We start from the raw sequence: 43,129 nt of genomic DNA, 5'->3' as shown, positions 1-43,129 counted from the left end.
TTAAACTTAAACTTAAACTTAAACTTAAACTTAAACTTAAACTTAAACTTAAACTTAAACTTAAACTTAAACTTAAACTTAAACTTAAACTTAAACTTAAACTTAAACTTAAACTTAAACTTAAACTTAAACTTAATTAATCCATGTTGTATCTAAAACGCTCTATTTCTCCAGCGCTATTCTTCATTTGAATTAATAAAGTAGCCTTAGGATTAACGCTTCTTAATACATTTTGTACGTCGTCTATATTAGTAACCTCGGTGTCATTTATTTTAGTGATAACATAATCTCTCATATCATATCTAGCTAGACCTCCGGTGGTACGTTCTATTTTTACACCTTCTTTAATTTTATACCTTTTACGATCTGCTTTAGTCAGATTACGTAAATCCATTTCTATAGATGGAATACTAACCGTATTGTTTTTAGTCAATTCAATATTCATTTGACTTATTTTTCCATCTCTAATAACACTTGCCACAACTACATCACCAGGGTTTTTACTAGTAACATAACCAGTAAGCTCAGAGAATTTTGTGATCTTGATATTATCGATCATGGTAATAACATCTCCTTTGCGTAATCCTGCATTAAAGGCACCACTATCTTCTACCACGTCAGAAACTATAATTCCTTCACTTTCATCTATACCTAATTCGGTTGCTATATTACCATTAAGATCACCACCGCGTATACCTAGCATCCCTTTTTGTACGAAACCAAATTCTATAATGTCATTAATGATTTTACGAGCATTATTAGATGGTACTGCAAATGAATACCCTACATAAGAACCAGTCTTAGACGCGATAGCTGTATTGATACCTATAAGTTCTCCATTTGTATTTACCAGCGCGCCACCAGAATTACCAGGGTTTACGGCGGCATCAGTTTGTATAAAACTTTGCTGATTTGCATCGGTAGTATCTAGGTCGCGACCCTTGGCACTTACTATTCCTGCAGTTACCGTACTAGTAAGGTTAAAAGGATTTCCTACGGCTAAAACCCATTCTCCTATTTTAGTCTGGTCAGAATCGCCAAAAACAATATATGGCAACGCCTCATCTGTCTCTATTTTTAATAAAGCGATATCACTATTAGGTTCTGTACCTATCAATTTTGCTTTATAGGTTTTGTTATTATTAAGAGTAACCTCTAGTTCACGAGCATTATCAATAACATGATTATTAGTCACTATATAACCATCTTCAGTAATAATGACACCACTACCAGTTCCTATCGCTTCTCTATAAGGTACGCGTCCGTTTCTTAAATCAGACCAGGACTGTCTTACTCGGGCTACCGTTTTGTTTTTTACGTGTACCACGGCATGTACAGTTTTCTCAGCTGCTTCAGTAAAATCAACACCTGCTATAGATGTTGCGTTTACATAGTTTACAGGACTTATTGGTACAGGATTTTCTCCTGTGGTTGCTTGTTCTGTATATATAGATTTCTGAGAATTTTCCTCAAAAAAGAATTTATAAGATCCTAAAACAACCGCGCCACCTAGGACGGCTATCCCTAATGTTTTGATAAATGATTTCATATGCAATTTGTTTATTTATATCTATAACCTAAAATTACATATAGAATTGTGTTTAAAAAATAGGTTTAACGCTGTTTAACATTGAGAGAATTGAATGACTTGCTGTATTTTTGCAAGAATGAAAACGATCACATTCTTCAAGTATCAAGGAACAGGTAATGACTTTGTTATCCTAGATAATCGCGACTTACATTTTGATAAAACAAACACTAAACTTATTGAGAAGCTTTGCGATCGTAAATTTGGTATAGGAGCAGACGGTTTAATGCTGTTAGAAAATCACGACACCTTAGACTTTACCATGGTTTATTATAATGCAGACGGTAATGAGAGTTCTATGTGTGGTAATGGTGGCCGCTGTCTAGTTAGTTTTGCACAACACTTAGGTATCGTAGAAGATACCGCAAGCTTCGAGGCTACAGACGGTTTACACCATGCACATTTATTTGATAATGGAGAGGTGAGTTTACAAATGACAGATGTATCTGTGGTACAAGTTTTTGATGGGCATATTTTTACAAATACTGGTTCACCACATCATGTTCAATTAACCGATAACATAGATCATACAGACGTTTTTACACAAGGTAGACACCTGCGTAATGATGTTTATGGTAAAGAAGGAGCAAACATAAACTTTGTAGAACCACAAGGTGGTAACGTATTTAAAGTACGTACCTATGAGCGTGGAGTAGAAGATGAAACCCTAAGTTGTGGTACAGGTGTTACAGCTGTAGCTCTTGCCATGCATAGCACACAACAAACACAAAATAATGAGGTGTCACTTATTACACCTGGCGGTACTTTAAAAGTAAAATACCAGCCATCTCCTCAAGGATATACTGATATATGGTTAACCGGTCCTGCAACGCAAGTTTTTAAAGGAGCGATAGTCGTATGATGTTAAAAAGCGATATATGCGAGTTAAGGGCAGTAGATCCAGAAGATCTAGACTTTATCTATGCACTAGAGAACAATCCAGAATTATGGGAATTCGGTCACACGATAACTCCTTATTCTAAATTTACCATCAGAGAATATCTAGAAAATGCACACCGCGATATTTATGAGGTAAAACAATTACGTCTCGCTATTTGCAATTCAAATAATGAAATAAAAGGAGTCGTAGATCTTTATGATTTTGACCCTTATCATAAACGTGCAGGAGTAGGGATTATTATCTCTCAAGAGTCAGATCGTGCCCGTGGACTCGCTACTGCTGCATTAGAACTTATGATAAATTATGCTTTTAAACATCTTAGATTACATCAGTTATATGCGAGTATAAGTGAGGATAATCTAGCCAGTCGCAAATTGTTTGAAAAGTTACGCTTTCGCGAAAGCGGAATAAAAAAAGACTGGATCGCCACAGAAAAATCATATAAAAACGAACACCTTTACCAACTCATCAATGAATAAGAATTATAAAAAAATCATCCTAGGTATCGTATTAGTAGGACTGGTAATTATGGGCATATTTGCTTATAATATTTACTCGATATTATTCGGTTCTAACACAAATTTTGAGACCGAAACCTATGAGGTTTTTATACCTAGTGATGCAGACTATAATACCGCATTTCTTATAATAGCAGATGCAGTAAAAAATCGTGATAACTTGCACACTACGGCGGTAAAGAAAAAGTATAACGAGAATATAAAATCTGGTAGGTTTTTAATAAAAAAAGGTTCTAGTAATAACGATATTATAAATACCGTACGCAGCCAGAATATGCCCGTGAAGGTTACTTTTAATAATCAAGAACGTGTAGAAAATCTTGCAGGACGTTTATCACAACAAATAGAACCTGATAGCCTAAGTTTACTTAAGGCCATGAAAGATCCAGAATTTTTAAAGGAAAACGGACTGGATGAAAATACAGCTTTGAGCATCTATTTACCAAATTCTTATGAAACCTACTGGAATACCAGTGCAGAGCGTTTTAGAGATAAAATGCTGTCTTATCATAAGCAATTCTGGACGGCAGAGAAACTTGAAAAAGCAAAAAAGCTAGATCTATCACCTAGTGAAGTGTATACCGTCGCTTCTATAGTACAAAAAGAAACTGCCAAAGTAGATGAAATGCCTAGAGTTGCAGGTGTTTACCTTAACCGCCTTGCGAGAGGTATAAAACTAGACGCAGACCCAACAGTTATATATGCAAAGAAAAAATCTGAAAATGATTTTGAGCAGCAAATTAAGCAAGTGCTGTACAAACATCTAGAAATAGATAATCCATACAATACGTATAAATATTCTAGCCTGCCTCCAGGACCTATAGTTACTCCAGATTTAAGCGCAATAAATGCGGTGCTTAATCCAGAAAAGCACGACTACTTATATTTTGTAGCAAATGTTGAGAATTTTGGATACCATAAATTTGCCAAAACTCTTGCACAACACAACCGTAATGCTGCGGCTTATAGAAGATGGATAGCAAAGAATAATTAAGTACTATATTTATTCATAAAAAAATAATAATCGGTTGATTACTAGCGGTTCATAATGTGTTTAAGTCGATTAAATGTTATTTTTTGTTAAAAAAAAGTTCAATTCTTTAAGATCTATCCATATTTCATTTATCCTTTGTTACTTAAATCTCATACAATATAGATGACTGACCTCGTTTCTATCGTTTAAAAGACTAACGACCGCTTAAAATGTCAATTTTTAAAGATACAGTGCCTTAAATCAGTTCTTTAACATCTATTTGATAATTAACTGAGATAGTGTCGTAAATTTGCGCCGCGTTATAGAAAGATGTGACAGTAATCTTTCGGAAACAAACTTTATGAGATCACAATATGTGAATTTTATCGCTTATCCAGCAGTGTTGTTGATGAGCTTTTCGGCTTTTAAATTTATAAAATCCGATTCTTCAAATAGCAACTCTGAAAAGACTGCTGTAAAAGAGGTTTTAGAAATGGGACCTTTTGAAGAAATAGAAAAAGAAGAAGAGAGTGGTGACTTGAATCTACGAGACTATTCACTGGCTACGTCCAGTGCAGATAGTTTTATATCCTTCAAAGAAGCGCTAGCTTTTAAAGAATCTAGAGGTCAACACTGGCGTGTTAATACTTTAGGTTACATGGGTAAGTACCAGTTCGGTGCAGTGACTCTGAGACATTTTGGTGTAACAGATACTACTGCTTTCTTAAAGTCAGTAAGATTACAAGAAAGAGTCTTTATTCAGAATTTAAGATACAATCATAAGATATTGAAACCTTATATTGAGAAATATGAGGGGAAAACCATTGCAGGTGTAGAAGTAACAGAAAGTGGTATTCTTGCTGCTGCCCATTTATCTGGACCAGGTGGTGTGAAGAAATTTCTTAAATCAAATGGACGCAAGAGTAATAGAGATGCTTATGGTAGTTCTACCAAATCTTATATGAAAAAATTCGGTGGTTATGATTTAAGTAAAGTACTTAAAGTAACAAGAGCCTAATACTACTAAATTTATAGAATCCCTTTTTATAAGCCTTGTGAAGTTCATTTCACAAGGCTTTATTCTTTTAGTATAATTTATTTAAGTTTAGATAACTGTTATTCAATTAATGCCTTTAACAAATAAGCAACAACCTTTTCTCTCCCTTTTTTTCTTTTGGTGCACGGTGTACACATGGTAGGACTTTGCTCTCAGGATGATCTATAGCTAATCTGTAAAGGTTACCTAACTCTAATGTTATAGGTTGTGAATCAGGTTTTTCTTGATAATGTAAATCAAAGAAATTGTCACTTAAAAATGTTTCAAAACCTTCTTCTGATTCGTCGTGTAATTTTTTAAGATCCTCGCGTATTTCTGGAATCTGGATTTTTTGTATCGCTTGTGAATTGGGTAATATTTCACTAGATGCGCCATAATAGGTGCATAAGATAGTATCTACAGGTACAGGAGATCGATCTACATGAAAGGAATATACATCTGTAGGGAATGGTGGATAGCTGTCATCTCTATCATAGAACTCAATAAGGTTGAGAGTAGGAGATGTGCCCAGATCTTTCAAGGCTTTTAAATCTTCTAAAAGTATTTTACGTGCCAGTTGCCCTTGATCACTTAGCTGAAGTTCTAAAAGATCATCTGGTAGAATCTCAACTATGTTCTCATTTGATTCTAACTGGCTAACGATCTCAGAAAAATCACCTACTAAATTACGATTCCAACAAATGGCATTCATTTTTTCATGAAAAGAAGCACTTATAAAATCTTCAAAATTACTAACGCAATGAATTTGACTCTCTTTATGAGGTATGTTTTCCATAATGAATTAATCGACAACAGTTTTAGATAGATGTAAACATAAACAATAGAAGGGTATTTTATAACAGATAGATACATTTTAGATTATAAAATCAGAGCTATTGTAATATGATAAATATGAAAAGTGCTTTTAGGAAATGAAGTTTTACTTGTTGTTTTATTGCTTAGGTATTATAGCGTATAGTTAATTTTTACAGGATATTTTTCACCATATACTTCTCCAAATCCAATAATTCTAACACAATTGTTTTTAAGACAAACCTCGCCAATAAATATTCCGTGTTCACCAAAGTAAAGTCCGATTTCAGAATCTAAATGATTGTTTTCTGTGATTAAACTTTGCATATTTTTTGATAAAGTAAGGTTCCTAATATATAATTTTGGAGAATAAATAAAGTCTTTGAATTCAAAATCATTATTTTCTTCTAGAGTTTCAAAACGTTCATTGTTTCCAACAAAAGTAAAGTCAATCACCTCATTATTATAATATTCAATTACGCATTTTGATTCATCGAAAAAGAAATTATTCTGTCCGATAATAAATTTTTGTTTCGATTCCATTTTCTTTATGGTCTTAAGCTTACTCTTTTCTTTTATCTAAAGTTGAAAAGCAATAGAATTGATGAATGAAATAACACTTAGTTTCTCATAAAAGTTAACAAAAGGTATAATTCATACAAGCACTCTATTAACTTTTAAATGGAGCTGTTAAAAAAAAACAAAATAAACTTACAATAGTAACTTCTTACACAGCTACTTTATTTTTTAAAGTGAGGAGTTGATACACTGAAAATATAACCAGTACAATGGCGATAATTACTAATACCATTTTAGGTTCTGGTCTAGCAATAAATTCCAAGCCTAATGCTGTTATCATGGTGATCATTAAAAATGCATAGGCAAACATTCCAACTTTTATTTTCTTAGTAATTGCAAAGTATAAGATAAGTATCGCCATACTTAACTCAGATATTCCAGTAAAGATCATGAAGAATTCAGCATCTAAGGGAATGACTTGTTCAAATTGTTTAAATCCTGCAACGCTTGTAGGCTGTCCTAATAACTTTGGAATAGCAAAAAAAGTCATAGCAAGTATGGATATTATATTAATGGATAGAGTGATTATTTTTCTCATGATTCTTTGATTTTATACTAATTATATAAATATTACACTGCTAAACTAAACAATCGTTTAGTTATTAAATATGTTTTATCTTAATTTTAGCAATTATGAGTTCGCTTCTAAACGTAAAAAAAGCCTTTCAAAAATCAATTCGAAAGGCTTTTAAAATCACTTAGTTTACTTTCTATGAGACTTATTTCTCTTTCTTTTCTATACTTTGTAATTGTATACTTAATGCTTTGGTAGATAATTGTACCTCAATTAAAGAAAGTATAAGAGATACCATTAAAGCAACTAGACTGGTACCGAAAACTATATTTGCCCAAAAACCTAGCTCTAAATATATGAGTAGCATGGTAGTCACTGCTAGTAAAAAACTAAGTATAGCAACAGCTTGCATATTCTTAATGATTGTAAGTCGTTTTCTTAACTTCTCAACTTGAAGTCTTATAGTTTCTGATGCATTATCTTCATACTGACTGTGCAGACTTCTTATTAAAGCTGCAATAGCTAGATATCTAGCATTATAAGCTAGCATGGTTAATGAGATAGCAGGAAATAACAATGCTGGTATACTAAGGGATAGCTCCATGACTTTTAAGCTTATTGATATTAATAATTCCTACTGCCAAAGATGGCACTACCTATGCGCACCATAGTAGAGCCTTCTTCTAGAGCGATTTTATAATCTCCAGTCATACCCATAGATAATTCACTAAAGTCATGTCTAGCATCTAATAAGTTATCTGTTTTTATTTTATTAAAAGTAGCAGCTAGACTTTTAAATTCTGCACGTACTTGGTCTTCATTATCGGTAAATGTAGCCATACCCATGAGGCCTTTAATTTGAATATTTTCATATTCTTTGAAAGCAGCATCGTTTAATAGAGTAATCAATTCTTGCTCGTCAAAACCAAATTTTGATTCTTCCTGAGCAATATGAACTTGTAATAAACAATTGATCACACGGTCGTTATTTTTAGCCTGTTTATTAATTTCTTTAAGCAATCTAGGAGAGTCTACACTGTGAATTAAATCAACATAAGGTGCCATGTATTTCACCTTGTTACGTTGTGTATGGCCTATCATATGCCACTCGATATCTTTGGGTAGCGTTTCCCATTTTTCGGTCATTTCTTGAATCTTATTCTCACCAAAAATGCGTTGCCCGACCTCATAGGCCTCTTCTAGATCGCTTATAGGTTTAGTTTTACTTACTGCTACTAGAGTAGCTTTTGGTTGCACGCTTTCGCGAAAGCGTAACAGAGATTCTTTAATTGTGCTCATGTTTAAAATTCATAGATTATTAAACCGCTAGGTAGTTTAGGACGTATAAAAGTACTCTTAGGAGGCATTCTCAAATCAGCATCGGCTATGGATTTCATTTGCTCTACCGTAGTAGGAAATAAGCCAAAACCTACTTTATATTCTCTCTTATCTACGCGTTCTTTCATGTGCATTAAGTCATGTTTTCCATAACTGTACTGTATGCGGCTGTCTGTACGTAAATCTTTAATTCCCAAAATAGGATCTAGGATAAGATCGTATAATAATTGTGGGTCGAGATCTTGCAAAGGAGTTAACTCTTTTAAAAGTCCTTTGCGTAAATAAAGACTGTAAAACTCTCCATCGAGATACATGCTAAAATGATGTTTCTTAGAAGGTCTATAGAGTTCTAGACCGCGGTTTTGTATTCTAAAATGTTGATCGAGTTTCATAAGAAACTCTTGTTTATTAAGACCGTTAAGATCTTTTACCTGTCTGTTAAACTCATAAATGTTAAGTTGGCTTTCTGCAATAAGCAAACTCATGAAAAATTTATAACTTTCTTTTTCATCGCCCATTTCTTGTGCCAGTAGGCTAGAACTGGCACTACGGTGGTGACCGTCTGCAATATAAAGTTGTGAGAGTTCTTTAAATTCTTGCTCTATTTTTTCTATCAATTCTGGATTTGTAACCGGCCATATTTTATGCGAGTTAAAATCTGTGGTAGAGAAATGTTTATCTGGAGTAGTGGTTTTAATGTCAGCTATCAGTTGATTGATCTCAGATCTATCTTCATAGGTAAGTAAAACCGGCTCTGCATTAAAACCAGCAGCTTTTAAATAATTCTTAAAGAGATTTTCTTTTAAACTTAAAGTATCCTCGTGCTTTTTAATTTTATTGTTGAGATAATCATCGGTACTCGTACCAGCTATAATGCCGGTATAACTGTGATGCGGATCCACGTTTTCATAAACATAAAAAGCAGCTTTTTCATCTTTTACCAGATAGCCTTCTTCTTTAAATTCTAGGTATCTGTTTCTGACTAGATTATATCTTTCTACACCAGATATCTCTTGGTTAAATTTATAACCAGGATTTAAAATTTGTAAAAAACTATAAGGATTAAATTTAAGTTGCGCTTTCAATTCTTTCTTACCATAATCTTGATAAGTGCGCGATATCACGTGCGCAACCTTATCTGCGGTAGCTCTTACTCCTTTAAATGGTTTTATTGTGGGCATTTATAGTTGTTATTTAAAACTAGCGCTTACAACTTCAGCTTTTCTAGAAGTAGAGTAGTCGTAGAAACCTTCTCCCGATTTCACACCTTTTTTACCAGCCATAACCATATTAACTAATAATGGACATGGTGCGTATTTAGGGTTTTTAAAACCGTCGTGCATCACGTTAAGAATAGAAAGACATACGTCTAATCCTATAAAATCAGCTAATTGAAGTGGTCCCATAGGGTGTGCCATTCCTAATTTCATTACCGTGTCTATTTCTTCTACTCCAGCAACTCCATTGTATAAGGTTTCGATAGCCTCGTTAATCATAGGCATTAAAATACGGTTTGCTACAAAACCTGGATAATCATTAACCTCTGTAGGTGTTTTACCTAGCTGCTTAGAAAGTTCCATGATGGTTTTAGTAACCTCGTCACTAGTAGAATAACCTCTTATAATCTCTACCAGTTTCATGATAGGCACTGGATTCATAAAGTGCATTCCTATTACTTTTTCTGGACGCTTTGTTACCGCTGCGATTTGAGTAATAGATATAGAAGACGTGTTAGTAGATAGAATACAGTTAGCCGGAGCAAACTCATCCATATTACCAAATATTTTTAGCTTCAGGTTTACATTTTCAGTAGCTGCTTCTACCACAAGATCTGCTTGTGCAACACCAGCTTTTAAATCTAGATAAGAAGTAATATTGCCTAGAGTTGTAGCTTTATCAGCCTCTGTGATGCGCTCTTTGGCAATCATGCGATCTAGGTTTTTTGCGATGGTATTTAATCCTCTATCGATACTTTCTTGAGAGATATCTACTAGAGCAACCTTAAATCCTGATTGAGCAAATGTGTGTGCGATTCCATTTCCCATGGTTCCTGCACCTATAACTGTAATGTTTTTCATTTTTCTTATTAGTAATAATTACTCTTGTGAAAACATATAAACCATCACAATAGGGAGTAATTAGCTGTTTTAATTTATGATTATCACTCTGCCTTCTAGACAGAATGTTGTGTGTTGTTTTTAATACAGAATAGCTATCTATAAAGACTTAAACTCTTTAATGATTTTTAAAGCCACGTCTAGTGCTGCAGTGCCATCTTCTAGATTAACGATAGGTCTGGTATCATTTTCTATAGCGTCTGCAAAGGTTTCTAACTCGTCTAGAATAGCATTATTATCTGCCACATCTGGATTGTCAAAATAGATTTGTTTTTTGATTCCTTCGGCATTTTGTAAAATCATATCAAAATCTCCTGGAACTTCTGGAGCATTTTTCATGCGTACGACTTCTACCTTTTTAGTTAAGAAATCTACCGATATATAAGCGTCTTTCTGGAAAAAACGCGCTTTACGCATTTGTTTTAAACTGATGCGGCTGGCAGTAAGATTTGCCACACATCCATTTTCAAACTCTATACGCGCGTTTGCGATATCTGGCGTTTCAGAAATTACAGAAACTCCACTAGCGCTCACATTTTTCACAGGGCTTTTTACCACACTAAGAATAGCGTCTATATCATGTATCATTAAATCCAGCACCACACTTACATCGGTCCCGCGAGGATTAAACTCTGCCAGGCGATGTGTTTCAATAAACATAGGACTTTCTATGCGATCACTTACCGATCTAAATGCTGGGTTAAAACGTTCTACCTGTCCAACTTGACCTTTTAGGTTCCGCTTTCGCGAAAGCGAGATCAATTCATTTGCCTCTTCTACGGTTACAGTAATCGGTTTTTCTATAAATAAATGTTTTCCAGCCTCTAGAACTTTTACACCACTTTCATGATGATAAGAAGTAGGGGTAACTACATCTATCATGTCGCAAGCGGCGATTAATTCATCAATGTCAGAAAAATATTTGTAACCTAGATCTGCCTCTATTTGTGCAGCGTGCTCAGGGTTTGCATCATAAAAACCTACCAGATCATAGCGCTCGCTTTGTTGTAATAATTTAAGGTGAATTTTACCTAGGTGGCCAGCACCGAGAACTCCAGCTTTAAGCATAGTTATTGCGTTTTTGTAAAAATAGGGAAATGATTGTTAAATAAAAATGAGCAAACAGAATCTTATCCTATTTAATTGACAATTTTTTGTTGAAAAAAAGTTGAACTTTTTCAATTGAAAATAGAAAGTAGGAAACTATTTTTGGCCTTATCAAAGATAATTACATACATAAAGGAAAACGTCGCCAGCTGGTAGAGTTGATGCGTTCAAAGGGTATTATTGATCCGTCTGTTCTAGATGCGATGAATAAAGTGCCTAGACATTTATTTCTAGATAGTTCATTTTTAGAGCATGCTTACCAGAATAAAGCATTTCCTATAGGGGCAGATCAGACTATATCACACCCATATACGGTTGCTTTTCAAAGCCAGCTATTGCAGTTAAAACCAGGTCATAAGGTTCTAGAAATAGGAACTGGTAGCGGTTATCAATGTGCTGTACTGTTAGAAATGAAGGCTCAAATTTATACGATAGAGCGCCAGAATGAACTGTATAAGAAAACCAATTTACTTTTTAGAAAATTGAATTACCGACCTAGAAAATATGTTTTTGGCGATGGTTACAAAGGACTTCCAGACGAGGCACCTTTTGATTCTATTATAGTTACTTGTGGAGCACCAGAAATACCTCAAACATTATTAAGCCAACTAAAAATAGGAGGCAGGCTTGTAATACCAGTAGGTAGTGACCCACAAATTATGACACTTATCGTTAGAGAGAGTGCAACTGATTTTTCAAAAGAAACCTTTGGCGAGTTTAGATTTGTACCATTTTTAGGTGGTAAGAATTAAAATTTTAGGGTAATCATTATTATCGTGTTATTTAACTACGCCTTTCTTAAGTAAATTTTATGAAAAGGAACTAGTGGTTTGTGATATCTGTTTGATAGCTTACCGCAGGTTCAAATGATATGCCTTTTTATGAAAAACTTTTTTTTAATAGTAATAGGTGGACTTTTATTATCTTCTTGTAGTAGTTTACAGTACCGCTTAAATGACGAAGAAATAACAGAATCATTTTCTAATGTAGAAGCTCTATCGCAAATTTCTTATGTTTCTATAGATAGCTTAGATCTTAAGGTGCGTTTTCAAAGTGTTACTCAGGAAGAAAACGATGTCAATCTCGTTTTTTTACATGGTTCCCCTAGTTCTCTAAGTGCATGGCGTCGTTATCTTAAAGATAGTTTATTGTACAATAGGGCTAATCTGCATGCGATAGATAGACCAGGTTATGGGTATTCTAACTTTGGAAAATCATTAATTTCTATAGATACGCAAGCCAAGGTTATGAACGAAGTAGTAAGTTCTCTTAATTTAAAAAACATGATCGTTATAGGCGCTTCTTATGGTGGACCACTAGCGGCACGACTAGCTCTAGAAAACGATAATGTAAAAGGTGTGATGATGATATCTCCGGCCATAGATCCAGAAAATGAACAAAGAGTATGGCAGTCTGACCTTACACAATACTGGTTAACGCGCTGGTTAGTACCTACCGGATATCGTGTCGCTGGAGATGAAAAGACCACGCATGCACAACAACTTGCTCTGATAGAAAAGGATTGGGAAAAGGTAGCTATTCCTATACTTCACATACATGGAGATAAGGATGATTTAGTACCTTATATTAATGCAGCTTATACAGAGCGTATTTTTTCTAACATTGAGATAATTACCATACCTAACGCTGGACATGAAATCTCATGGGGACGACCGGAGTTGGTAAAACCTTATATCTTAGAGTTTATGGATAATATGGAGAGAGATTAAGATATTCATCACCTCATTTAACAAGTTTTCCTTCTTATTGCTTACCAGCTTTGATTATTTTATGACTAGCTTTTTTAAACCATACTTCGGCATAGCTGCCATTCTCGTATTGCTTTTTTAGATCTCCATTATAGATGTCAGATCCTGTATTCCACACTATATTTTTTTCAGGATCTTTTCCATTTGCTTGATTGTACGCACCTTGTTTAAAATACTGTAACTCTCCTGCATAAGAATGTGCTAGCTCTGTACCATCTCTACCTATGGAAGCATATAATGTTGTTATTTGTTGAGGAAGGTCTTCTTTGTTAGCAAATTCTGTATGTAATAAGTCCTTAGAAAAGGTGACAGTGTCGTGACCTGGACTGGTAAAAGTAAGTTCCATAATGCCGTTTGTAACATTTATTTCATAGCTGAATTCTTCATTTAACTCTATTCCGTCTTCAGGTTCTTCTGGTGCTGTATTTGATTCAGGACCTACCACAGACATATCGTTACCCCATATAGCTGTAGAGTAATCCCATCTTTTTGAATTGTCATCTTTGGTATTGATTTCATAATTCCAAAAAACAGAGCCTTTAGTATGACCAGGAAATTTTTTGTAAAATATTTTAATAGGTTCATTTTCATTTCCTTCTTTGCTGTGTATTTGACCTACCACAACAGAGTAGGCTGCCGCAACTCTTGCGTCACCACTAGTAGAAACATGTGCTACTTTTAATGTTCCAGTTAGTTTACCACCGTTTTCAGGAATCCATTCTTCCTTAAGGCGCAATTCAGATCTTGTATTACTAGAATTCTTTGTGGTCCCGCCAGAATTAGGTGTCTTATAAACCACCCATTCTTGTCCATCGTTTACAGTATAGAAGTAATCCTTGTTTTCGTAATTTTCTAACTCTTTGATCAGCTCACCATTCCCCATGGTAATGGTGCTTTCACCGATTATACTTAACACTTCACTTGGATATTTCTTCTCTGTTTTTTGAGCTATATCTTGCTCTCTATTAGAGTCGTTTTTACAATTTACTAAGGTCAATGTACCTAAAATTAATAACGTATGCAGCGTGTTTTTTATGTTTAAAGTCATCTGGTTAGTTTATGGGGCAGTTTAATAAAGGCTAGGAGGTGGTTGTTAAAAGTTCCGCTTTCGCGAAAGCGAGATCATTATCAAACTATTATTTTAATTTTCTATTCAAAACTACAAATAGAATTAATAAAAAAAGCTCATAAATTCATGTTTATGAATCTATGAGCTTTAAATCTATAAATAATTTTATGTGGTAGGTTTCTTATAATTGTGCTACAACCTCTATAGCTACATCTGGCCATGTTTTACCGTTGTGCAGTTCTTTACAAGCTTCATGAATAGCGTCAAATGATTTTGTAGCATTAAAGTCTTCTATCATATCGATAGTACCATTAATGGTTAACTTGTTATCTACTAGTGTATAAGTAAATGGAATTACTTTTTCTACTTCATTGAAGTTCAAGGTAACATCTACAGTACCATTGTTAAATGTTCCAAATTCACCGTTAAAAGTTGGATTTACTAAGTTCTTAAAGAAAAATTCAACCAGTTTAGGGTCACGTATTTCATTTTTTGAATTAACAGAAAGTCCGTCTATTTTAAATGCAGCACCTGCTAGTACTTCTTCAGCATTATTTGAGGCCTTGTTACCAGTTACTTTAATCGTGTCAAAGGTACCTGAAACTCCTACTTTTTGGGGTGTTTTATAAGCTGTCCATGTTAAAGTAGTCTGGTCAGATTTATAGTTATAGGTAGTCTCTGTTGTTTTTTCTGTAGCGACTTCTTCAGTTGCTTTTTCTTCTTTTTTTTCTGTACAAGAGAATGTCAATCCTGCAACAAATAATAATAAGGCAATTTTTTTCATTTTATTTTACTTTTTTTTGATTCTGTTTGTTAATCTGTAATCACTTATTAAGAGATATTTTAAAGTCGTAATAAGTGGTGGTTCAATAAATTAATAGATGTAAAGACCTGCTTAATTATGAGGGTTGTACCTCCTTTAATTACGGATTGTGAAGTTAGTGATTTTAGAGAGAATCATTACTTAGTTTTCAGTTTTAGTGATGTTCAATTAGAAAAGTGTGAGAATGTGTAATTCTTCTTTGAAGTGTAAAAAAAAAGCTGTTTAGTGATTTGATAAAAAATCAATAAACCCCTGTATTTTGGGATGTTTTTGAGTAATGCAATACCTACATTTGTGCATGCTTTTTAGGCCCAAATACATACTAGCTTTATTCTTTATATGCTATGCATCGCTATGTATGGGGCAACCAACTGATTATAATGTAGAAATTGAGAATGAAATAGTAGACAAGTTATTTTATTACTATAATAATGGTGAGGATAAAAAGGCATATGAGCAAGCACATAAAGAGCTTAAGAAATTTAAGTTTAAAAAATCCATCACTAATACTCATTTACTACTAGCTTACTATCATAATAAATATGTAAATACAGATTCTTCTATCTATTATACTCACGAGGCGCTTAAGGGAAAGAATACTGTTAGTGATTCTTTAGGCATCCGGCTAACGATATTATCTTATCAATTATTAGCTTTAAATAATAATAATAAGGGCTTATATCAGGAAAGTAAAAACTGGTATATAAAGGGAGCTCAATTAAGTGAAAAATATAAGGAGACAGATCTTTATTATTCTCATTTACATGGACTAGCTAGTGCTTATATAACTTTAGGTAAAGGTGAAGAAGCGTTAGACTTATTAAAAAAATGTATTGAATTTTCTAAGGATGAAGAGATTGTTCTAGGTAGTTATATTAATTTAGGTTCTATTTATTCCTCTTTAGAAAAATATGAAATTTCTAATACTTATCTACAGAAAGCAAAAGCTATTTGCGAGAAAGAAGGGTATAGAAAACAGGCACTGGTTAATGTCATTATTAATATAGGTGATAATTATATAAGTAAAGGAGAAATAGACGAAGGCCTGACAGCCTACTATGACGCAAAAGATATTAGTTTTAACAACAGATTTTCTGATCTCGAACTTATTGCTCTGGGAAAAATAGGAACCATTTTATATGATCAAGAAAATGATAGTCAGGCAGCGTTAATTTTTTCTAGTGCACTTGTTAAGTCTATGAATTTAGGTAATCTGGATATGGAAATGAACAGTTACCTAATGCTAGAGAAATTAATGGCGAGAAAAGGTGATTATAGAAATGCCTATAATTATGGTAAATTGTATCACAAGATAAGAGACTCTATAGATAATTCTATAACAGAAAAGGAAATGAACCGACTAGAGGTAAGGTTTAAAACTCTAGAAAAAGAAAAAAAGATTAAACTATTACAGATTGAAAACTTAAATAAGAGTTTAAATATCAAAAATAAAGATGCAGATTTAGAAAAATTTAAACTGCAACAATCTATCATAGCAAAGCAAAATGAAAATAAAGTTTTATTGCTACAAAATGGTGCTGAAAAACGTAAAAACGAAATCATACTGCTTAAAGAAAAAGAGGCTTTAAAAGCAGTAGAACTAGATAGAGAGAAGACTATTAAATATGTGGTTCTTGCCGCATTCTTTATTTTATTAGTTCCTATTTTTGGACTTTTAATTAATTATTATCAAAAATTACAAGCTCAAAGTTTATTAAACCTAAAAGAGAAAGAAATCAATGAGCAACAAGTTCTTTCTTTAAAAAAGGATCAGGAAATTAAGTTGATTAAAGCTGCGGTAAGAGGACAAGATCAAGAACGTAAAAGGATCGCACAAGAAATGCATGATAGTGTAGGAGGTAATCTTGCAGCTATTAAATTGCAATTTAGTCAGCTGTCTAATCATCCGGATAAATTAAAGTTAATATACAGCCAGTTAGACGATACCTATGAACAGGTAAGGAATTTATCTCATAATTTATTACCTAAAAAAATAAGGGAAAATGACTTTGTGTTTTTAGTAAAAGAATATATTAACACTGTAGAAGAGGCTAGTGAAATAACTTTTAATGTTTCGTTTTTTGATGAAGAAAAAATTAATAAGCTCAATAAAGTTTTACAAAATGAAATGTTCTCTATTTTTCAAGAATTAACTACCAATACACTTAAATATGCTCAGGCAAAGACGATAGATATACAGTTAGACCTGTTAAATGAATCTCTATTCTTTGTTTATGAAGATGACGGTGTTGGTTTTGATATCGCTATGACTACATTAGGTATAGGATTAACAAATATTAAAAATAGAGTAGAAAATTATAATGGGGTATTACATATAGATTCTCAACCGGATAGAGGTGTGAATATCAATATTGAAATTCCTTTTAAAGAAGTAATACATGAAGCATAATCTTATTATAGCTGACGATCATAAAATGTTTTTAGATGGTTTATTAAGCATCCTTAAAACAGAGAGTAATTATAATATTTTATATACTGCAAAACATGGTGGTCATGTTCAAAAGTATATGACCATAAATAAACAGGAAAAGATAGATCTAGTTATTACAGATGTTACCATGCCAGAGGTAGATGGTATAGCCTTAAATAAGTGGATTAAGAAAACATCTAGTACGGTAAAAACGCTGGTTGTGAGTATGCATAATACTCCAGATATTATCGATGAGCTTATAGAGAGCAATGTAGATGGTTATTTACAGAAAAATGCACAAAAAGAGGAGTTCTTAAAAGCTATAGAAACTATTCTAAGTGGAGAAAAGTATTTTTCAAAGGAGATTAAGGATATCTATCTTAAAAATAAATTTGAAAAAAATAAAGATCAAGAAATTAAACTGACTAAAAGAGAAGTAGAGGTAATCTCCTTAATTGCTGAAGAATTTACTACCCAAGAAATAGCAGATAAACTCTTTTTAAGTAAACACACCATAGAAAGTTATCGCAAGAATCTAATTACTAAACTGAATGTAAGAAACCTAGCTGGATTAACTAAATATGCTATCAAGAAAGGTTACGTTTCTTAAAAAATCAATCACACTTTATTCTATTATAAAAAGAGTTCTATATTAATTATAGAGCTCTTTTATCATTCTATATAAGGTTTTAAATACTGGTATTTAACGTAATAGAGAATAGCGACCAAATCTTCAAAATTTCAAAAATGATTTTACTTCATTTAATCCAGATTAAAACGAGATTTTATAATCAGATATCCTGATTAAAAACAAATGTAAGAACTTGTATAACAGTTGTTTATATTAAAACACCCTGTTTTCAGGGTATACGTTTTCACTTAATAAGGGGTTATTTAAACTGTAGTAGTGGCATAAATTTGCAGAAGAAATATGAGAGACATCAACTTAAATAAACCAGATGTTTCAATTATAACACAAACAAATTTAACCTTAAAAACAAACATTATGATTTTCGGAATTACACTAATCTTATTAAGCATCATCGCAGTACCATCTTTGTTATTATCAAAGAAACCTAATGCCAAAGAACTTTTAGAAAAAATAGAGCCTTACCAAGGATGGATCGGTATGATTTTTTGCTTTTATGGTATATGGGGAATTATCTTTTCAATACTAAATCTAGGATGGATTTCTACATTCCCTATCTGGTGGGTAACATTATTAGCAGGTAGTATAGTAGAAGCTGTTTTAGGATTTATGTTAGGATTTAGTCTTATTAACAAATATGTATTATCTAAAAACGAAGCTGCTAAGGAAAAAGCAAATGCTTTAAGAGCAAAACTAGCACCTAAACAAGGTAAGTTAGGTATAGTAGGAATATTTGTAGGTGCATGGATGATAGTTGCCTCTATCTTATTCTTCTAAGAACAAAATAACTAAGTTTTCTTATGAAAAAGCTCATATACATAATAGCCTTATTGCTTGCCATTATAGCAAACTCTCAAGAAAAAGAAAACACCATTACAGTAATCGGTGAAACTGATAAAAATTTAGTCGATGAGAACTATGTAGTTCTCATCGCACTACAACAAGTATTAGTTTATGAAGGCTCTGCAGAGGTAGAAGCTACCTCATTAAAAGTGGTAAAACAAAACGTAATTAAAAAACTTAAAGACCTAGACATTGATTTTAATAGGTTTAAAAGAAATACCTATTACGAGTTTTCTATGGCTTATAGCCAGAACAGGGAATCAGCATATTATTTTTTAAAAACCTCTGATAAAGAAGAGGTAAGAAAAATATTAAATCTGAAATCTGCAGGTGTGTCTATTGCAAATATAGAGGTAGAAACAACAGCGTTAACAGATCCAGAGCTAGTAGATCTTTCTGCAAAAGCTATTGCAAACGCAAGAGAAAGAGCAACAGCCATCGCTGGAAAAATGAATAAGTCGATAGGTGAAATAGTGAGTATAACAGATCAAAATACAAACTCACAATATTTACAAAGCTATGGTACGACTACCTTACAGCCACATAGTGTTACTGTAACCTTTGAATTGAAGTAAAATAACGAGTGTCCTAATAATTAACAAATTAACTAAAAGATTATGAAAATTAAATTAGTAGTATTATCAGTATTTGCTTTCTGTGCAATGTTCAATGCAGAAGCTCAAAAAATGAAAAAATTCGGAAGTTCTATTGAAAAAAAGATCGGACCTAAAACAATTAAAGTACCTTATACAGACGTTATATCTTATGTAGGATATGCTTCTCCAGGTAATGAAGACGCGGTAGAAGATGGTAAGAAATTCTATTACATCTATGTATGGGTACCAGCTGTAGCACCAGAATTAGGTGTAAGAATGGTATCTCCAGTAGGGAAGAACAAAATAAAGAAAGCAATACAGTCAGCTGCTTATAAAGAAAATGAATCTTCAGAAGATTTCTTTGATACGTACATCACTCTTGAGCGTTCTACTATTTTCCAAAAAGAAAATGTTACAGAAGAAGGTGTAAAAAGCGCAACATGGACTACACTAGCTAGTAATGATGATAGTAGTGAAATGCCTAAGCAACCTAGTGGTAGTAGTTATAACTCTTTATTGAGATATAAGAGTGAAGTAGGTAGCCCAACTAAAGCACTTACTGCAGGTTTATACCGTATCGGTTTTACAACTTATAAAAGAGGAGAAGTAAAAGGAACGTTTATAGCTGAGGTTGCAGCACCAATAAAATTACCAGGTGTAGTAATGGCAAAAACTATTGCAGAGCTTAAAGAAGGTCTTTAATAACCAATCGACATTCGTATTTTAATAGAACACCTCTTTATTTATTTAAAGAGGTGTTTTTTATTTTATCATTTCTCGCAGCATGTTAATTTGCTGTTTTATGTTTTGCTTTGCTTCTAACTTTTGAGACTCTAAATTGTTTTTTAAGTTAATAGGTTGTGGAGCTAATAATCTTTTTGGATCGATAATATTTGAAGATAAACCACAATCATTTACTATAAATCTGTCAGAATAATTACCGAATAATATCCACTCTCCATCGGTATCAACATAAGGCCCACACGTTCCCCAATTAACACCCTTAATTATTTGACCAGGTTGTAGATCTCCTTTAAAAACCTCGCATATTTCAATTAGGTATTCCAAATCATTGTCACAATAGATTCTAATATCGCCTATGAATACATCCTTCACATATTCATATTCTATAGGTGTCGCTCTCTTCCAATTTTTGGGTGGTGGACAAATGCATAAACTTGAAAAAAAAACAACAAAAAATACAGATGAAAATATATTGGAAATATGTATCATGATAAAATAGATATTGATGTAATCGTTCCATAAGATTCAAATAATATACCAGTTATTAATTGTGTAATAAAATTCACAAGAATAAAAAAAGACCAACATATTAAGTTGGTCTTTTCTATTATATGTTGGGTTTTAAAAAGTGCTTGTTAGGTATCCGCTTTCGCGAAAGCGGAATTAAAATCCATCTATAACCCAAAGTTAATACCTACCACAAAAGCACCATAGTTGCGACCACTAGTCATGCTGTAAACATAATCCACACGGAAAGGACGGAATTTACCGAAACCTATGTTATCTATTCCTGCGCTAGCTTCAAAATACGGTTTACGGTCTGTAAATAGAGCTTTACCACTTAAAATAAGATCGTAGTTTAAACGATTTAAACCTGGTACTTTACCTAGTACAAAGCCTTTAAAGTCGTGCTGTAAATGTACTTGTGCATAGTCTCCATTTGTACTGTAATCATAATAGTTGAGCAGGCCAAAACCGTAAGGATTTAGTGCTTGTAATTTATATCTTAATTGATTACCGTTAAAATGCTGGTAATCTACAAAGGAGATGTCGTCACCATCTAAGAACGTACCACCATTTACCCAATAACTGCTGCGACCTAGGTTGCCCATATCAAAACTCTGATAAATACTCGCTCTCAACTGGTGAAAGTTATAATCGCTATTACTGGCAGCTACAGCACCTTCATAATACATAGATATGGTAGGATACTTTTCGTTGCGTATATTATACTTTTGATCTGGATAACTTTGGAATTTCTGTCCAGGTCGTATAGTCAGGCCTAGGCCTATTTTAACTAGCTCATGGTCATCTATAGTAGCCACTCGGTTATTATCTAACCCCACCGGATTATTACTCGTGTAATCTACATCACTTTGTGTAAACCATACCTGGTCTGTGGTGTTATTAAGCCCTTGACGTTTTTCATAATCCAGTCTACCACTTAAGAAGAAGCCATTTGCAATTTCTTCAGAATAACTGGCACCGGCATAGTCTACTTCATAAAACTTAGCATAATTACGTTCAAATGCGAGGCTGGAAATAGTGTTTTCTAGACCACTTATAGGGTTAGAATTGTTGATTTGGCGAGCTTCTGTACCACCATAAACAGATATGTTTCTTCTATTCGTTCTATTAAATCTGTAATTAGCAAGTGCTGTGTATCGTAGTCTATCATCTGATATTCCATAGTTGATATCACTGGTTATGTAAAGACTGCGGTTATAGTCGTCATCATAACCTTTTGAGTAACTAAAACCTGTACCTATAACATATCCTTGGACTGTATTAAAACCTTTAAAACTACCAGGATTTAGTAATCCATTATAGCTGAAACTCTCGTTTTTCTTACTGTTTCTATAAGTGTAACCAGTTAATGGGTCAAGAATATGAAATTTATTATTCACTCTGTCCACGCTATCTTTATACTTAGGGTCATTGCGTACAGCAGCGATACTGTCCTTACGAACATAATTATTAGATTCTTCTACAGTAAGTGGTACAGGGCGTTTTTTACTCCAGTAAGTGCTGTCTTTTTTATTTGCATCCAGCTCAAAACTCAACACCTCTGGGCCGAATGAATCTTTGTCAAAGTCTGGTGTAAAATTATAATTAGTATAATTTGCTATAAACCTACCATTACCTTTAAAACCTAAAAATCTGAAAATAAAGTCAATACTCTGTGATCTTTTAACCCAGTCACCGCTGCTAGGCTCATATGTAAAGTCTTGATTAAAAGTAATATTCTCAATAACAGGCACGTTTATGTTCTCACCTAATGTGGTCATTTCTAGACCATAAATAGTCCATTGATCTTCTACAATATAAATTATACCGTTAAAAGTATTGTCTTTAGGACGTTTAGAGGTCACTTCTATTTTATTGATTAAGAATTTATTCTCATCATAAAAAGTACCTAATAATTTATACTTGTAATACCCAAAAGCATAGTCGGCAATAGGGGATACGATACGGTTATTAAGATCTATGTTGTTGTTATAAAAATCAAAATTAGCTTCTTCGGCACTATTTGCGCTGAAGCCGTTATCATCTCCAGATATTTTACTAGCGATAATATGTTCCTTAAAATTATCTGGTGCTTCATAAGCTATTTTGGATACCGTTTCTGATAAGTAAACGACGCCGCTGCGTGATAAAGAATCTAGCGACCCTTCTAGATCACCTACCTCTTGTCCCATAAATTTTTCTGGCACATCTTCCATGCGCCATATTCCACGAGAGTAAAAATCTGCCTTATAGCTGGAGAACTTTTTACGATTTATTTCTCTGTTTTTGATTGCTTCTCTTATAACGCGGTCGGCAGGATTTTCATCTGAATTTACAATAACCGCATCTAGAGATGCCACTTCTTCTTCTAGAGATACATTTTGCACCTGGCCATTTTGAGTAAAAGAAACTTGAATAGTTTTAGGTCGGTAACCCAAAGACTGGTAAACGATCTCATAATCCTTAAAACCATCTAGTTTAAGTGTGTAATCACCATTTTGGTTAGTGGTAGTCCCTTTATAGGTTCCTTTAATGTAAATAGAAGCAAAGGCTATGGGCTCTTTATTAGAATCGGTTAAAGTTCCTGTTAGTTGCGCTTGCGCATAAACAGAAAACAACATGGCGATAATAAAAGTAATCGCAGTTTTAATAATATAATTCATCTTGGTGGTTTGTTAGTTGATTGCAAATAAACAACGGACTATAAAGTTATTATGTTAATGACCATTATCTACTGTTAAGACGAAGAAATTTTAAAATAGTTGCCTAATAGCTAAAAAAGTATACAAAAAGGTTTGAAAAATGTCAATTACATCACTTTTTAACCTTTTTTTTTGGTCTAATAATTTCCCATTCCCCAACCCTAAAGGGTATGGAAAATGGACATACATTCTATAAAACCAAAAAATAGAAACCTACCCTTTAGCGCTAGAGAAAGGTTTCAGTGAAATTTAATTTGTATAATAAAAAAGAGGAAAGCTTTATAGTGTGGCGAGTTTTAGGTTACGATAATTTTCCGTTCCCCAACCCTAAAGGGTGCGGAAAATTAAGTTGTATTTTTTTAGAATAAAGAAATAGAAACCTACTCTTTAGGGCTAGGGAAAGGTTTCGGTAAAATTCCCCTTTAAAAAACTGGAAAGCTTTGTACTGTTCGAGTTTTAGGTTACGATAATTTTCCGTTCCCCAACCCTAAAGGGTGCGGAAAATCAAGTTGTATTTTTTTAGAATAAATAAATAGTAACCTACCCTTTAGGGCTAGGGAAAGGTTTCGGTAAAATTTACCTTTAAAAAACTGGAAAGTTTTATACTGTGGCGAGTTTTAGATTCCGATAATTTTCCTTTCCCCAACCCTAAAGGGTGCGGAAAATAAAGTTGTATTTTTTAGAATAAAGAAATAGAAACCTACCCTTAAGGGCTAGGGAAAGGTTTCGGTAAAATTTACCTTTAAAAAACTGGAAAGCTTTATACTGTGGCGAGTTTTAGATTTCGATAATTTTCCGTTCCCCAACCCTAAAGGGTGCGGAAAATAAACATACATTTTATGAAACCAAAAGGGTTTGATTCAGAATTTTTCCATCTAATAAATTAGACTTCAATCTCCTTATTTATTTTTGAATAAAAACCGATCAATATTTAAAGAGTCGTCTTTATAGAACCACGCTATAAAAACTAGTAATACCGCTCGTATAAACACATTTTGTAAATCCCATATAGGAGATTGCATTCCATGGCCGAAAGAGACAATTAAAAGAATAAGTGCCACAACACCATAAGATAGCTTTCTGAAAAAGCCTAAGACTAGTAATATTCCAGCAAGAAACTCTCCATAAGAAGTAAAGTACACTGTAAATTTCAATATAAAATTAGGTAAGAAACTGTCTTCAAAACTAGCGAAACCATTTTTATAAACATTATCAATTCCCCAGGTAGCTATTTTACCTAATCCTTGCCAGAATAAGATAATACCTAATAATAAACGAGTAAAGAGTAGAATATATGATTTCATGAACATATTTGCTTTATGATGACAAATGTAACTTTTAGTTATCATGAAATATTCACGGTTTATATTTTTGCCAATACTTCAGACTTCTTATTAAATTCTATCATTTTCCGTTCCTCAACCCTCTAAATAGTGCGGAAATAAAGTTGTATTTTTTAGAATAAGGAAATAGAAACCTTCTCTTTATGGCTAGGGAAAGGTTTCGGTTAAATTTTCCCATTTAGAAAAATGGAGAACTTTATACTGTATCAAATTTTAGATTCCGATAATTTTCCGTTCCCCAACCCTAAAGGGTGCGGAAAATTAAGTTGTATTTTTTTAGAATAAAGAAATAGAAACCTACCCTTTAGGGCTAGGGAAAGGTTTCGTTACAATTTACTTTTAAAAAAGGGGAAAGCTTTACATCTTGACTAGTTTTAAATAATCGCAAGTAATCTAACTACAATATTGTAATCCTATCTCTATCCAGCCTTTCCCTTCAGCCGAAGGGAAAACAGGTTATGTAACGCAGTTGCAAACCAAAAGGGTTTGGTACGGTGATGGTTGATTCTAGAAAAATAAATGAAACAAAATATAGAACTGTTATGTTCTGAATTCTTTTTTAATCTGATCCAGGCGTTTTTTATTATCACGATCTTTAAGAGTTTCTCTTTTGTCGTGTAATTTTTTACCTTTTGCTAGAGCAATATCTATTTTGGCTAGACCTTTTTGATTAACAAATAAGCGCAGTGGTACAATAGTATTACCAGAATTAAGAACTCCTTTCTGTAGCTTTTTTAATTCTTTACGGTTAAGAAGTAATTTACGTTCTTGTTTAGGCGCATGATTAAAATATGTAGCATGAGAATATTCTTGAACTGTCATATTAATAATAAACAATTCATCGTTTTTGAACTCGCAAAAACCCTCGGCGATACTAGCTTTACCTAATCGTATAGCTTTTATCTCAGTTCCTGCTAGTACAATACCAGCCGTGTATTTATCAAGAATCTCGTATTCAAATCGCGCTTTACGATTCTTGATCTCTATTTTGTTCTTAAAATCCATAATTAAAGGACAAATATACCTTAATCCTTTAGGGATTCTCTTATATCTTTGTGAAATGAGAAAGATTTTTTTACTATTTATTTGCAGCGCAGCTATTCTTATTTCTTGCGATTCTAATACACCAGACCCTCGATCTATTATGATGGAAACCATGAAAGCTCATGGAACAGACCTTGCAGCACAAGGAAAGCTAGATTTTACATTTAGAGGCATAGATTATTCTGTAAAAAGAGAAGGCGGTAATTATAATTATGAACGTCATTTAACGATAGGTGAAGACGCGATTCTAGATAGACTTAATAACAGTGGTTTTTACCGTTATAGCAATGATGCTAAGATTAACTTACCAGACTCTTTATCCCAGCGATACAGTGCTAGTCTTAACTCTGTTATATACTTTGCACAGCTTCCTTACAGCCTAGATGGTGATGCCATCAACTTAAAATATATAGGTCAAGACACTATTAAGGGAAAGGCATATCATGAAATAGAAGTTACCTTTAACGAAGAAGGTGGTGGAGAAGATCATGAAGATGTTTTTGTTTACTGGATCAACCAGCAAGACCACCTTATCGATTACCTAGCTTATTCTTACTGTGAAGAAGAATGTGGTTATCGCTTTCGCGAAAGCGTAAACCGTAGAAACAAAAACGGTGTAATTATACAGGATTACAATAATTATAAATCGGCAAAAATAGATCCTGAGCTATTTAATATGGATGACCTTTTTGAGAAAGATCAATTGGAGTTGTTGAGTAAAATAGAGCTAGAAAGAGCTAGTTTTAAAGTCAATAAATAATATTTCACAACCTATATGGTATAGAAAAAAGGCTCACAGATATGTGAGCCTTTTTTATGATATCCACTTTCTGAAAATAGAGTAGAGCACTATTAAATGTAGAGCAATCGATCTATTTTAGTTTAATGAGAGGAAATAATTTTTAACATCGGTGATATGCTTTTGCTTATCACTATCACTTAACCAGCTTGCCTCAAATGCGTTTATAGCCAGTTGCTGTAATTGATCATTAGTTAGGTTTAAAGCCTTAGCCGTTTCATAATAATTTTCATTCATATAACCGCCAAAGTAAGCAGGGTCGTCAGAATGTATGGTTGCTAGAATACCTTTATCCAGCATTTTTGCAACAGGATGGTCCTCTAGTTGATCTATTACTTTAAGTTCCAGATTACTCAAAGGACACAAGGTAAGTGCCATGTTATCTTTTAACAACCTTTCTACCAGCGCGTCATCACTTAAACATCTATTACCATGATCTATTCTTACCACATTAAGAACATCTAGAGCTTCCCAGATATAGTCGGCTGGGCCCTCTTCTCCTGCATGAGCAACAAGTTTATAACCGTGTGCTGCAGACGCCTTAAAGACCTCTTTAAATTTACTAGGAGGATTTCCTACCTCAGAAGAGTCCAGGCCTACACCATGAATCCAGTCTTTAAATGGTAAGGATTCTTCAAGAGTTTTAAATGCTTCTTCTTCTGTCATGTGCCTTAAATAGGACATGATTAATCGATAAGATATATGTAATTCTTCCTTAGCTTTTTCTAGAGCTTTATAAATACCAGTAATAGCTACTTTAAAATCAACACCTCTTTCTGTATGTGTTTGTGGGTCAAAAAAGACCTCCACATGCACCACATTCTGACTGTGTACTTTAGTAAGATAAGCCCAGGTAAGATCATAAAAATCTTCTTCTTTTAAAAGCACTTGAGCACCTGTATAATAGATATCTAGAAACTCTTGTAGGTTATTAAATTTATAGGCTTTTTTTAAAGCATCTATAGATTCATAGTCAAGAGTGATATTATTTCTTTTGGCTATTTGAAACATTAATTCAGGTTCAAAACTACCTTCTATATGTAAATGAAGTTCTGCCTTGGGAATTCCTTGAATGATGTTCATTAAGTCAGCTGATTCCATATGGGTCTTTTTTATTGAATGACATCCCTTAATATTTTTAGAAACTTACCGCTTCATTTAAGATATAAGGATGTTATTATTAGAAACAACAAAGTTACGGCATTAAAAAAGACCTATAGATAACCACAATGCTTATAAGTGATAGGGTTATTGTGAATGCATATGGTGGTGGTATTAAAATTTACAAAGGATTAATATGTAGTTAGATAATTGTTATAAATTATCATGTCATGGCGTGTGAAAAGACGTAAAAAACAAAGACGTAGTTAAAAGTTATAAATGCAAAAAGCTCTAGATATCTAGAGCTTTTCTTTACTTAATTGTGAAAAAACATAACTAATTTAACTAAGTAATTTTATTTTAATAGTTCTACAATGTCTGTGTTACCTTGCATTTGAGCATGTTTAAGTGCCGTGTTCCCTCTATTGTCTAGAATAGTCTTATCTGCTTTATGCGCTAGTAAATATTTTACGATTTCAGTATGTCCAAAAGTGCTGGCATATATCAATGCTGTTGCGTCGTTAAAATTTTGCTGATTAACATCTGCGCCATTATCGATAAGTGTTTTAGCGATTTCAAAACTCCCTTTAAAACAAACCCCCATTAATGCGGTGTTACCAGATAGATCTTTTGCATCGAGATCAGCTCCTTTATTAATAAGAAAGGAAACTGTTTCCGTTTGATTATTATAGCCAGATAATATTAAAGGAGTAAAACCTTTGCTATCAACACTATTAATGGTGTCGTTACTAATCTGATAAAGTGCTTCTAAGTTTTTTATATCTCCATTTCTTGAGTATTCAAAAATGGACTGTGCGTTTATGGTTGCAGTCATAATTAATAGGATTAATGTTATGGAATGTTTCATAATAATTGAGATAAAAAAGAGGACGTTTTGATCCATCCTCTTTTTATAATTAATTTTTAATTTCTAAAGTCTTTAGCAGAGAAACCTAGAGCTTCAGCGACTCTCATACCATAATTTCTGTCTGCTTTGTAGAAAAAGGTAATCATCTTCATCTTGATAGTTCTGTCAGTTACCTGTCCTAAATCTCCAGCTAGGTTTTTGATTAAATTATCTTGTTCTCCTTTTGATAGTGATCTATAAAAATCACCTGCTTGTGCAAAGTCATTAGTCTTTGTAATTTTCTTTTGTGTAATAGTAACGTTAGACAGAGTTGTTTCAGATTGCTTGTATTGGGCATCTTCTTTTAAATCTACTTTTGTACTAGGCTGGTAGTTTACATCAGGATTTTTAAACCTTTTATTACCATAACTACCCCAACTGTCAGAGTTATAATTGTTAGGTTCTTCTAAAGGTTTATTAATCGTTAATTGTTGGAAATTAGGACCTAATCTATGTCTTTGTGTATCAAAGTAAGAGAATAATCTACCTTGTAGTAACTTATCTTCAGATGGTTCTACTCCTGGTATTAACGCTCCAGGCGAAAACGCAATGCTCTCCACTTGCTCAAAATAGTTAATCGGATTCTGGTTTAAAGTCATTGTCCCGATCTTGATTTTTTCAATCTTATCTGCAGGCCAGTCTTTTGTCGCATCTAGTGGCCAGAAATCAAATGAGTGTAGGTCTTTAGGCTCTATCATTTGAACATATAAATCCCATTGAGGGAAATTACCGTCTGCTATATCTTTACGTAAACTTACTGTAGCATGTTGCCAGTCTTTACCTTGTTGTGCAGCAGCTTCTTCAATAGTTAGGTTTTTTTCTCCTTGCTTAGAAACCCACGAGTACTTTACATAAGTTACTTTTCCAGATTTATTAATCCATTTATAACCGTGTACACTGCTACCATTCATAAATTGGTATCCTTTAGGAATCCCTAAATCGGTATAAAGTCTTGTAAACATGTGTGTCGCTTCTGGAACATTTGAAAAGAAGTCAAAAATTCTATTAGGATCTTGCTTATTGGTCACCGGAGATGGTTTTAAAGAATGTACCATGTCTGGGAACTTAATGGCATCTCTGATAAAGAATATCGGTAGATTATTCCCTACGATATCATAATTACCTTGTTCTGTATAAAATTTCACAGCAAATCCACGTGGGTCTCTAGCCGTTTCTGGAGATCCTTTTCCATGTATTACTGTAGAAAAACGTACGGCTAGATCTGTCTTTTTACCAGCATTAGAAAATAATACTGCTTTGGTATAGTCAGACATGTCTTTGGTTGCTTCAAAGTATCCTGATGCACCTGCACCTCTTGGGTGTACCACTCTTTCTGGTATACGCTCTCTATCAAAGGCAGCTAGCTTTTCTACTAGATGTATATCTTCTAATAAAACAGGACCATATTCTCCTACAGTTTTAGAATTTTGATTATCACCTACAGGAGCGCCGTTGTTAGTAGTCATAGTGCTTTCTGTACTGTTTTGTGCAGCAGCTATCAAGCTTATGGAAATTGCGATTAAAGTAATTATTTTTTTCATCTTTATTATTACGTTGTTAATTGAGATGGCAAATATCTGAGCGTTTAACTCATTAATCAAATTAATAGTTTTTATATTTGTATTGATTAAATTAATAAAATGACTTTACAACAATTAGAATACGTGGTTGCTCTTGATACCTACAGGCATTTTGTAACCGCTGCAGATAAATGTTTTGTAACCCAACCGACTATTACTATACAAGTTAAAAAATTAGAAGACGAGATAGGTTTTTCCATTTTTGATAAAAGAAAATCTCCATTTCAACCTACAGAATTAGGTGTCATGTTTATTCAAAAGGCCAAAATTATTTTACGAGAAGTAGGCGATCTCAAAAATATGGTGACTACAGAACTTAATAATATAGATGGAGAATATAGAATGGGAATTATACCTACCATTTCACCATATCTCATACCGCTCATTTCAGGTTCTTTTTCAGATAAATATCCTAATGCGGTCCTTAAAATAAAAGAAATGCAATCAGACGATATTATCGCTGGGCTGCAAAAAAAAGAAATTGATTTAGGTATTTTAGTTACCCCATTAAACGAGCCATCTATTAGAGAAATTAAGATGTATAATGAACCCTTTGTGTTTTATGGACAGAGTGATGACATGCTCAACAATAAGTCAAGTGTCACCACACAAGAAATTGAAAATATAGAAAACGTTTGGTTATTAGAAAATGGACACTGTTTTAGAAATCAAGTTTTAAATATTTGTAATAACACAAATAATAACAAGAGCATAAAATTTCAGAGTGGTTCTATAGAGGCTTTAAAGAAAATGGTAGATAATTATGGAGGATACACCTTAGTACCAGAAATGGCTATACATCCTAAAGATGCAGGATGTAGCATTCATTTTGAAGAGCCTAAACCTATAAGAGAAGTAAGTATAGTGACACATCATTCTTTTTCTAAAGACATTTTAATAGAAGGATTAAGAAATGAAATTCTTGAAAAAATACCTTCCGATTTCATTCAGAATAAAAATTTTATGAAGATCAATTGGAGGTAAATCTCTAATTTAAAAATGTATCGATAGAGTAGTGGTTGTAGTTTAAAATTATGAAAGAAGAAAAGATCAAAAGAACTAAAACACCATGGCCTACTAGAATGGCTATGGACCAGGTTTATGAAAAGAATTTATGGGGTGGCAATAGTTCTCCATTTTATTCTGGAGACGGTTCTCATGATTTACATATTGTGACACCATATATTAATGCGGTTACTTCATTTTTAAAATCATTTGAGGAATCTATAACGGTATGCGATTTAGGTTGTGGCGATTTTAATATAGGAAAACAACTTCTTCCATACGTAAAGAAGTATGAAGCTGTAGATATAGTAAATGACCTTATAGAATATAACAAAGCCAACTTTAAACAGGATAACCTAGAATTTCACTGTTTAGATATTGCCGTAGATCCATTACCAGCAGCAAATTGCGTGATTGTTAGACAGGTTTTACAACACCTATCTAATCATGAAGTTTCCTCTATCGTTAGGAAGTTACAAATTTATAAATACGTTATTCTAACCGAACATTTACCTGACGAGGATTTTATAGCCAATAAAGACATCATATCAGGTCAAGGCATACGTCTTAAAAAGAAGAGTGGTACTATTTTAACTGATGCACCATTTAACTTTAAAGTAAAGAAGGAGACTTTATTAATACGCACCACATTAGAACCAGGTAAAGGCGTTATCGTAACCTGGCTTTATGAAGTGTATTAACATTCTTTTTGTTATCCTATTTTACTGATTTAAAGCAACTCTTTCTTCTTTAGTTAAAAGTCTTGAGTGAATAAAAAATCGCAATCCTAACGGTATTTCTAGTGAGAAACTTGCACCACGACCTTCTGTAATATCTACGGTTAAATGCGTGTGTTTCCAGTATTCAAATTGATCTTGATTCATATAAAAATTAACATCATTTAAAGTACCTAAGAGTACATCGCTATCGTCTAGGTACATATCTCCTTTTTCAAAAACCATAGGAGCAGACCCATCACAACAGCCACCACTTTGATGAAATATTAACTCGCCGTGTTTTTCCTTTAATTGTTCTAAAATCTTAGTTGCTTCTGGTGTTATTGCTATTCTTTGCATAATTGAAATGATTAAAAAAAGGCCGGACTTTTGATCATCCAGCCTTTTAAATTATTTAATATTTGTTCCTAAAAGAAGCCTAATTTGTTCTTATCATAAGAGATAAGCATGTTTTTAGTCTGTCTGTAATAATTCAACATCATTACATGGTTTTCTCTACCGAAACCTGACTTCTTATAACCACCAAATGGAGCATGTGCAGGATAAGCATGATAACAGTTCACCCATACACGTCCAGCTTTTATCGCTCTAGGTATTTGATATAATTGGTGTGCATCACGAGTCCATACTCCAGCACCTAGACCATAAAGCGTATCGTTTGCTATTTCTATAGCCTCGGCTTCATCTTTAAATTTTGTCACACATAGAACAGGACCGAAGATCTCTTCTTGAAAAACACGCATCTTATTATGTCCTTCTAGTATGGTAGGTTGTATGTAATAACCTTCTGCTAGATTACCTTCTAGATGGTTAGCATCTCCACCAGTTAATACTTTGGCACCTTCTTCTTTACCTATTTTAAAGTAAGATTGTATTTTCTCATATTGATCTTTAGATGCCTGCGCACCTACTTGTGTAGCGAGTTCATATGGATTACCTTGTATAATAGCATTAGTTCTAGCCACTACACGTTCCATAAAAGCATCATATATATCTTCTTGTACGAGTAATCTAGATGGGCAGGTACATACTTCACCTTTGTTAAAAGCAAACAGTACAGCACCTTCTACAGCTTTGTCTAGATAAGCATCGTCATGATCCATAACAGAGTTAAAGAATACATTAGGCGATTTACCACCCAGTTCCATAGTTACAGGATTTAAGTTTTTAGACGCATACTGCATGATTAACTGTCCTGTTGTAGTTTCTCCTGTAAATGCAACCTTATCCACCTTTGCGCTAGAGGCTAGAGGTTTACCTGCTTCAGGACCAAAACCATGTACAATATTGATTACTCCTGGAGGAAAGACATCGGCTATTTTTTCCATTAATAATGTCGCACTAGATGGTGTTTGTTCTGCAGGTTTTAAAACTACGCAATTACCTGTTACTAGTGCTGGTGGTAATTTCCACGATAACATGAGTAAAGGGAAATTCCAAGGTATAATTTGTCCTATAACACCTAGAGGTTCTTTGATATTCATGGATAAGGTGTGCTGGTCTAGCTCTGACGCGCTTCCTTCTTCAGATCGTATACAGGCAGCAAAATAACGCCAGTGATCTATAGCAAGTGGTATGTCTGCATTTAAAGTCTCACGTATCGGTTTACCATTATCGCAAGTTTCTACTATCGCAAATTCTTCAAGATTTGCTTCTATGATATCGGCTACTTTATTTAATAAATTAGAACGCTCTGTTGCCGACGTGTTTCCCCAAGCTTCCTTTGCTGCATTTGCTGCATCTAGTGCTAGTTCTACATCTTCTTTTTGTGATCTAGGGTATTGGGCTATAAGGCTGTTATCAATAGGAGAGGTGTTGTCAAAATATTGTCCACCCAGTGGTGCGACAAATTTTCCATTGATAAAATTAGAATACTTTTCTTTAAACTTAGGTTTTGAATAACTCATGAGAATATGTATTTAATTAGTAATTAGTTAATATTTACTCTTAAAGATTGTGTTATCTTTATTTTTGATAAAGTTATTTTATCATATCCTAATTTTATTGAACATATAGATCAAAAATTTGAACATATCTATTATTTAGCAATTCTTGTTCTAAAATTTTGTAATATTGAGTATGAAGCCCATTTTAAATCAACATAATAACGTAAGAAAACTCACTACTCTCGTAGAGAATAGGACGACGTATAATGCTGACTATGCAGAGCTTAATGTTTATGAAACCCATGCCTTTGCAGAGAAAGTATCGCTCACGTTTGATTTTCCTATAATAGCCAGTATGCTCACCGGTAAGAAAGTGATGCATCTAGATGGTTTTGAATCTTTTGATTTTTTTCCTGGAGAGTCTGTAGTAATGCCTACTCAAAAAGAGATGGTCATAGATTTCCCTATTGCTACTAGCGATAATCCTACACAGTGTCTCGCACTGGGTATAGATGCTTTTAAGATTAATGAGGTCGTAGAAAAGTTCAATCAGCATGTGGCCATAGAAAATGAGAATAATAATTGGGATCTAGACCATACTGCCTCTCATTTAATTAATAATACAGATGTAAATCACCTAATAGAACGCCTTACCTACACGTTTACTAATAACAATAAGTCTAAGGATGTATTGCTAGATTTAATGATTCAAGAGTTGATAGTACGATTGTTACAGACTAAGGCAAAGTCGCTGATCATTAACGATCCTCATCAAATTTTTAATGATACTAGAATAGGTACGGTTATAAAATTTATTAAAGATAATCTGACTAATAAGGATATAAATGTAGATCTACTTGCCAAAAAGGCTTACATGAGCACCTCTAACTTTCACAAGCAGTTTAAGAATACACTAGGTATATCTCCCATCGATTACATCAATTCTGAGAAGATTAAGTTTTCTAAAAAGCTCATTAAGAGTTCTGAAGATTTTAGGATGTCAGAGATAGCCTTTAAATCTGGATTTAACAATACCAGTTATTTTAATAGACAGTTTAAGAAAATGGAATTAATGACACCACAACAATTTAAGAAGTCAATAATTTCTGAATAGATATCATTTATTTCTTTTCGTCGCGCTTTTGTTTCTTACTTGGTTTTTATTTAGAGCATTTTGAGAGAATGGTCTAGAGGTAAACAGTAGCACAAGATTTGGTGCTAGGTATAGAGTTTTTAAATGGTTGGGGTTTTGGTTTTAGTTCCGCTTTCGCGAAAGCGAGACTAAAAAAATGTAAGCTCCTTTTATAGAATTTGCAAGCTATAACTTATGTTTAAAAAACAAAAAAAGCTTCAAATAATAGGTGTTTGAAGCTTTTTATGAAACAGGTGTTTTCTATAGATTGAATTGTAAGCCTAACCTTACTTGTTCATTCCAGTCTAGAGGATCGAGACTTTCTTGCTGATTAAGATTATTGAAATATTGCAATTTTACCATGGCATTAAAACCTTTGAGCTGATAAGCTATTGCTGCAGACATTCTTTTTGAATCTCCTTGATTAAGATCGTTAAGGTCTAGTTGTTCATAACGTACTGATACAATTGTTTTTTGTTTTTTAAAGAAGTAGTTAACTTCAGAGAAGTACCCTCCAGCAAGGACTTTACCATCTGTTTGCTCTGGAGTAAGACCTAAGAATAAAGGATCGTTTTCATTTTGCGGTTGTGCATTAACCTGATGAATTTCAAACTGACCTGAAAAACCCATGTATTGAAAGGTAAGATCCATACCATAGGTATATTTTTTACCGTCTATAAGTTTTAGTCCATATTCTCCAGTTGCACCTTCTGGAAAAACTTCTCCTTCTGGTAAATTCTTATTAGAATAACGACCATTTACACCTATTGAAAATAAAGGTATAGGCGTGTGCACATAGTCTACCTGACGGTATTTCATAGGTGCAGGATAAGATAAATCAACTCTTCCTATAAATTCAGGATTACCACTCGCATCGTTATCACCACTTATAGAGGCTTCTCCTAGACCTGTATACATTCCTGCATAAGCATTAATGCGTTTCTTCCATAAATCTTTATAAAGGGTGATCCCTACATCTCTACGACTAAATATGTCACCACGCACTACTTGTGCACGTTGCCAGTAAGTAGAGTAGGGAAATGGAGTAAGAGAACTTCTAGAATAAGGTAGTTTGCTATAACCTACTTTAATATTAAAAGGGTCAAAACCTTTATAGGTTACAAAGGCGTCCATTAAACCAGGATTTGCAGGATCTATATCAGTAGAACTATTAGCACCTATGTCAGCAAAATCTACTTGCACTTCATATTCCCAATCGTTTTTAATACGCCCTTCTATAATGAGTTGCGCATCTCTTAATTTAAATCTGTTTTTATCACGTTCTTCTTCTCCAGGATTTAAAAAACGTTGGTTATAATAGGTGGAGAGTCTTGCAGATATTTCTAGATTGTGTTCTCCACTAGAGATCGATAATTGAGCTTGTGCAATACTTCCAGTCACTAGAATGAAGAGTAGGTAAACTGTATTTTTCATTACTGGTTGTTTTCTGGATTGTTGAAATAATATAACCTTTGCAACGCGTCAGACGCCACAATAAAATCCCCATTCTTATCAAAGGCTAGACCTTCTGCATTTAAAACAGGAATTACCCATTGAGCAACAACGGTATAATCGGTAGGGTTCACTTTAAAAATGGTACGATCTTCATCACTTAATAGCCATAAATAATTATCATAATATGTAGCTGCAGATATATCTCTGGCTAGATCGCCTAGATTAATTTCATTTACCTTTTCTAACTTTTCATTCAGTTCAAAAACATAAAGAGGATCTTTCTCAACAAAGAGAGAAAAAACTCCTTTTGCTTTATTATAAGTAAAACCTTCATATGCCTTATTTCTTCCTCCACTATATGGAATAGCGACCGTTTTTTCTAGAGTCAAATCAGGTAGACGAAACATTTTTATTTTACGACTATATTCTTCTACTACATAAACGTGGGAATCATTTGCATAAACTGCCTCATCATCGAGACCTTGATAATCTGCCTTACGTAAAATGGTTCCTTCTAAGTCTGTTTCAAATAAGTAACCATTATCACTTACTACAAAGAGAGATTTCCCATCACTACTATAAGCTATATCAGACGGTTCTGGAACATCAATACTCTTTTTGTCCGTAGGTTTTAATTTTATTGTTTCTTGCGCATACATGCTCGAGAAACATAATACCATCCCTAAGACAGTTATTACTATTTTATTCATGTTTTCTTTTTATTAAATTATCTGGATGATAAGATCTATAAAGTATCTCCTTCTAGAGTAAGATTATCAAAACGACTGTTACCACTAGTAGCCGCAGCACTAGTTGCATCAAAGGTAATTTTCACCTTAAAATTTGCATTGTTATTTACCGCAGTTATAGCGCTAAAGTCAAACTCTCGTAGTTCATAATCTTCTATCACTGTGTACGTAGTTGGACTTATACCAGTATCGATATAATTTGTACCATCTACGGTATAGGCTATTTGAAAAGTTTGAGAACCACTACCAGATCGTGTCACTGCAAATTTGAGTGATAGATTCTCATATCCAGTAGAAGGAAGATTCATAATAAAATCACCACTAGGGTTTCTTAGTCGCAATGCTCTACCATCAGCATCCATGTTTCTGGCATTAATATCACTACCGCCTACATCGTCAAAGGATGCTCCACTGTATTCTAATGTTCCACTACCTACATTAGGTGTGATTAAGGTAACTAAGTCGGTATCATCATTAAAATTCCAATATTGAAATAATTCAAATCGAGAGTTAGATGCTTGTGGAGTACTGTTATCCACTTCTCCTTCTACACTTAAATTATCAAAACGACTATTACCACTAGTAGCCGTACTACTGGTGTTGTCAAAACTTAATTTTACTTTAAAGTTAGGATTGTTATCTACACCTGCTATTCCTGTAAAATCAAATTCTCTCAATTCATAAGATTCTATAATAGTAAAAGTAGATGGAGAGATTCCAGTATCTATATATGTTGTACCATCTGTGGTATAAGAAATGGTAAAATCTTGAGAACCGCTACCAGAACGTGTCACGGCAAATTTGAGCTCAATGTTTTTACGTCCAGTCGTAGGTATATTCATTATTAAATCTCCAGAAGGGTTGCGCAATCTCAGCCCTTTTCCTGCCCCAGCCATGTTTCTCGCATTGATATCACTACCATCCACATCGTCATAAGTAGCACCGAAATAGGATAAACTACCATCACCTACATTAGGTGTTATAAGAGTAATTAGATCTGTATCATCATTAAAATTCCAGTAATGGAATAATTCAGACGTTTCTACACTGCCACCTCCAGCAGGTATAGCATCTAGAGTAAAATTGTCAAAACGTGAATTTCCAGATGTACCATCTGCACTAATATTAAATTCAATTTTAATTTTAAAATTAGGATTGTTATCAGCATCTGCGATAGCCGAAAAATCAAACTGACGCAAGACATAAGTCTCTGTAATACCATAGCTGGTATTATCTAATCCTGCTTGAGTATAATTAGTACCATCAGTGGTATAAGAAAATGTTTGCTGTTGTGCACCGCTTCCAGATCTCTTTGTAGCATAAGTAACAATAGCATCTTGATAACCAGTAGTAGGTAAGTCTACAATAAAATCTCCAGAGGGATTTCTTAATCGCAATGCATCTCCTGCCTCGTCAGTACCTCTCACATTTAACACAGTAGAGTCATCTACATCATCAAAACGGTCTCCCGCATACGATATTCCAGCACCACCTATACTTTGAGTAGGAGTAATAAGAGCAGCCGTATCATTAAAATTCCAGTAATGTACTAATTCAAAAGTAGGGTCTTCAGGAGCCGTGATGCTCTCTATTTCAAAGTCTCTATCTGTTGTACACGCGTATAAAACTGTTAAGATCACAGCTAGCACGAGGTAAGTATTACGCATAATAGTTTTTTTCAAAACTAGTCATGTGTTGTTGTGGCAATGTTATAGTTAGATTAAGTTATCGTTAACTTCTTAGAACAACATAAAGTGATTTTTTTTAAAGGTTCCGCTTTCGCGAAAGCGAGATAAACATCCATCTATAAATAATCTCAAAAAGCAACTAGGCTACATCAAATATATAATTGTATAAATAATGTAAACCAATTACCATGAGAGTTATGGCTATCATAATAGCTATGCGTATGATGAGGTGACGTGGGTTTCCTGACAGTTTTTTGCGTAAATAAAAGAGGTCCAAAAGAATAAATAGAACAGCGATAGTGCTGCCCATTATACTCGTGCTAACTATTAAAGCTACCTCATATAACCAGTTCAATATGGATAGATAGCTATCATTATAAACTGGTTGTGGTCCTAGCATGATGCGCATGTGCAAAAAACCAAAAAATAGTGCTAGTAGATACCATAATAGGTAAATAAGAATTTGTTTAATAATGCGCATGGATGTAAAATTCTGTAGAATTCGGTTTATTCAAGTATCGTTTTGTTAACTCGCTTGCACGATGTTCTGGATATTAATACTAGGATGTTTAAAAGTAAGATATTTTAATTTTAAAGTATAGGGTTATAGGTTATGAAAGGTAGCATCTTTTAAGAGACTATGAAACCAATTTGTGTGCTATAGAAATAAGTTATTCTAGTAGATAGTGCTGAGGTAATGTAATGTCAAATTTTAAAATCATGGTAGTAAGGTAGTACCTTTGGCATTTATAACCTCTCGTTTGCATTGCACGTAAAGATTTTTTCAGTGCATGGTTACGTATAATAATTAAGATAAAGATTAAATTAGGGAATAGAGACTTTAGTTTCTTTAAAACACCAGTATGATTCAACTAACAAAAACCTTTTTAGTATTTCTTATTTTAATGATGGTGGCTTCTTGTGGTGATAGCACCAAATCAAAATCTGCAGAGACATCTATTCATTTAAAATTTATAGATGAGTATGTACTGCCAGATGCTACCGATTTTGATAATACTAGAGTAGGAGGCCTGTCAGGTATAGATTATGCAGATGGTGCCTGGTACGCTATAAGTGATGATCCTGACCAGCCTAGATTTTATAAAATGGATATTTCTTATAATCACCAGGGTTTTAATTCTATCGATATTAATAAGGTTGTAAAATTTAAGGATAGGAATGGAATAGAAGTATCTAGTGGGACAGTAGACCCAGAGTCGATAAGGTATGATAACGGTAACTTTGTCTGGACCAGCGAGGGAAATATAAAGAAAGGTGTAAAACCCTTTGTCCGCATAGCAGATTCTAGCGGTAGGTTAGTAAAAGACATACCACTAGCCAGTCGTTTTTTACCTAGCAACCAGGCAGGTTATGGACCATACCACAATGGAGTTTTTGAAGGTGTTTCATTGAGCCTGGATAAAAAAGGATATTGGGTCGCTATGGAATTGCCTTTAAAAGAAGATGGTACAGAGCCTACTGTAATAGAAAATAACTCTCCTGTGAGAATAGCTTATATCAATAAGGCAACTGGGCATTTTGAAAAAGAAATAGTTTATGCACTAGATAAAGTAGAACGTCCTGCTATTAACGGTAATACATTTGAGGTTAATGGTATTGTAGAGCTGGTAGAATATGATACGCATAAATTTTTAGTCTTAGAACGTTCTTATGCTATGGGATATGAAGATGGTGGGAACACGGTAAAAATATACCTCGTAGATGCGACTAATGCTACAGATGTAAGAGATATAAAAAGTTTAAAAGGCAGTAACTATACTGGTGTAACTAAGACGTTGCTCTTTAATTTTGAAACTATAAGAGATCAATTAACTAACGCTGTGGTGGATAATATAGAAGGAATCACCTTTGGTCCAGATTTTAAGAATGGTAACCGCTCTCTAGTCGTGGTAGCCGATAATAACTTCAGCCTTTATGGACCACAATTGAACCAATTCATTTTATTTGAAATAGAACAAGATGTGGTAGATTAAATAGGTTTTAATACAAAAAGAGTAAACCTACAGTAATTCAATATTATACTGAATTACCTATAAAATAGCGATATAAGATCCCATATTTAAAGACCGATATAGAAGTGTACTTGTTAGAAATGAAGTGAAATTTGCTTGTTTTTTACCACAGTTCTTTGTTGTAAGTAGTTTTTTATTCAGACTTTTTCTTATAAATTAATACGTAATCTTTCTCATATTCAACTTTCATTTCGTTTTCAGTCATTTCAATTATTCTATCAGATGATGCATCAAGAAAATTGCCATTTTCATCTTGTTTCCATTTTTTATTAGGTAACAACTTTTGAGTTTGAATTATTAATTTTCCTTGTCTTGAATTTCGCGGAATAAACATTTCATATTCAATTTCTTTTTCTGATATAAATCTCCAATTTCCATAATCTGTATTATTTTCAGTGAATTTTTTCTCATAAGTTCCATCTTTATTTATAGTAATATCTGGTCCACCTGCAACAATTTTCATTTCTTCCCCATTTGGATATTTTCTAATTGTATGTTGAATAGAATTCTTCTCTTTATCAATGGTTTTTATATACTCCCATTTTCCAATGATTAATTGTTCTAAATTTTTAAATTTTAATTTGTTTTCTTGATTTGAAAAATCTTTTTCGTGTATTAGTTCTCCTTTTTCATTCCACCAAAACCATTTTCCTATATTTTTGTCGTTTAATAATTTACCTTCAGATTCCTTTTTTCCATTTTCAAAGTACCAAGTCCAATTACCATTTGTAATTCCATTTTTGTAGTTTCCTGTCTTTTTTAATTTTCCGTTTTCATACCACCAAGTAAAAATTCCTTCTTCTTTATTATTTAAATAACTGCCTTCTCTAATTTTTATCCCATTAGGAAACCAAGCAGTCCAAATTCCGTCTTTTTCTGCATTTAACATTTTTCCAGAAACTCGTTTATTTCCGCTTAAATACCAGTTTTTTATTTCTCCATTTAGAATTCCATTTTTAAATTCAGCGAGAGATTCTTTTGAATTATTTTCATAATAAGTATATACTTTTCCTGTGTAAGGTTTTTCTTTTCCAATTTCGTATTGAATTCCATTTCGTTCCTCTAATTCAGTTTTTTTTATTTGAGATTGAGTAGTAAATGATACAAACACTAAAATGATAATTATGAATTTATTTCTCATTGTTTGTTGAGGTTCAGGGTGTTGTTTAAATTACTTACAACGTTAAATATATGGCAAGTTGGGCAGAAAATAAGCGATTACTTTCAGTTTAGTCACAAGCCAAATCTTTTGTGTTTTGTTTTAATTTTCTCTTTTAATACCAAATCAAAAGATTTGGCGACTTTGCAGATAGACAATAACCTTTTGGGTTAAACACTAATCTCCCAATTTGCTATATATAGTGTGTGTGCTCCGCATGAGCAGAGATGGTTATGAGGATTAAAGGTAGGTATTATTTTAAGAATTATGATCAAGTTTTCTAGAGGGTTAAAGTCCCTTATAGGCTTGGGTAACGCCAGGAACTATTAGTAAGTCGCAAGGTGGTTATTTGTGAAGATAGCACTGAAGGAAGCGAGACTACAAAATCTGGAACTGACGAACACTTTTTTATCAGAATGTTCAGTGGACATTCTGATAAATAAAGCGGTGATGCGGTTGGGGATATAGGAGGCATATAGTAGTGGGTAAGTAAGCACATAATTGCAAAGCCCAACGATTACCAAAACTATTGTATGTAGATATGGCAGGATTTAGAGGGAAGAAAACGCTCTTACCGGAGGAGATCTCTCTATCCACGAGCTGGAATAGGAGAGAAGTCAGCAGAGGTCATAGTACTCACGAGAAACGAGTTGCAATATAACTCCATAGGTCTCACAAGTGAGGAAGGACTGAACATAATCCTTCTAGAAATTAGAAATGGAGCAATTGTTTTTGTTATAATAGGGTGACCGATTCCCTAGAAAACTTGTAGCCTTTGTAAAAGTATAGAATAGTCTTAATTGGTGTAAAGAGCGATTAAGAAGACGGATTGTGAACCGCCGTGTACGAGAACCGTACGCACGGTGGTGTGAGAGGCGCACTCTGCTAGTTTCT

41 protein-coding genes are annotated in these 43,129 nt (G+C 33.5%); 16 read left to right on the top strand and 25 right to left on the bottom strand.

The features are described from left to right. Positions 1–136 precede the first annotated feature (136 nt). The gene (locus ABJF08_RS07195; protein ID WP_348115417.1) at positions 137–1,549 is read right to left on the bottom strand and encodes a trypsin-like peptidase domain-containing protein; all 1,413 of its coding nucleotides are present in this window, start codon (positions 1,547–1,549) and stop codon (positions 137–139) included. 118 nt (positions 1,550–1,667) lie between these two features. Between ABJF08_RS07195 and dapF the strand changes: the two genes are divergently transcribed. The 4 genes from dapF (at position 1,668) to ABJF08_RS07175 (ending at position 4,998) form a co-directional block, all read left to right on the top strand. Continuing rightward, the gene (gene dapF, locus ABJF08_RS07190) at positions 1,668–2,450 is read left to right on the top strand and encodes a diaminopimelate epimerase (protein ID WP_348115416.1); all 783 of its coding nucleotides are present in this window, start codon (positions 1,668–1,670) and stop codon (positions 2,448–2,450) included. Next, positions 2,450–2,968 (top strand): GNAT family N-acetyltransferase, encoded by a 519-nt coding sequence (locus tag ABJF08_RS07185; RefSeq protein ID WP_348115419.1) that lies wholly within the window; start codon positions 2,450–2,452, stop codon positions 2,966–2,968. Before dapF ends, ABJF08_RS07185 begins: the two co-directional genes overlap by 1 nt. Continuing rightward, positions 2,961–4,001 (top strand): endolytic transglycosylase MltG, encoded by a 1,041-nt coding sequence (gene mltG, locus ABJF08_RS07180; protein ID WP_348115415.1) that lies wholly within the window; start codon positions 2,961–2,963, stop codon positions 3,999–4,001. Before ABJF08_RS07185 ends, mltG begins: the two co-directional genes overlap by 8 nt. A 340-nt stretch (positions 4,002–4,341) precedes the next feature. Continuing rightward, positions 4,342–4,998 carry a peptidoglycan-binding protein LysM gene (locus ABJF08_RS07175; protein ID WP_348115413.1) on the top strand — a complete coding sequence of 219 codons (657 nt, stop codon included), beginning with the start codon at positions 4,342–4,344 and terminating at the stop codon, positions 4,996–4,998. Positions 4,999–5,113: 115 nt separating this feature from the next. Here ABJF08_RS07175 and ABJF08_RS07170 read toward each other — a convergent pair whose 3' ends face one another. From ABJF08_RS07170 to ABJF08_RS07135, 8 genes are all read right to left on the bottom strand, one after another. Continuing rightward, positions 5,114–5,812: a hypothetical protein gene (locus ABJF08_RS07170; RefSeq protein ID WP_348115412.1), complete on the bottom strand. Its 699-nt coding sequence runs from the start codon at positions 5,810–5,812 to the stop codon at positions 5,114–5,116. Positions 5,813–5,982: 170 nt separating this feature from the next. Continuing rightward, complete coding sequence (locus ABJF08_RS07165; RefSeq protein ID WP_348115411.1) at positions 5,983–6,372, bottom strand: hypothetical protein; 390 nt, start codon at positions 6,370–6,372, stop codon at positions 5,983–5,985. Between the two features lie 184 nt (positions 6,373–6,556). Further along, positions 6,557–6,946, bottom strand: coding sequence for a hypothetical protein (locus tag ABJF08_RS07160; protein ID WP_348115410.1), 390 nt, complete (start codon positions 6,944–6,946; stop codon positions 6,557–6,559). A gap of 181 nt (positions 6,947–7,127) precedes the next feature. Next, entirely contained in the window at positions 7,128–7,526 is a 399-nt protein-coding gene (locus tag ABJF08_RS07155) for a DUF2721 domain-containing protein (protein ID WP_348115409.1), read from the bottom strand. 20 nt (positions 7,527–7,546) lie between these two features. Beyond that, a complete protein-coding gene (locus tag ABJF08_RS07150; RefSeq protein WP_348115408.1) occupies positions 7,547–8,221 on the bottom strand; it encodes a YggS family pyridoxal phosphate-dependent enzyme in 675 nt (224 codons plus the stop codon). 2 nt (positions 8,222–8,223) lie between these two features. Continuing rightward, complete coding sequence (locus ABJF08_RS07145) at positions 8,224–9,441, bottom strand: DUF1015 domain-containing protein (RefSeq protein WP_348115407.1); 1,218 nt, start codon at positions 9,439–9,441, stop codon at positions 8,224–8,226. 9 nt (positions 9,442–9,450) lie between these two features. Beyond that, positions 9,451–10,338: a 3-hydroxybutyryl-CoA dehydrogenase gene (locus ABJF08_RS07140; protein WP_348115406.1), complete on the bottom strand. Its 888-nt coding sequence runs from the start codon at positions 10,336–10,338 to the stop codon at positions 9,451–9,453. Positions 10,339–10,476: 138 nt separating this feature from the next. Beyond that, complete coding sequence (locus ABJF08_RS07135) at positions 10,477–11,445, bottom strand: Gfo/Idh/MocA family oxidoreductase (RefSeq protein WP_348115405.1); 969 nt, start codon at positions 11,443–11,445, stop codon at positions 10,477–10,479. Positions 11,446–11,594: 149 nt separating this feature from the next. On the opposite strand from ABJF08_RS07135, the gene ABJF08_RS07130 reads away from it, so the two are divergent. Both ABJF08_RS07130 and ABJF08_RS07125 read left to right on the top strand, forming a co-directional pair. Then, a complete protein-coding gene (locus ABJF08_RS07130) occupies positions 11,595–12,236 on the top strand; it encodes a protein-L-isoaspartate(D-aspartate) O-methyltransferase (RefSeq protein WP_348115418.1) in 642 nt (213 codons plus the stop codon). A 129-nt stretch (positions 12,237–12,365) separates the two neighbouring features. Continuing rightward, the gene (locus ABJF08_RS07125) at positions 12,366–13,214 is read left to right on the top strand and encodes an alpha/beta hydrolase (protein ID WP_348115404.1); all 849 of its coding nucleotides are present in this window, start codon (positions 12,366–12,368) and stop codon (positions 13,212–13,214) included. A 34-nt stretch (positions 13,215–13,248) separates the two neighbouring features. Here the strand turns inward: ABJF08_RS07125 and ABJF08_RS07120 are convergent, their stop codons facing one another. Then, the gene (locus ABJF08_RS07120; protein ID WP_348115403.1) at positions 13,249–14,301 is read right to left on the bottom strand and encodes a polysaccharide lyase family 7 protein; all 1,053 of its coding nucleotides are present in this window, start codon (positions 14,299–14,301) and stop codon (positions 13,249–13,251) included. 202 nt (positions 14,302–14,503) lie between these two features. Further along, complete coding sequence (locus ABJF08_RS07115; RefSeq protein WP_348115402.1) at positions 14,504–15,106, bottom strand: YceI family protein; 603 nt, start codon at positions 15,104–15,106, stop codon at positions 14,504–14,506. 397 nt (positions 15,107–15,503) lie between these two features. On the opposite strand from ABJF08_RS07115, the gene ABJF08_RS07110 reads away from it, so the two are divergent. The 5 genes from ABJF08_RS07110 to ABJF08_RS07090 all read left to right on the top strand — a co-directional run bounded on the left by ABJF08_RS07110 (position 15,504) and on the right by ABJF08_RS07090 (position 20,366). Beyond that, positions 15,504–17,555, top strand: coding sequence for a sensor histidine kinase (locus tag ABJF08_RS07110; protein ID WP_348115401.1), 2,052 nt, complete (start codon positions 15,504–15,506; stop codon positions 17,553–17,555). Beyond that, a complete protein-coding gene (locus ABJF08_RS07105; RefSeq protein ID WP_348115400.1) occupies positions 17,545–18,186 on the top strand; it encodes a response regulator transcription factor in 642 nt (213 codons plus the stop codon). Before ABJF08_RS07110 ends, ABJF08_RS07105 begins: the two co-directional genes overlap by 11 nt. A 396-nt stretch (positions 18,187–18,582) precedes the next feature. Beyond that, entirely contained in the window at positions 18,583–19,002 is a 420-nt protein-coding gene (locus tag ABJF08_RS07100; protein WP_348115399.1) for a hypothetical protein, read from the top strand. A 23-nt stretch (positions 19,003–19,025) separates the two neighbouring features. Beyond that, positions 19,026–19,643 carry an SIMPL domain-containing protein gene (locus ABJF08_RS07095; protein ID WP_348115398.1) on the top strand — a complete coding sequence of 206 codons (618 nt, stop codon included), beginning with the start codon at positions 19,026–19,028 and terminating at the stop codon, positions 19,641–19,643. Between the two features lie 42 nt (positions 19,644–19,685). Further along, positions 19,686–20,366, top strand: a complete 681-nt coding sequence (locus ABJF08_RS07090; protein WP_348115397.1) for a Lipl32 family lipoprotein — start codon at positions 19,686–19,688, stop codon at positions 20,364–20,366. Positions 20,367–20,426: 60 nt separating this feature from the next. Here ABJF08_RS07090 and ABJF08_RS07085 read toward each other — a convergent pair whose 3' ends face one another. The 4 genes from ABJF08_RS07085 to smpB form a co-directional block, all read right to left on the bottom strand. Continuing rightward, entirely contained in the window at positions 20,427–20,732 is a 306-nt protein-coding gene (locus ABJF08_RS07085) for a hypothetical protein (protein WP_348115396.1), read from the bottom strand. A 350-nt stretch (positions 20,733–21,082) separates the two neighbouring features. After that, positions 21,083–23,578, bottom strand: coding sequence for a DUF5686 and carboxypeptidase regulatory-like domain-containing protein (locus ABJF08_RS07080; RefSeq protein WP_348115395.1), 2,496 nt, complete (start codon positions 23,576–23,578; stop codon positions 21,083–21,085). Between the two features lie 938 nt (positions 23,579–24,516). Further along, positions 24,517–24,921, bottom strand: a complete 405-nt coding sequence (locus ABJF08_RS07075; protein WP_348115394.1) for a DoxX family protein — start codon at positions 24,919–24,921, stop codon at positions 24,517–24,519. A gap of 579 nt (positions 24,922–25,500) precedes the next feature. Further along, entirely contained in the window at positions 25,501–25,965 is a 465-nt protein-coding gene (smpB, locus tag ABJF08_RS07070; RefSeq protein WP_348115393.1) for an SsrA-binding protein SmpB, read from the bottom strand. Positions 25,966–26,020: 55 nt separating this feature from the next. On the opposite strand from smpB, the gene ABJF08_RS07065 reads away from it, so the two are divergent. Next, complete coding sequence (locus tag ABJF08_RS07065; RefSeq protein WP_348115392.1) at positions 26,021–26,764, top strand: DUF6503 family protein; 744 nt, start codon at positions 26,021–26,023, stop codon at positions 26,762–26,764. A gap of 117 nt (positions 26,765–26,881) precedes the next feature. On the opposite strand, the gene ABJF08_RS07060 is transcribed toward ABJF08_RS07065, so the two are convergent. The 3 genes from ABJF08_RS07060 to ABJF08_RS07050 form a co-directional block, all read right to left on the bottom strand. Continuing rightward, a complete protein-coding gene (locus ABJF08_RS07060; protein ID WP_348115391.1) occupies positions 26,882–27,904 on the bottom strand; it encodes an adenosine deaminase in 1,023 nt (340 codons plus the stop codon). Between the two features lie 355 nt (positions 27,905–28,259). After that, positions 28,260–28,772 (bottom strand): ankyrin repeat domain-containing protein, encoded by a 513-nt coding sequence (locus tag ABJF08_RS07055; RefSeq protein WP_348115390.1) that lies wholly within the window; start codon positions 28,770–28,772, stop codon positions 28,260–28,262. A 56-nt stretch (positions 28,773–28,828) separates the two neighbouring features. Next, positions 28,829–30,352, bottom strand: coding sequence for a catalase (locus ABJF08_RS07050; RefSeq protein ID WP_348115388.1), 1,524 nt, complete (start codon positions 30,350–30,352; stop codon positions 28,829–28,831). Between the two features lie 99 nt (positions 30,353–30,451). On the opposite strand from ABJF08_RS07050, the gene ABJF08_RS07045 reads away from it, so the two are divergent. Further along, on the top strand, positions 30,452–31,375 hold the full coding sequence (locus ABJF08_RS07045; RefSeq protein WP_348115387.1) for a LysR substrate-binding domain-containing protein: 924 nt from the start codon (positions 30,452–30,454) through the stop codon (positions 31,373–31,375). 50 nt (positions 31,376–31,425) lie between these two features. Then, positions 31,426–32,097, top strand: a complete 672-nt coding sequence (locus ABJF08_RS07040) for a class I SAM-dependent methyltransferase (RefSeq protein WP_348115386.1) — start codon at positions 31,426–31,428, stop codon at positions 32,095–32,097. Positions 32,098–32,118: 21 nt separating this feature from the next. On the opposite strand, the gene ABJF08_RS07035 is transcribed toward ABJF08_RS07040, so the two are convergent. Next, complete coding sequence (locus ABJF08_RS07035; protein ID WP_348115384.1) at positions 32,119–32,472, bottom strand: DUF779 domain-containing protein; 354 nt, start codon at positions 32,470–32,472, stop codon at positions 32,119–32,121. Positions 32,473–32,540: 68 nt separating this feature from the next. Continuing rightward, positions 32,541–34,040: an aldehyde dehydrogenase family protein gene (locus tag ABJF08_RS07030; protein ID WP_348115383.1), complete on the bottom strand. Its 1,500-nt coding sequence runs from the start codon at positions 34,038–34,040 to the stop codon at positions 32,541–32,543. A 172-nt stretch (positions 34,041–34,212) separates the two neighbouring features. Between ABJF08_RS07030 and ABJF08_RS07025 the strand changes: the two genes are divergently transcribed. After that, positions 34,213–35,133 carry an AraC family transcriptional regulator gene (locus ABJF08_RS07025; protein ID WP_348115382.1) on the top strand — a complete coding sequence of 307 codons (921 nt, stop codon included), beginning with the start codon at positions 34,213–34,215 and terminating at the stop codon, positions 35,131–35,133. Between the two features lie 279 nt (positions 35,134–35,412). Here ABJF08_RS07025 and ABJF08_RS07020 read toward each other — a convergent pair whose 3' ends face one another. The 4 genes from ABJF08_RS07020 to ABJF08_RS07005 form a co-directional block, all read right to left on the bottom strand. Then, the gene (locus ABJF08_RS07020; RefSeq protein ID WP_348115381.1) at positions 35,413–36,585 is read right to left on the bottom strand and encodes a porin; all 1,173 of its coding nucleotides are present in this window, start codon (positions 36,583–36,585) and stop codon (positions 35,413–35,415) included. Beyond that, positions 36,585–37,316 (bottom strand): SdiA-regulated domain-containing protein, encoded by a 732-nt coding sequence (locus tag ABJF08_RS07015; RefSeq protein ID WP_348115380.1) that lies wholly within the window; start codon positions 37,314–37,316, stop codon positions 36,585–36,587. The genes ABJF08_RS07020 and ABJF08_RS07015 overlap by 1 nt, the downstream gene beginning before the upstream one ends. A 35-nt stretch (positions 37,317–37,351) precedes the next feature. Further along, complete coding sequence (locus ABJF08_RS07010; RefSeq protein WP_348115379.1) at positions 37,352–39,022, bottom strand: hypothetical protein; 1,671 nt, start codon at positions 39,020–39,022, stop codon at positions 37,352–37,354. 160 nt (positions 39,023–39,182) lie between these two features. After that, positions 39,183–39,524, bottom strand: a complete 342-nt coding sequence (locus ABJF08_RS07005; RefSeq protein WP_348115378.1) for a hypothetical protein — start codon at positions 39,522–39,524, stop codon at positions 39,183–39,185. 382 nt (positions 39,525–39,906) lie between these two features. Here ABJF08_RS07005 and ABJF08_RS07000 point away from each other — a divergent pair, with 382 nt between their 5' ends. Continuing rightward, complete coding sequence (locus ABJF08_RS07000; RefSeq protein WP_348115377.1) at positions 39,907–41,037, top strand: esterase-like activity of phytase family protein; 1,131 nt, start codon at positions 39,907–39,909, stop codon at positions 41,035–41,037. 172 nt (positions 41,038–41,209) lie between these two features. On the opposite strand, the gene ABJF08_RS06995 is transcribed toward ABJF08_RS07000, so the two are convergent. After that, positions 41,210–42,217: a toxin-antitoxin system YwqK family antitoxin gene (locus ABJF08_RS06995; protein ID WP_348115376.1), complete on the bottom strand. Its 1,008-nt coding sequence runs from the start codon at positions 42,215–42,217 to the stop codon at positions 41,210–41,212. Between the last annotated feature and the right edge of the window lie 912 nt (positions 42,218–43,129).

This window comes from Nonlabens sp. (assembly GCF_039941875.1).
In the GTDB taxonomy this organism is placed as follows: Bacteria; Bacteroidota; Bacteroidia; order Flavobacteriales; family Flavobacteriaceae; genus Nonlabens.
The sequence above is the reverse complement of the archived record's forward strand: the minus strand, read 5'-3'. Positions and strand labels throughout refer to the sequence as shown.

What these genes read in the sequence shown, in the direction of transcription:
- ABJF08_RS07110 (WP_348115401.1), top strand. Translation starts at nt 15,504, where the DNA reads ATGGGGCAACCAACTGATTATAATGTAGAAATTGAGAATGAAATAGTA.
- ABJF08_RS07165 (WP_348115411.1), bottom strand. Translation starts at nt 6,372, where the DNA reads ATGGAATCGAAACAAAAATTTATTATCGGACAGAATAATTTCTTTTTC.
- ABJF08_RS07145 (WP_348115407.1), bottom strand. Translation starts at nt 9,441, where the DNA reads ATGCCCACAATAAAACCATTTAAAGGAGTAAGAGCTACCGCAGATAAG.
- ABJF08_RS07095 (WP_348115398.1), top strand. Translation starts at nt 19,026, where the DNA reads ATGAAAAAGCTCATATACATAATAGCCTTATTGCTTGCCATTATAGCA.
- ABJF08_RS07020 (WP_348115381.1), bottom strand. Translation starts at nt 36,585, where the DNA reads ATGAAAAATACAGTTTACCTACTCTTCATTCTAGTGACTGGAAGTATT.
- ABJF08_RS07045 (WP_348115387.1), top strand. Translation starts at nt 30,452, where the DNA reads ATGACTTTACAACAATTAGAATACGTGGTTGCTCTTGATACCTACAGG.
- ABJF08_RS07075 (WP_348115394.1), bottom strand. Translation starts at nt 24,921, where the DNA reads ATGAAATCATATATTCTACTCTTTACTCGTTTATTATTAGGTATTATC.
- ABJF08_RS07105 (WP_348115400.1), top strand. Translation starts at nt 17,545, where the DNA reads ATGAAGCATAATCTTATTATAGCTGACGATCATAAAATGTTTTTAGAT.
- ABJF08_RS07050 (WP_348115388.1), bottom strand. Translation starts at nt 30,352, where the DNA reads ATGAAAAAAATAATTACTTTAATCGCAATTTCCATAAGCTTGATAGCT.
- ABJF08_RS07060 (WP_348115391.1), bottom strand. Translation starts at nt 27,904, where the DNA reads ATGGAATCAGCTGACTTAATGAACATCATTCAAGGAATTCCCAAGGCA.
- ABJF08_RS07140 (WP_348115406.1), bottom strand. Translation starts at nt 10,338, where the DNA reads ATGAAAAACATTACAGTTATAGGTGCAGGAACCATGGGAAATGGAATC.
- ABJF08_RS07175 (WP_348115413.1), top strand. Translation starts at nt 4,342, where the DNA reads ATGAGATCACAATATGTGAATTTTATCGCTTATCCAGCAGTGTTGTTG.
- ABJF08_RS07100 (WP_348115399.1), top strand. Translation starts at nt 18,583, where the DNA reads ATGATTTTCGGAATTACACTAATCTTATTAAGCATCATCGCAGTACCA.
- ABJF08_RS07115 (WP_348115402.1), bottom strand. Translation starts at nt 15,106, where the DNA reads ATGAAAAAAATTGCCTTATTATTATTTGTTGCAGGATTGACATTCTCT.
- ABJF08_RS07000 (WP_348115377.1), top strand. Translation starts at nt 39,907, where the DNA reads ATGATTCAACTAACAAAAACCTTTTTAGTATTTCTTATTTTAATGATG.
- ABJF08_RS07005 (WP_348115378.1), bottom strand. Translation starts at nt 39,524, where the DNA reads ATGCGCATTATTAAACAAATTCTTATTTACCTATTATGGTATCTACTA.
- ABJF08_RS07055 (WP_348115390.1), bottom strand. Translation starts at nt 28,772, where the DNA reads ATGAAACATTCCATAACATTAATCCTATTAATTATGACTGCAACCATA.
- ABJF08_RS07065 (WP_348115392.1), top strand. Translation starts at nt 26,021, where the DNA reads ATGAGAAAGATTTTTTTACTATTTATTTGCAGCGCAGCTATTCTTATT.
- ABJF08_RS07125 (WP_348115404.1), top strand. Translation starts at nt 12,366, where the DNA reads ATGAAAAACTTTTTTTTAATAGTAATAGGTGGACTTTTATTATCTTCT.
- ABJF08_RS07090 (WP_348115397.1), top strand. Translation starts at nt 19,686, where the DNA reads ATGAAAATTAAATTAGTAGTATTATCAGTATTTGCTTTCTGTGCAATG.
- ABJF08_RS07150 (WP_348115408.1), bottom strand. Translation starts at nt 8,221, where the DNA reads ATGAGCACAATTAAAGAATCTCTGTTACGCTTTCGCGAAAGCGTGCAA.
- ABJF08_RS06995 (WP_348115376.1), bottom strand. Translation starts at nt 42,217, where the DNA reads ATGAGAAATAAATTCATAATTATCATTTTAGTGTTTGTATCATTTACT.
- ABJF08_RS07040 (WP_348115386.1), top strand. Translation starts at nt 31,426, where the DNA reads ATGAAAGAAGAAAAGATCAAAAGAACTAAAACACCATGGCCTACTAGA.
- ABJF08_RS07135 (WP_348115405.1), bottom strand. Translation starts at nt 11,445, where the DNA reads ATGCTTAAAGCTGGAGTTCTCGGTGCTGGCCACCTAGGTAAAATTCAC.
- ABJF08_RS07170 (WP_348115412.1), bottom strand. Translation starts at nt 5,812, where the DNA reads ATGGAAAACATACCTCATAAAGAGAGTCAAATTCATTGCGTTAGTAAT.
- ABJF08_RS07195 (WP_348115417.1), bottom strand. Translation starts at nt 1,549, where the DNA reads ATGAAATCATTTATCAAAACATTAGGGATAGCCGTCCTAGGTGGCGCG.
- ABJF08_RS07120 (WP_348115403.1), bottom strand. Translation starts at nt 14,301, where the DNA reads ATGACTTTAAACATAAAAAACACGCTGCATACGTTATTAATTTTAGGT.
- ABJF08_RS07010 (WP_348115379.1), bottom strand. Translation starts at nt 39,022, where the DNA reads ATGCGTAATACTTACCTCGTGCTAGCTGTGATCTTAACAGTTTTATAC.
- ABJF08_RS07080 (WP_348115395.1), bottom strand. Translation starts at nt 23,578, where the DNA reads ATGAATTATATTATTAAAACTGCGATTACTTTTATTATCGCCATGTTG.
- ABJF08_RS07015 (WP_348115380.1), bottom strand. Translation starts at nt 37,316, where the DNA reads ATGAATAAAATAGTAATAACTGTCTTAGGGATGGTATTATGTTTCTCG.
- dapF (WP_348115416.1), top strand. Translation starts at nt 1,668, where the DNA reads ATGAAAACGATCACATTCTTCAAGTATCAAGGAACAGGTAATGACTTT.
- mltG (WP_348115415.1), top strand. Translation starts at nt 2,961, where the DNA reads ATGAATAAGAATTATAAAAAAATCATCCTAGGTATCGTATTAGTAGGA.
- ABJF08_RS07030 (WP_348115383.1), bottom strand. Translation starts at nt 34,040, where the DNA reads ATGAGTTATTCAAAACCTAAGTTTAAAGAAAAGTATTCTAATTTTATC.
- smpB (WP_348115393.1), bottom strand. Translation starts at nt 25,965, where the DNA reads ATGGATTTTAAGAACAAAATAGAGATCAAGAATCGTAAAGCGCGATTT.
- ABJF08_RS07025 (WP_348115382.1), top strand. Translation starts at nt 34,213, where the DNA reads ATGAAGCCCATTTTAAATCAACATAATAACGTAAGAAAACTCACTACT.
- ABJF08_RS07185 (WP_348115419.1), top strand. Translation starts at nt 2,450, where the DNA reads ATGTTAAAAAGCGATATATGCGAGTTAAGGGCAGTAGATCCAGAAGAT.
- ABJF08_RS07160 (WP_348115410.1), bottom strand. Translation starts at nt 6,946, where the DNA reads ATGAGAAAAATAATCACTCTATCCATTAATATAATATCCATACTTGCT.
- ABJF08_RS07155 (WP_348115409.1), bottom strand. Translation starts at nt 7,526, where the DNA reads ATGGAGCTATCCCTTAGTATACCAGCATTGTTATTTCCTGCTATCTCA.
- ABJF08_RS07035 (WP_348115384.1), bottom strand. Translation starts at nt 32,472, where the DNA reads ATGCAAAGAATAGCAATAACACCAGAAGCAACTAAGATTTTAGAACAA.